At 68.9% G+C, this 56,685-nt stretch carries 49 protein-coding genes and 4 pseudogenes (1 of these 53 only partly in view); 24 read left to right on the top strand and 29 right to left on the bottom strand.

Annotated features, from left to right (window positions below; all coding sequences use genetic code 11):
• A protein-coding gene (locus ACH5AF_RS04190; RefSeq protein WP_398899847.1) for an MFS transporter crosses the window boundary here: on the top strand, positions 1–786 show its 3' portion. The gene continues 426 nt to the left of window position 1, outside the view; 786 of the gene's 1,212 nt are visible here — the last part of the coding sequence; its start codon lies beyond the left edge, outside the window; it ends in the stop codon at positions 784–786.
• 55 nt (positions 787–841) lie between these two features.
• Here the strand turns inward: ACH5AF_RS04190 and ACH5AF_RS04185 are convergent, their stop codons facing one another.
• Positions 842–1,783 (bottom strand): glycosyl hydrolase, encoded by a 942-nt coding sequence (locus ACH5AF_RS04185; RefSeq protein WP_398899846.1) that lies wholly within the window; start codon positions 1,781–1,783, stop codon positions 842–844.
• A gap of 466 nt (positions 1,784–2,249) precedes the next feature.
• On the opposite strand from ACH5AF_RS04185, the pseudogene ACH5AF_RS04180 reads away from it, so the two are divergent.
• A pseudogene (locus tag ACH5AF_RS04180) lies at positions 2,250–2,547 on the top strand (IS1380 family transposase); the annotation flags it as partial.
• Positions 2,548–3,435: 888 nt separating this feature from the next.
• Here ACH5AF_RS04180 and ACH5AF_RS04175 read toward each other — a convergent pair.
• The 5 genes from ACH5AF_RS04175 to ACH5AF_RS04155 all read right to left on the bottom strand — a co-directional run bounded on the left by ACH5AF_RS04175 (position 3,436) and on the right by ACH5AF_RS04155 (position 10,387).
• Positions 3,436–5,085, bottom strand: coding sequence for a right-handed parallel beta-helix repeat-containing protein (locus tag ACH5AF_RS04175; protein ID WP_398899845.1), 1,650 nt, complete (start codon positions 5,083–5,085; stop codon positions 3,436–3,438).
• Positions 5,085–6,068 carry a UDP-glucuronic acid decarboxylase family protein gene (locus tag ACH5AF_RS04170; RefSeq protein ID WP_398899844.1) on the bottom strand — a complete coding sequence of 328 codons (984 nt, stop codon included), beginning with the start codon at positions 6,066–6,068 and terminating at the stop codon, positions 5,085–5,087. Before ACH5AF_RS04170 ends, ACH5AF_RS04175 begins: the two co-directional genes overlap by 1 nt.
• Positions 6,053–7,399: a UDP-glucose dehydrogenase family protein gene (locus tag ACH5AF_RS04165; RefSeq protein WP_398899843.1), complete on the bottom strand. Its 1,347-nt coding sequence runs from the start codon at positions 7,397–7,399 to the stop codon at positions 6,053–6,055. The genes ACH5AF_RS04170 and ACH5AF_RS04165 overlap by 16 nt, the downstream gene beginning before the upstream one ends.
• A gap of 79 nt (positions 7,400–7,478) precedes the next feature.
• Complete coding sequence (galE, locus tag ACH5AF_RS04160) at positions 7,479–8,510, bottom strand: UDP-glucose 4-epimerase GalE (RefSeq protein WP_398899842.1); 1,032 nt, start codon at positions 8,508–8,510, stop codon at positions 7,479–7,481.
• 53 nt (positions 8,511–8,563) lie between these two features.
• A complete protein-coding gene (locus ACH5AF_RS04155) occupies positions 8,564–10,387 on the bottom strand; it encodes a glycosyltransferase family 2 protein (RefSeq protein ID WP_398900431.1) in 1,824 nt (607 codons plus the stop codon).
• A 198-nt stretch (positions 10,388–10,585) separates the two neighbouring features.
• Here ACH5AF_RS04155 and ACH5AF_RS04150 point away from each other — a divergent pair, with 198 nt between their 5' ends.
• Positions 10,586–11,293: a TetR/AcrR family transcriptional regulator gene (locus tag ACH5AF_RS04150; protein WP_398899841.1), complete on the top strand. Its 708-nt coding sequence runs from the start codon at positions 10,586–10,588 to the stop codon at positions 11,291–11,293.
• Between the two features lie 486 nt (positions 11,294–11,779).
• On the opposite strand, the gene ACH5AF_RS04145 is transcribed toward ACH5AF_RS04150, so the two are convergent.
• Both ACH5AF_RS04145 and ACH5AF_RS04140 read right to left on the bottom strand, forming a co-directional pair.
• Positions 11,780–13,480, bottom strand: a complete 1,701-nt coding sequence (locus ACH5AF_RS04145; protein ID WP_398899840.1) for a penicillin-binding transpeptidase domain-containing protein — start codon at positions 13,478–13,480, stop codon at positions 11,780–11,782.
• 808 nt (positions 13,481–14,288) lie between these two features.
• The gene (locus ACH5AF_RS04140; RefSeq protein ID WP_398899839.1) at positions 14,289–14,774 is read right to left on the bottom strand and encodes a carboxymuconolactone decarboxylase family protein; all 486 of its coding nucleotides are present in this window, start codon (positions 14,772–14,774) and stop codon (positions 14,289–14,291) included.
• Between the two features lie 173 nt (positions 14,775–14,947).
• Between ACH5AF_RS04140 and ACH5AF_RS04135 the strand changes: the two genes are divergently transcribed.
• The 3 genes from ACH5AF_RS04135 (at position 14,948) to ACH5AF_RS04125 (ending at position 18,719) form a co-directional block, all read left to right on the top strand.
• Positions 14,948–15,880, top strand: coding sequence for an RNA polymerase sigma-70 factor (locus ACH5AF_RS04135; protein WP_398899838.1), 933 nt, complete (start codon positions 14,948–14,950; stop codon positions 15,878–15,880).
• Between the two features lie 739 nt (positions 15,881–16,619).
• Positions 16,620–17,243 (top strand): hypothetical protein, encoded by a 624-nt coding sequence (locus tag ACH5AF_RS04130; protein WP_398899837.1) that lies wholly within the window; start codon positions 16,620–16,622, stop codon positions 17,241–17,243.
• Between the two features lie 927 nt (positions 17,244–18,170).
• Positions 18,171–18,719 (top strand): hypothetical protein, encoded by a 549-nt coding sequence (locus tag ACH5AF_RS04125; protein WP_398899836.1) that lies wholly within the window; start codon positions 18,171–18,173, stop codon positions 18,717–18,719.
• 97 nt (positions 18,720–18,816) lie between these two features.
• On the opposite strand, the gene ACH5AF_RS04120 is transcribed toward ACH5AF_RS04125, so the two are convergent.
• The 3 genes from ACH5AF_RS04120 to ACH5AF_RS04110 all read right to left on the bottom strand — a co-directional run bounded on the left by ACH5AF_RS04120 (position 18,817) and on the right by ACH5AF_RS04110 (position 21,671).
• Positions 18,817–18,978, bottom strand: coding sequence for a hypothetical protein (locus ACH5AF_RS04120; protein WP_398899835.1), 162 nt, complete (start codon positions 18,976–18,978; stop codon positions 18,817–18,819).
• Between the two features lie 135 nt (positions 18,979–19,113).
• Entirely contained in the window at positions 19,114–20,823 is a 1,710-nt protein-coding gene (locus ACH5AF_RS04115; protein ID WP_398899834.1) for an aconitate hydratase, read from the bottom strand.
• Positions 20,824–20,894: 71 nt separating this feature from the next.
• A complete protein-coding gene (locus ACH5AF_RS04110) occupies positions 20,895–21,671 on the bottom strand; it encodes an MBL fold metallo-hydrolase (RefSeq protein WP_398899833.1) in 777 nt (258 codons plus the stop codon).
• An 807-nt stretch (positions 21,672–22,478) separates the two neighbouring features.
• Here ACH5AF_RS04110 and ACH5AF_RS04105 point away from each other — a divergent pair.
• Positions 22,479–23,051, top strand: coding sequence for a dihydrofolate reductase family protein (locus ACH5AF_RS04105; protein WP_398899831.1), 573 nt, complete (start codon positions 22,479–22,481; stop codon positions 23,049–23,051).
• 91 nt (positions 23,052–23,142) lie between these two features.
• On the opposite strand, the gene bla is transcribed toward ACH5AF_RS04105, so the two are convergent.
• Both bla and ACH5AF_RS04095 read right to left on the bottom strand, forming a co-directional pair.
• The gene (gene bla, locus ACH5AF_RS04100) at positions 23,143–24,114 is read right to left on the bottom strand and encodes a class A beta-lactamase (protein ID WP_398900430.1); all 972 of its coding nucleotides are present in this window, start codon (positions 24,112–24,114) and stop codon (positions 23,143–23,145) included.
• A gap of 113 nt (positions 24,115–24,227) precedes the next feature.
• Positions 24,228–24,707 (bottom strand): HIT family protein, encoded by a 480-nt coding sequence (locus ACH5AF_RS04095; protein ID WP_398899830.1) that lies wholly within the window; start codon positions 24,705–24,707, stop codon positions 24,228–24,230.
• Positions 24,708–25,213: 506 nt separating this feature from the next.
• On the opposite strand from ACH5AF_RS04095, the gene ACH5AF_RS04090 reads away from it, so the two are divergent.
• From ACH5AF_RS04090 to ACH5AF_RS04080, 3 genes are all read left to right on the top strand, one after another.
• Positions 25,214–25,492: an HPr family phosphocarrier protein gene (locus ACH5AF_RS04090; RefSeq protein ID WP_398899829.1), complete on the top strand. Its 279-nt coding sequence runs from the start codon at positions 25,214–25,216 to the stop codon at positions 25,490–25,492.
• 29 nt (positions 25,493–25,521) lie between these two features.
• The gene (gene ptsP / locus ACH5AF_RS04085) at positions 25,522–27,186 is read left to right on the top strand and encodes a phosphoenolpyruvate--protein phosphotransferase (RefSeq protein ID WP_398900429.1); all 1,665 of its coding nucleotides are present in this window, start codon (positions 25,522–25,524) and stop codon (positions 27,184–27,186) included.
• Positions 27,187–27,298: 112 nt separating this feature from the next.
• On the top strand, positions 27,299–28,138 hold the full coding sequence (locus ACH5AF_RS04080) for a class I SAM-dependent methyltransferase (protein ID WP_398899828.1): 840 nt from the start codon (positions 27,299–27,301) through the stop codon (positions 28,136–28,138).
• 513 nt (positions 28,139–28,651) lie between these two features.
• On the opposite strand, the gene ACH5AF_RS04075 is transcribed toward ACH5AF_RS04080, so the two are convergent.
• The 4 genes from ACH5AF_RS04075 to ACH5AF_RS04060 form a co-directional block, all read right to left on the bottom strand.
• Positions 28,652–28,954: a protealysin inhibitor emfourin gene (locus ACH5AF_RS04075; protein ID WP_398899827.1), complete on the bottom strand. Its 303-nt coding sequence runs from the start codon at positions 28,952–28,954 to the stop codon at positions 28,652–28,654.
• A 64-nt stretch (positions 28,955–29,018) separates the two neighbouring features.
• Entirely contained in the window at positions 29,019–30,230 is a 1,212-nt protein-coding gene (locus ACH5AF_RS04070) for a M4 family metallopeptidase (protein ID WP_398899826.1), read from the bottom strand.
• A gap of 33 nt (positions 30,231–30,263) precedes the next feature.
• Positions 30,264–31,211 carry an endonuclease/exonuclease/phosphatase family protein gene (locus tag ACH5AF_RS04065; protein WP_398899825.1) on the bottom strand — a complete coding sequence of 316 codons (948 nt, stop codon included), beginning with the start codon at positions 31,209–31,211 and terminating at the stop codon, positions 30,264–30,266.
• 501 nt (positions 31,212–31,712) lie between these two features.
• A complete protein-coding gene (locus ACH5AF_RS04060) occupies positions 31,713–32,042 on the bottom strand; it encodes a hypothetical protein (RefSeq protein WP_398900468.1) in 330 nt (109 codons plus the stop codon).
• On the opposite strand from ACH5AF_RS04060, the pseudogene ACH5AF_RS04055 reads away from it, so the two are divergent.
• The 6 genes and pseudogenes from ACH5AF_RS04055 to ACH5AF_RS04030 all read left to right on the top strand — a co-directional run bounded on the left by ACH5AF_RS04055 (position 31,993) and on the right by ACH5AF_RS04030 (position 41,197).
• Positions 31,993–34,328, top strand: a pseudogene (locus ACH5AF_RS04055) (Tn3 family transposase). The gene ACH5AF_RS04060 and the pseudogene ACH5AF_RS04055 sit on opposite strands and share 50 nt — an antisense overlap.
• A gap of 322 nt (positions 34,329–34,650) precedes the next feature.
• A complete protein-coding gene (locus ACH5AF_RS04050) occupies positions 34,651–35,298 on the top strand; it encodes an RNA polymerase sigma factor (RefSeq protein WP_398899823.1) in 648 nt (215 codons plus the stop codon).
• The gene (locus tag ACH5AF_RS04045) at positions 35,295–36,056 is read left to right on the top strand and encodes a hypothetical protein (protein ID WP_398899822.1); all 762 of its coding nucleotides are present in this window, start codon (positions 35,295–35,297) and stop codon (positions 36,054–36,056) included. Before ACH5AF_RS04050 ends, ACH5AF_RS04045 begins: the two co-directional genes overlap by 4 nt.
• Before the next feature lie 251 nt (positions 36,057–36,307).
• Positions 36,308–37,834 carry a glycosyltransferase family 4 protein gene (locus ACH5AF_RS04040; protein WP_398899821.1) on the top strand — a complete coding sequence of 509 codons (1,527 nt, stop codon included), beginning with the start codon at positions 36,308–36,310 and terminating at the stop codon, positions 37,832–37,834.
• Between the two features lie 1,000 nt (positions 37,835–38,834).
• Entirely contained in the window at positions 38,835–40,055 is a 1,221-nt protein-coding gene (locus ACH5AF_RS04035) for a stealth family protein (protein WP_398899820.1), read from the top strand.
• 254 nt (positions 40,056–40,309) lie between these two features.
• Positions 40,310–41,197 carry a recombinase family protein gene (locus tag ACH5AF_RS04030; protein ID WP_398899819.1) on the top strand — a complete coding sequence of 296 codons (888 nt, stop codon included), beginning with the start codon at positions 40,310–40,312 and terminating at the stop codon, positions 41,195–41,197.
• Between the two features lie 87 nt (positions 41,198–41,284).
• On the opposite strand, the gene ACH5AF_RS04025 is transcribed toward ACH5AF_RS04030, so the two are convergent.
• The 3 genes from ACH5AF_RS04025 to ACH5AF_RS04015 form a co-directional block, all read right to left on the bottom strand.
• The gene (locus ACH5AF_RS04025; protein WP_398899818.1) at positions 41,285–41,863 is read right to left on the bottom strand and encodes a DUF6245 family protein; all 579 of its coding nucleotides are present in this window, start codon (positions 41,861–41,863) and stop codon (positions 41,285–41,287) included.
• A gap of 422 nt (positions 41,864–42,285) precedes the next feature.
• Positions 42,286–42,486 carry a hypothetical protein gene (locus ACH5AF_RS04020; RefSeq protein ID WP_398899817.1) on the bottom strand — a complete coding sequence of 67 codons (201 nt, stop codon included), beginning with the start codon at positions 42,484–42,486 and terminating at the stop codon, positions 42,286–42,288.
• A complete protein-coding gene (locus ACH5AF_RS04015) occupies positions 42,483–43,004 on the bottom strand; it encodes a carboxymuconolactone decarboxylase family protein (RefSeq protein WP_398899816.1) in 522 nt (173 codons plus the stop codon). Before ACH5AF_RS04015 ends, ACH5AF_RS04020 begins: the two co-directional genes overlap by 4 nt.
• A gap of 89 nt (positions 43,005–43,093) precedes the next feature.
• Between ACH5AF_RS04015 and ACH5AF_RS04010 the strand changes: the two genes are divergently transcribed.
• Together ACH5AF_RS04010 and ACH5AF_RS04005 are read left to right on the top strand one after the other, a co-directional pair.
• A complete protein-coding gene (locus tag ACH5AF_RS04010) occupies positions 43,094–43,714 on the top strand; it encodes a TetR/AcrR family transcriptional regulator (RefSeq protein ID WP_398899815.1) in 621 nt (206 codons plus the stop codon).
• 33 nt (positions 43,715–43,747) lie between these two features.
• The gene (locus ACH5AF_RS04005) at positions 43,748–44,194 is read left to right on the top strand and encodes a DUF6196 family protein (protein WP_398899814.1); all 447 of its coding nucleotides are present in this window, start codon (positions 43,748–43,750) and stop codon (positions 44,192–44,194) included.
• 203 nt (positions 44,195–44,397) lie between these two features.
• On the opposite strand, the gene ACH5AF_RS04000 is transcribed toward ACH5AF_RS04005, so the two are convergent.
• Positions 44,398–45,225 (bottom strand): hypothetical protein, encoded by an 828-nt coding sequence (locus tag ACH5AF_RS04000; RefSeq protein WP_398899813.1) that lies wholly within the window; start codon positions 45,223–45,225, stop codon positions 44,398–44,400.
• Positions 45,222–45,521: a hypothetical protein gene (locus tag ACH5AF_RS03995; RefSeq protein ID WP_398899812.1), complete on the bottom strand. Its 300-nt coding sequence runs from the start codon at positions 45,519–45,521 to the stop codon at positions 45,222–45,224. The genes ACH5AF_RS04000 and ACH5AF_RS03995 overlap by 4 nt, the downstream gene beginning before the upstream one ends.
• Before the next feature lie 69 nt (positions 45,522–45,590).
• Here ACH5AF_RS03995 and ACH5AF_RS03990 point away from each other — a divergent pair, with 69 nt between their 5' ends.
• On the top strand, positions 45,591–46,328 hold the full coding sequence (locus ACH5AF_RS03990; RefSeq protein ID WP_398899811.1) for a helix-turn-helix transcriptional regulator: 738 nt from the start codon (positions 45,591–45,593) through the stop codon (positions 46,326–46,328).
• Between the two features lie 66 nt (positions 46,329–46,394).
• Positions 46,395–46,559: pseudogene (locus ACH5AF_RS03985) on the top strand (hypothetical protein); the annotation flags it as partial.
• Between the two features lie 110 nt (positions 46,560–46,669).
• Here ACH5AF_RS03985 and ACH5AF_RS03980 read toward each other — a convergent pair.
• Positions 46,670–47,179 (bottom strand): hypothetical protein, encoded by a 510-nt coding sequence (locus ACH5AF_RS03980; RefSeq protein WP_398900467.1) that lies wholly within the window; start codon positions 47,177–47,179, stop codon positions 46,670–46,672.
• A 531-nt stretch (positions 47,180–47,710) separates the two neighbouring features.
• On the opposite strand from ACH5AF_RS03980, the gene ACH5AF_RS03975 reads away from it, so the two are divergent.
• Positions 47,711–48,967, top strand: coding sequence for a cytochrome P450 (locus ACH5AF_RS03975; RefSeq protein WP_398899810.1), 1,257 nt, complete (start codon positions 47,711–47,713; stop codon positions 48,965–48,967).
• A 236-nt stretch (positions 48,968–49,203) separates the two neighbouring features.
• Here ACH5AF_RS03975 and ACH5AF_RS03970 read toward each other — a convergent pair whose 3' ends face one another.
• The 3 genes from ACH5AF_RS03970 to ACH5AF_RS03960 all read right to left on the bottom strand — a co-directional run bounded on the left by ACH5AF_RS03970 (position 49,204) and on the right by ACH5AF_RS03960 (position 51,637).
• Entirely contained in the window at positions 49,204–50,400 is a 1,197-nt protein-coding gene (locus ACH5AF_RS03970; RefSeq protein WP_398899809.1) for a globin domain-containing protein, read from the bottom strand.
• A 74-nt stretch (positions 50,401–50,474) separates the two neighbouring features.
• Complete coding sequence (locus ACH5AF_RS03965; protein ID WP_398899808.1) at positions 50,475–50,918, bottom strand: RrF2 family transcriptional regulator; 444 nt, start codon at positions 50,916–50,918, stop codon at positions 50,475–50,477.
• Between the two features lie 569 nt (positions 50,919–51,487).
• The gene (locus ACH5AF_RS03960) at positions 51,488–51,637 is read right to left on the bottom strand and encodes a hypothetical protein (RefSeq protein ID WP_398899807.1); all 150 of its coding nucleotides are present in this window, start codon (positions 51,635–51,637) and stop codon (positions 51,488–51,490) included.
• 284 nt (positions 51,638–51,921) lie between these two features.
• On the opposite strand from ACH5AF_RS03960, the pseudogene ACH5AF_RS03955 reads away from it, so the two are divergent.
• Together ACH5AF_RS03955 and ACH5AF_RS03950 are read left to right on the top strand one after the other, a co-directional pair.
• A pseudogene (locus tag ACH5AF_RS03955) lies at positions 51,922–52,164 on the top strand (PAS domain-containing protein); the annotation flags it as partial.
• Positions 52,165–52,399: 235 nt separating this feature from the next.
• The gene (locus ACH5AF_RS03950) at positions 52,400–53,989 is read left to right on the top strand and encodes a SpoIIE family protein phosphatase (RefSeq protein WP_398899806.1); all 1,590 of its coding nucleotides are present in this window, start codon (positions 52,400–52,402) and stop codon (positions 53,987–53,989) included.
• A gap of 314 nt (positions 53,990–54,303) precedes the next feature.
• Here ACH5AF_RS03950 and ACH5AF_RS03945 read toward each other — a convergent pair whose 3' ends face one another.
• The 3 genes from ACH5AF_RS03945 to ACH5AF_RS03935 form a co-directional block, all read right to left on the bottom strand.
• Entirely contained in the window at positions 54,304–54,501 is a 198-nt protein-coding gene (locus tag ACH5AF_RS03945; protein WP_398899805.1) for a hypothetical protein, read from the bottom strand.
• Positions 54,495–54,953, bottom strand: a complete 459-nt coding sequence (locus tag ACH5AF_RS03940) for a Zn-ribbon domain-containing OB-fold protein (protein ID WP_398899804.1) — start codon at positions 54,951–54,953, stop codon at positions 54,495–54,497. Before ACH5AF_RS03940 ends, ACH5AF_RS03945 begins: the two co-directional genes overlap by 7 nt.
• 188 nt (positions 54,954–55,141) lie before the next feature.
• A complete protein-coding gene (locus tag ACH5AF_RS03935; RefSeq protein WP_398899803.1) occupies positions 55,142–55,873 on the bottom strand; it encodes a TetR family transcriptional regulator in 732 nt (243 codons plus the stop codon).
• A gap of 174 nt (positions 55,874–56,047) precedes the next feature.
• Here ACH5AF_RS03935 and ACH5AF_RS03930 point away from each other — a divergent pair.
• The coding region (locus tag ACH5AF_RS03930; RefSeq protein ID WP_398899802.1) for an acyl-CoA dehydrogenase family protein at positions 56,048–56,685 on the top strand (638 nt) is incomplete at its 3' end.

Below are 56,685 nucleotides of genomic sequence, written 5' to 3'. Positions count from 1 at the left end.
TACTCGATGGAGTCAGTGCTCGACGAGGTGATCTACGTCGTCGGCCCGATCCTGGCGATCACGCTGTCGACCAGGGGATTCGCCGAGGCCGGACCGCTGTCGGCCGCGGTCCTGCTCGCCGTCGGCGTCCTGCTGTTCGCCGCCCAGCGACGTACGGAACCGCCGGTGCGCCCCGAACCGCAACGCGCCGGGGGCTGGGCGCTGCGCATACCGGGACTCGTCCTGTTGGTGGTGGCGCTGACATTGGTGGGTGCGTCCTACGGTTCCGTGGAGGTCGTGACGGTGGCGTTTGCCGACGCTCACCACAACGAGGCCCTCTCCGGCCTGCTCCTGGGCGTTTTCGCGCTTGGCTCGGGCCTGGCGGGCGCGGTCTTCGGCGCGATCAGGCCGCGGGGGGCGATCCCGCGGCGGTTGCTGGTCAGTATCTGGGTGATGGCGGTGACGATGGCACCCCTGCTGTTCGCGACGAATCTCGCGATGCTGGCGGGGATGCTCTTCGTGGCGGGCATGTCCATCGCGCCGACCATGACCATCACGATGGAGCTGGTGGGCCGCCTGGCACCGGCTGCCCAGCTCACCGAGAGCATCACCTGGATCGTCTCGGGTCTCTCCGTCGGCGTCGCAGTGGGCTACGCAGCGTCCGGGTGGGTCGTCGACGCGGCGGGGGCCTCGGCGGGCTACCGGGTGCCGTGCGCGGCGGCCCTGCTCGCGGCCTCGACGGTCTTCCTCGCCCTGCCACGGCTGACCCGCGCCAGCGCGCAAGTGAGCGCGGCAGGACTGCGGTGACGGCCTGCCCGGACCCCGGCCACCGTCAAGGGTCCGTCACGTCACTGACGGGCCCTCATGAAGGAGGCTGGCCTCCGAAGCGGAGCTTGTACTGCGCCTTGCCGTTCGGGAAGTCGTCCAGCGTCCCGCCGCCCCAGTCCAGGTTGAAGTACGCCTGATACTTGGAGTCCTGGACCAGCTCGGCCATCCGGTCGATGAAGTAGGGCGAGTCGCCGCCCCCCGCATAGGCGTCCCCCTTCAGGTACAGGCCCCATTCCGGGTAGGACTTGGGCTTGTTGTGGGCGGCGGCGAATGCCTTGAACTCGTTCACGCCCATGGTGGTGGTGAGAGTGTGGTTCCACCGCTGAGCTGGCGTGGCGCCCGGGTGCTGCCACCACACGTCGTAGATGTTCAACCCGACAATGTCGACGTAGGCATCGCCGGGGTACAGCGTCTCGAAAGACGTGACCTTGCCCGAGGGTCCGACGGCCATGTTGTAGTCGAACTGGAAAGCCGCTCCGGTACGAGCACGCATAAGCGTGACCACGCGTCGGAACATCGCCCGATAGGCCGCCGGATCGTCAGTACCCTGCCACGGTCCGATGATCTTGTTATTTCCCTCGTATCCGAGGCGTACGACCGTATCGCCCAAGCCGTTCTTGACCATCAGGTCAGCGAGGCCTTGAAACTGGCTGTCGTACTTGCCGGCAAGCCCGTCCGCGAAGTTGCCGTCCTTGGGCAGCATATGCAGCCCGAGTATGAACTGCCGACCGGCCGCGGCCTTCTTCCAGTCACCCCAGTACTTGAACGCGTACTGATTCCACTGGGTGTTCTCGGACGGGTCCGCATAGTCGGTCGCGTGAACCGGCGACCGGCTGAGCCAGGTCTGGAAGTTGTTCAGCTGATCGGTTTTCCCCGGGCCGACATAGACGCCCAGGTGGGAGGAGGTGACGGCACCCTCGGACGGCACGGCCATGAGCGAAATCGTAACCGCCGCCATGGCCAGTATCGTCGTCATCCTTCGCTTCATTCTCGTCCTTCCTCACCGACTTACCCGACCAGGCTTCCGGCACTGGGTTGCACCTGAGCCACCCGGGTCGCCCCGCGGCTCCGTCATTCTTGGGAATGCCGCACATACAGGGCAACAAGAGATCGCTACTAGGTGCTTTCGTAGAGGAAAGGGGCCTTGCCTACGGGGTCACAGGCGTGCTGTCCCGGCCGCTGGGGTTCACGGAAGGAATCTGTGGCGCGGTGAGCACACCGTTATCGCGTGGGGGGCGGCGAAAGCGTCGGGCAGGCTGCATGCCTGTTCACGAATGCCGCATATGTCCGTTATGGGAGGCTCGCCCAGATATCTCTTCCGTGGCCCGCTGCTAACAGGCATCGTTGGAGCGGAACGCGGCATGGCGCATGTCACATCATCCACGAGGCTGGAGCCGTGTGTCCTCGGCAGGCCTTGAAGACTCCGGAGGACCGTTCGTCGGCCGATTGCAGCATCCGGGCTGCCCGCTCCCGGCTCGCCGAGGCCGACAGCGTCGGCCACCGCCGCCGACCGCATCGAAGCCACGCAGCCGGCCCTGGCCCAGTTGCCGCAGCGGTTCTGGCGTGGACGCCAGACGCTGATCCGTACTGACTCCTGCGGGAACCCACGAGTTCGTCGCCTTGCCTTCCCTGCGCGGGCGCCGGCTGTCGTACGCGGAACTCGACGGCGACTGGCTCAAGTGCCGGCTCATCGGGATGCGGCTGATCGTTCGAGAAGAACGCCCGCATCCCGGCGGCCAGAACTGGTCCCCCCGAGCTGGCGGGCATCTGAAGTCGGCGGACCGGCCGACCCCCGAAGGCGGCGGCGGTCAGTGTGAGGACCGAGAGCACTGCCTCACGCCCCTGGACGAGGTCACTGGCCGGCATCGCCTCGCGACGGTCGAACCGGTCGGAGGCGACACCGCCAACCAGCACCAGCACCAGCACCAGCACCTGCGCGACCAGCGGGACGGGCCAGGGCGACAGCGACGACGAACATCGCGGTGGGGGACAGCGTGTGGACCTGCCGTGCGAGCGCGACGAGCAGGCCCTCGTCACCCAGCAGCGGAACACTCATCCGATCCACAGGAATCGGAAGTCGTGGTGGGCCCGTGGCGGAGAAAACACACTCGGCGCGCACGGCCCGCGATGTCGATGACCGCATCCAGGGCCTCTGCTCCAGCGAGTGCCGCAGAGACAGAGCCGTGAGCCTCTCCTTGGGTCGGCCGAAGTCCTCGTCGGTGTTCGCGGCGATCATTTGGAGGCGGAACCCGACACACGGTCATGCGGGCGAGCGGATAGGCGCGCCAGCGCGGCGTAGACCTGGCGTCGCCGCGCCGGTCGTTGACGTCGAGGCCGGCGAGCGCGGTGGCGAGGGAGGCTGTCGGGCGACAGTACGCAGGTGACGGAGGAAGCCCGGTGTCCGCGCAGCTGTGCTGCGCTCGATTCGTTCCAGGAGGAGCAGCCGGTTCGGCAGCCCGGTGGGGGAGTCGTGGGAATCAGGCGAGTATTCCCTCGGCTGACGACCTGACGACCTGACGACCTGACGACCTGACGACCTGACGACCTGACGACCTGACGTGTCGTCGTCGAGGATCAGTCTCGCGTCCAAGGCATAGTGCTCGAGCGGAGCAGTCGTTGCCCGCCCGGTCAGCCCGTCGGCTGCGGCCGTACGGCACCGATCGGAAGCGCCCCGGAGATGCTCTGGCCGAAGTAGTCAACCGTTCCCGGGTCCACTCCGAACAACGACCGCAGGTCCAGGCCCCTTCCCGCCGGACTGTCGCACTCGGGCACCATGGCAGCGGCGCCGTCGGTGCGCGTGATGACCGGATCCCTGCCGCCTGCCAGGCAAGGGTCGGCCCGCACGCCGGTCGGGGTTGAACCGTGCAGCTCCTGCCCGACGGCCGAGCGCCAGTCCGCCAGATCCGTGAAGGTCCGGTTTCCCCATCGCACGGTCCACGGCCCTGCGGCGTTGTAGTAGTCGTTGCCCTGCAGGACGATCTCGGCCGGTGTGTACGACTTCGCGGCGTCGACGAACATGGCCTGGGGACTGACGAACAGATTGTTGCGCAGCGCCACGCCGTGCGGTCCCCCCGACACCCGGACGGCTGTCGCCTCCCCCTGCCCGGCACGTGTGAGCACGACCGTGTTGTTGTGGACCTGGAGGTCCTCGATCCGCGCGCCGTGCACCGTCAGGCCGCCGTTGCGGGCGAGCTTGCGCCCATCGTCGCTGCTGATGTTGAAGCGGATGGTGTTTCCATGATGCGCGCCGTTCCTGAACCGGGTGTACGCGTGATAGCCGGCACCGTCATTGCCGAACGAGAGGTTGTACTGAACCGTCGACAGCGAGGTGTTCTGGTCCAGACCGAAGCCACTGCCGTCCACTTGGGAGCCCGTGCGATTCCCGTACGAAACGTTGTGCTGGAACACCAGGCGGGTCGAGTCGTACGCCCAGATCCCCACCGGCCCCTCAGGCGCGTCCGTGGCGGAGTCCGACCCGTTGTCGTGCGCGGTGGACCGCTCGACCTTCCCGTCCCGCACACTGCCCAGGATGATGCCGTTACCCGTGTGGTGGTCATGCGCCGTGGGATCGCCGGCGTTGTGATCCACCTCCACACGGGACAGAGTGACGTCCTCATGGGCGAAGTCAGGTGACTCGGCATCAAATCGCGGACCGTACGTCAGCAGGCCCGCATCCTTGTTGTCATGCAGTCTGGAGTCACTGACCCGCACATCCGTGAAACCAGCCGCGCCACTGCCTCCGCCCACCACCACGCCATACCTGAACCCGGATACATCAACCCCTGATACACGGACGTGTTTCGACTTCCTGCCGCCCGGGTGGTCCGCGTAGAAACTGATTCCGCTCCCGCGCGCGAAGCTGTCGGCGTTGCCCACGATCCTGAGGTCACGGATCTCCACGCCTGCGGTGTTGTGAACGGTGATGCCCGAGCCGCCGACAGCTCTGATCGTGGCACGTCCGTTTCCGTACGAGCCGATGATCAAGGGCTTGCCCGCCCTGCCCGCCTGGTCGGCGCCCAGGCTCAGCCGCCCCTTGAAAGTGGCCCCCGCCTGGAGCAGCAGCCGGTCATCCGGCTTGAATGCTTCGCGGTCGGCCCGGCCGAGGGTCCGCCATGCCGTGCCGGGCGACCGGCCGTCGTTCTTGTCGTCGCCGTCCGGAGCGACATAGAAGTCGTGCTGAGGCGTGTAGTGAGGAACGTCTGCGCAGCCGTTTCCCAGCAGGACGCCCAGCGCAACGGCAAGGGCTGCCGGCCACGGGGTCTTCACCCGCTCAGCCATCAGCACTCCACAGATTCCTCCAGAGCCGGGACCGGGCTCGTGGCCAGGTTCCGCACCGCTCGCGACCTGAACCAGTCGACGGTGCGGCGCACTCCTTCCTCCACCACGATCTCCGGGCACCAGCCCAGCCGCATCCGGGCGCGCCCGATCACGGGACGCCGGCGGACCGGATCGTCGACAGGCAGGGGAAGAAATCGCATCTCCGACCGCGATCCGGTCACTTTCAGAACGAGCTCCGCCAGTTCCAGCACGGTGCGCTCCTCCGGGTTACCGAGATTGAACGGCCCGTACTCAGTCGAATCGATCACTGCCACCAGGCCCCGGACCAGGTCATCGACATAGGTGAAACTCCGCGTCTGCTTACCGTCCCCGTAAATGGTGAGCGGCTCGCCGTCCAGAGCCTGGCGGATGAAGCTGGACACCACACGACCGTCATGAGGCCGCATGCGAGGGCCGTAGGTGTTGAAGATCCGGACGATTCCGACGTCGGTCCCAAGGCTGCGCCGGTATGCCGCGGAGAGCGCTTCCGCGAAGCGTTTGGCCTCGTCGTACACGCTGCGTGGCCCGATGGGATTGACATGACCCCAGTACGCCTCCTCCTGGGGGTGGACCTCCGGGTCGCCATACACCTCACTCGTCGAGGCCAGGACGAAACGGGCTCCGTGCCGGGCGGCCAGTTCCAGGGCGTTCTCCGTCCCCCGGCTGCCCACGGCGAGCGTCCGGAGCGGCAGGCGGTGGTAGTCGGGCGGAGAGGCCGGGCTGGCGAGGTGTGCCACGACGTCCACCGGGCCGGATACGTCCATTCCGTCGGTGACATCGGCGCGAATGAACTCGAACCGTGCCCTGCCCAGCAGGTGTGCGACGTTCTCCGGCTCTCCCGTGGAGAAGTCGTCCAGGCAGCAGACCGAGTCTCCTCTGCTCACCAAGGCATCGCACAGATGCGATCCGACGAATCCCCCACCACCGGTCACGACGACACGCATGAGTTCCTCCTTGAGGCCATGGCGGGCTGCGGGCGGCCGAGCGCGTGCAGCGTCCAGCCGGCCGATCGCCATGCCGCCGCGTCGAGGGTGTCACGCGCGTCGAGCATCGCCGGGCGGCTCACCACCCTCGCGAGCTCGGTCGGGTCGATGTCGCCGTACTCAGGCCACGCGGTCAGGTGAAGCACGAGGTCCGCCTGCTCGCACGCCTTGGACACGTCGAGCGCGAACTGCAGTTCGGGGAAGGCGGCCCGGGCATTGTCGAGGGCCTCCGGGTCATGGACGCGCACCCGCGCGCCCTCGCTCCTGATGGCGGCCGCGACCGCGAGAGCCGGTGAGTCGCGCACATCGTCACTGTCCGGTTTGAAGGCCGCTCCCAGGACCGCGACATTGTGGCCGGCGAACGATCCACCAATGAGTCGGCGGGCGAGCGCGACCGTACGCCGGCGCTGCCGGGTGTTGATCTCGTCGACCTGGTGGAGAAAGGCCACGGCCTCGCCGACTCCGAGCTCCTCCGCGCGGGCCGCAAAGGCACGGATGTCCTTCGGGAAGCAGCTGCCTCCGAATCCGAGACCCGGCTGGAGGAAGCGGTGCCCGATCCTCGAGTCCTCGCCGATGGCCTCGGCCAGCGTCACCACATCGGCGCCCGCCGCATCGCACACCTCGGCCATTGCGTTGATGAACGAAATCTTCGTGGCCAGGAAGGAATTGGCCGCCACCTTCACCAGTTCGGCGGTGGCGGGATCGGTGCTGAAGAACGGGACGCCCGCGTGCACCATGGGCGCGTAGATCTCCCGGAGCACCGCCTCGGCGCGATGTGATGCGACGCCCACCACGAGCCGTTCCGGTCGCATGGTGTCCTGGACGGCGAACCCCTCGCGCAGAAACTCCGGATTCCACGCGATCTCGACGTCGGGCGCGATCCGGTGCAGACGCCGGACGAGCCGGGCCGTCGTACCGACCGGGACCGTGGACTTGCCCACGATCAAACTCCCGGGGCGCACACGCGGCGCCAGCCCGTCCACGACTGCGTCGACGTACCGCAGGTCGGCCGCGCAGGAATCGTGCTGCTGCGGCGTGCCCACGCAGACGAAATGCGTCTCGGCGAAAGCCGCGGCTTCGACGAGGTCAGTGGTGAAGCGCAGCCGGCCCGATGCCACGGTCCTGGCGAGCAGGTCCCGCAGTCCGGGCTCGTAGATCGGCGGCCTGGCATCGGACAGCGCGGCGATCCGCTCGGCGTCGATGTCGAGGCCGAGGACCTCGTGCCCGATGTCCGCCATGCAGGCGGCGTGCACAACGCCCACATAGCCGGTTCCGATGACTGTCATCCGCATGTCGATCTCCTTGCTGAATCATGCTGCCGGTCGGCGAAGGTGGAGGGAGCCGCACGGTCGGTGCCGCTACTCGCGGGCTTCAGCCCGCCGCGTAGCCGGTCGGGTTGAGCCGCTGGAAGCGCCATGCGTCGCGGCACATCGCGGCGAGATCACGGGTCGCGCGCCAGCCCCATTCCCTGGTCACCGCGCTGGGATCGGCAACGAGTTCCGTGACGTCGCCCGGGCGGCGGTCGACAACCTCGTACGGGATGGTCTTTCCGGACTCTTGGCCGAACGCCGCCAGGAGTTCGAAGACCGACGTGCCGGAGCCAACGCCCAGGTTGAACACCCGCAGGCCCGTACTGTCGCCGAGGTGCTCCAGAGCGATGCGGTGGGCCTCCGCCACATCCATGACATGGATGTAGTCGCGGACGCCCGTGCCATCGGCGGTGGCGTAGTCGCTGCCGAACACCCTGAGGCGCTCGCGCCTGCCGGCGGCGACCTGAGCCAGGTACGGCATCAGGTTGTCCGGCTCTCCGGGAGGGGAATCCCCCAGCAGTCCGCTGGGGTGCGCTCCCACGGGATTGAAGTAACGCAGTGACAGCACGGTGTAGTCCGGGCGGCAACGGCACACATCGGCGAGTATTTGTTCGCAGGTCCACTTGGAAGCCGCGTAGGGGTTGCTGGGCCGGGCTGGGGCCTGTTCGGCCAGCGGGCTCGTGTCGACGTCCCCGTAAATGGAGCAGGACGAGGAGAACACCAGTCGGCGCACCCCGTGCTCATGCATGGTCGCCAGCAGGGCAGTGGTCCCGCCGACGTTGACGTCGTAGTACTCGACAGGCAGACGCACGGATTCCCCGACGGCCTTCTTCGCGGCGAAGTGCACCACGGCGTCCACGTGGTGACGGTCGAACACCGGCGACAGAGTTCGCCGGTCCCGCACGTCCACTTCGAAGACAGCACTCAGGAAGCGGCCCGTCAGGCCCTGGATCCGTGAGAGGACCTGCGGCGAGCTGTTGGAGTAGTCGTCGACCGCGATGACCTCGTAGCCGTGGTCGAGCAGTTCGACGCATGTGTGGCTGCCGATGAAACCGGTGGCACCGGTCACCATGATCGTTGAGGGATTCGTCATGGCTCTCTCCTTCGGGGGTCGCGGGGCCGATGTCGTGTGAATGTCCCAGCGCCTCACCAGCCGAGGACCGCGCCCAGATACGGCGGGTAGACCCGTACGGCCAGGGCGAGCGGAAGCAGAACCGCGACACCGGTGACGATCGGCAGCCGGGCGGTCGCCAGGGCCGAGCGGACGGGCGTGCCCGCCGCTCGGGACGTCTCCAGCACGTGCAGCAACGGCACCACGACCGCGACCGTCGCATGGGCCGAGGCACCGAGGAGGCACAGGAAGACGTAGCCCGCCTGAGGACTGGTCATCTCTCCGTAGAAGGCGACGGCGGACAACATCACGGCAATCAGGGCGAACGGAGCGACCAGCCGGGTGAGCAGCGGCTCAAGACCATTGCGGACCTTGGGGGTGACCTTGAAAACGACCGGTCGTGGCCGCACCTTCTGCCGTATTGCCGTGAGCACCCCCCAGGCGACGAAGGGCCAGCGCGCGAGGGCGAACAGCCAGCCCTCCCAGCTCAGAACAGGAGCTGCGGACGGGCGCAGAAGTCCGCGCCGCCGCATCAGCAGCAACGTCGTGAGAAGGCAGGCGCTCAAGGGCCAGAAGTGAAGCAGGAAGTCGATGAGATTGACGTTGATCCATGGCAGCCCGGTGGCCACAGCGATCGGCGAGAGCAGGAGGCCGCCGCTGATCGTCAGCGCGAGCAGCGGGTAGAACCAGAGCGCATACGCGAAGCGCAGTCGCAGCAAGACCGGCAGCCGTCCGAGATGCCGCGGAAGGAGACCCAGAAGCATGGTGGTGAGGCTGCGTGACCACTGGAACTCCTGGGTGACCATGTCAGCGAACGTGAGCGGTCCCTCGCCGTGCGCCTCGGCGTCGATGGCGAAGGCTCCGTGCCATCCGGCCGAGTGGAGCAGGAACGTGGTGGAGAAGTCCTCCGCCAGCTCCGGGCCGATGCCCCCTATGTCGCGCAGAGCGCGGGTACGCACGGCATAGTGCGATCCGATGCACATCGGAGCCAGCCTGTTGGCATGCCCGAGTTGGCAGGGGCCGTGATACGGCGCCTCTCGATGCATCCTTCCGCGCGCTGCCCAAGAGCCCGCGGCGTTGGCGTCACACACGCTCGGTGCGGCCACATAACCGATCGCGGGATCGGCGAACGGGCGGACCATCTCCGCGAGATACGTCGGGCTCGGCACGTGGTCGCAGTCGAGCTGGGCCACCACGGCGTAGTACCGGTAGCCCCAGTGGTCATAGAAGTAGGCGAGGTTGCCTTCCTTGCACTTGGTGCGACGTGGCCAGGTCGCCCGGTGATACGCGGCGACTCCGCGTCGGCAGGAGACGCGCACACCGTTCTCACGGCACCAGTCGAGGCTCTCAGGCGTCGGGTCCTCGTCGCAGAGCCAGACGTCATAGGCGTGAGGGAAATTCTGCCTGAGCATGGCCTGCAGCGTCTGGCGTGCTGTGGTCCACTCCTCCGACGGAGCGTGCGTCACCACGAACGCCACCGGGGTGCGGGGAATCTCCAACGAGGGTGCGACCTGGCGCAGGCGGCCGACTGCGATGAGGAAGTAGCACGGGAGAGAGGTGAGATACAGCAGGAGCACGCTGTTGACGATCAGCCCGGCCCAGCCGGCACGGTGCTCCGGTTGCAGCCACCAGAGCCAGAACCAGACGAAGCACAGGGCCCAGCCCATGGTCAGTGCGGCGACCACCGCCCTGTCACGGATGCCGAGCGCGGGAACGAAGGTGTCGCGGCGCGGCATGCGGGAGCGGGCGGGATGGGCGAACACCGGGCCGTCGCTCGTGATCCGCGCAACGTTGCGGCGCGAGAGCCGCCGGATCTGCGCCTCGAGAGCCGCTTGCTCCCGTTCGCCCGCAGGAGCCATGCGGCCGGTGCCGCCGTCGGCCTCCGATGCGAATCGCTCCATGAGACACGTCCTGAAGATCGTGCGGGACCGGCGCGGGATGCGCCGTATCCTGTTGCCGTATGTTTACGTCGTATATGTACATCTTGCGCGGATTTATGCATAGGGTCAAGAAGCGGAGACTGACCAGGAACGATCTACATCTGGAGGCGAGGCACGATGCGGGACTCGGAGTCCGGCTGGGGTCGGCGCGCCGGGGACTGCGGCCGTTACGGTCGGCTGAGCGCGGCACGCGTCGTGGCCACTGCTTTGGACATCGTCGACCGCGAGGGGCTCTCGGCGCTGAGTATGCGCAGGCTGGGAGCTGAGCTCGGCGTGGAAGCCATGGCCCTGTACCGGTATGCAGCCGGCAAGGACGCCCTCCTGGACGGGATGGTCGAGGCGCTCAATCTCGAGGTGCAGGGCCTCCTCGCCGCCGGTGGCGAGGAAGCGACGCCTCCGGTCGGCACCGCGCAGCATCCCGAATGGCGCACCGAGCTGCACCGGGCCGCCGAGGCGACCTATCGGGTCTCCATGGCGCACCCCCGGGTGGCACCGCTCCTGGCCATGCGGATGCCGGCCGTCCTCAAGGAACACAAGCGTGTGCTGGTCCTGCTCGAGCAGGCCGGCCTCGACGAGAGCGGGGTCTCCGGCGTATTCCGGGCCTTCACCAGCTGGGTCCTCGGCTACGTCTTCGTGGAGCTGCGAGCCATGGTGGACAACCCCGACGAACCCGATCCCGCATTCCGGCTCGGCCTGCACCGCATGCCCGCGCAGGAGCTTCCCCGACTCCGGGAGATCGCCCCCGCCATCGCCGAGCACGGCGGGCTGGACGGGCTGGCTACAGGGCTGGACGCACTGCTGGACCGCTTCGCACGGGATGCCTGAGGGCCTCTGACCTCGGCCGAATGTCGATGTTTCCCCGTACACCGGCCCTGATCTTCCCCGTGCACCGGCCCGACCCGGGCGCTTCACGAGGAGACGATGGGCGCGCTGGACACGGCCGTGCGCCACGGCAACGCGCTGTACGCGGCCTGTCGAACGGCAGCCCCGGTCAGACCGCTCGGGCCGCCGCGATCCTCACGGCGCTCCCCTGCCCGCCGACAGCACCCACCTGAGATGGCCGGGGGCCTCACGGCCAGAGGTGCAACAGCCAAGGAACCTCGACGTCGGAGACCGCCCGCCCCGGGCTCGACCACCTGACGCCGCGCGCGGACGCCGGTCCGCACGCGCTTTCCTGTCGCCGTCTTCGCCGAGTGGATCGGCGACAACCGGTGGGAGTTGGTGTCCGTCGCCGATGTCGACGACGGCGAGACCCTGCGGAAGGGGGGTGCACTGGCACGCGAGTGTGTTCCCTTCCCGCTGTGGTGGCCTTCAGCTGCCCGCCTTCAGCACCGCCGCCACCAGCGGCCCCGCCGACTTGCCGCCCCGGCCGCCCTGTTGGACCACCGCCGCCGCGGCGAGGTCGCCGCTCCATGCGGTGAACCAGCCGTTGGGCTTGGTCTGGCCGTCGACCTCCGCGGAGCCCGTCTTGCCGCCGATGTCCGAGCCGACGCCCGCCATGGCCTCAGCGGCGGAACCCGATGTCGCGGTGTAGTTCAGTAGGTCGCGCAGCTGTGTCTGCGCGGACGGGTCCAGCTTGCGCGCGGCCGTCGCGAGCGTGCGGTCGTCGACGTCGGGCGAGACCAGGTAGGGCTGCCGGAAGACGCCCGTCTTGGCCGTGGAGATGATGGACGCGACGTTCAGCGGGTTCATCCGTACCCCGCCCTGTCCGATGAGCGAGGCCGCCATCTGCGCATCGCTCTGCACCGGCACGGCCCCGTCGAAGCTGGACACCCCGATCGACCAGTTGTTGAGCCCGAGCCCGAAGACCTGCTGGGCCTGCTTGGTCAGATCGTCGTCGTCGAGCTTCTCGGCCTGCGTGATGAAGGCGGTGTTGCAGGAGGCGGCGAAGCTCGATCGGAACGTACCGTTCTTGATCTCGAACTTCTCCACGTTCTGGAACTTCCAGCCGCCGTACGACGCGTATTTGGGGCACGGATGCGGCTTGTCGGTCGAAGCGAGGTCCTTCTCCAGCAGCATCGACGACGTCACGATCTTCATCGTGGAGCCGGGCGCCAGGGACCCCTGGAGCGCCGTGTTGAAGCCAGGGCTCGAATTGGCGGCGGCGAGGATCTCACCGGTCGACGGCTTCATGACGACTACGGACGCCCGCTCGCGCTCACCCACTTCCCGCTCGGCGGCGGCCTGGGCGGTCGCGCTGAACGTGGTCCTCACTGTCCCCGGAGTGCCGTCGGACAGCGTCAGCAGCGTCTTGTCGGGGGTCTCGTCGTCACTCTCCTCGCTCGCTGCCGAGCCGTCGTCCTTCCGCGAGGCGTCCGCGCTGTCTCCGCGGACCACCCGCAGTTCGATCCCGGCCCTGCCCCCGGCCTTCTTGCCGTACTTCTCCCGCAGCCCGTCCAGGACGGTTCCGAGCGAGGGGTAGTCCGCCTCGGTGAGCTCCGCGCCGTCCCGGTCCACTGCCTTGACGGGCGGGTCCCCGGCCTCACCGGTGACCAGGGCGTCGCCCTGCTTCAGGTCCGGGTGGACGACGGACGGCTGCCACCCGACGAGTGGCTTGCCGTCCTTCGCCCCGCGGACGATCGTGAGCCGGGAGTCGTAGGCCAGGGGCTTGCTCCTGCCCTTGTACGAGACGGTGCCGGAGACCTTGAACGTCACCGTCGCGCCGGACGCCTCGCCACGGGTCAGCGTCACATCGTCGATGTGCGCGTTCTTGCGGAACCCGGTCAGCGCGGTCTGCGCCGCTGCCGTGTCGTCGGTGTACGCGGCGGCCTGCGCGGCGTTGCCCAGCTGCCACGCGGCGAGGAACCTGTCGGTCGTCGCCCTCACTTCCGCGGCCGTCACCGGGCCTGCCTTGACCGACTTCGCAGTGCCGCCGGCCGTCGTGTCCTCGTCAGCCACGGCGCCGTACATGCTGTACGTGGCGAACCCCGCGCCGCCCACGGCCACCACGACCACGCCGCCGATCAGCGCAGGATGTGTTCTCCTGCGCGCGGCGCGCCTTCTCTTGCCCACAAGTCCTCCGCTGTTCGCCGAGCCCCCCAGCTCCTCACCAAGAAGTCCCCACACTAGGGGCGGCAGATGTGCGGCCGCTCCTCAGCCCCCCGCCCTCGGCCCCTCACGTGGAGAACGGCCGCGACGATCGGGCCCGCCGCATCGCTGCCGTGGGCGTCCTCTGGGCCACCGCGGCGGCCGCGACATCGCCCCGGTCCCCCGCGAAATCCCGCGAACCGGCTGGTTGGACGTGGTCCGGCCGGGGACCGGCGGCAGTTCCACAGTGCCTGTGCGCAGAGCGGGGGACTGGGGGCGGCCTGTGAGCCGGGCTCCCGGCCCGTACTCTCCCTGAAATCAGGCCCCCGTCCTCACTCTCCGTCGCTGTCATGCCGTCCCGATCGCCTGTCACGCCGCCATCCGACGCGACAGTACCCGTCCGGAATGGTCGAAGTAGGCGGATTTTGAGTGCCGAAGAGGGCCCAAGTCCCGCCCAGGGGCGATTCCGGCGTGACAGCCCGACGGCATGACACCCCCGGGAGCAGGCCGCCCGGCCCGCGACATCGACGCCGGCCGAACCGATGCGCACGACTCCGTCGGCCGCATCCGCTCCTGGCGGATCTGACGCCGTCCGGCCAGACGGAGGGGAGTTCGCCATGACCGAGTCGGAGGCTCCGCCCGTGGGATGATCTTGAGGCCCTGACGCGCTTGCTGCCCGGCCGGCCAGCCGGCCGATTTCAGCCTGTGTTCAGGGTCGCCGTAGCCACGCCCGGACATGCGCGGGCCCGGCCCGGATCGAGTGATCCTGGGCCGGGCCGGATCCGTCTGCCGGTCAGTCGAACGCGGCGGCGAACATGCCGGGCTCGTAGGAACCTCCCCGCTGGTGCACGATCACGGCGAGCCGGTTGGCCGCGTTGATCAGGGCGACCAAAGAGACCAGCGCGGCGATCTGGTCGTCGTCGTAGTGCTTGCGCACCTGGGCCCAGGTCTCGTCGGACACGCCGTGGTGGGCGTCGGCGAGCCGGGTGCCCTCTTCGGCGAGCGCCAGCGCGGCCTGCTCGGCCTCGGTGAACACGGTGGATTCGCGCCAGGCGGCGACCAGGTGGAGCCGGACAGCGGTTTCCCCGGCGGCCGCGGCCTCCTTGGTGTGGTAGTCGATGCACCAACCGCAACCGTTGATCTGGCTGGCGCGCAGCGACACCAGCTCCTGTGTGGACTTCGACAGCGACGACTGCTGGATCAGCAGGCCGGCGCCTGCGAACCGCTTGCCGAACTTGGCGGCGAACTCGTTCTCGAGCATGTTGAATCGGGCGTCCATGACTTCGTCCTCACTCGTGGTGTCGCACTGGACGAACACGAGATGCCGGCGACCCGCTCCTTGTGACGGGGAGGTGGTGTGACGTGTGCCACGGCCCATGGGTGTCACAAAGCTGCGGGGACCAGCGTCTTGTGCCCGTGGCACCGTCGAGAGCGAACAGGCAGGAGCAGCCGGTGGAGAGCGAGCGCACAGACGACACGGCCGGGCAGCTCGCCGGCGGCGGACACACGGACCCCGCCACCGAGGTATTCGTCGCGCATCGCAACCTGCTGTTCACCGTCGCCTACGAGATGCTCGGCTCGGCCGCCGACGCGGAGGACGTTCTGCAGGAGACGTGGTTGCGGTGGGCGGGTGTCGATCTCGGCACGGTGCGGGATCAGCGTGCGTACCTGGTCCGGATCACCACCCGCCAGGCGCTGAGCCGGCTGCGTACGCTCGGCCGCCGCAGGGAGTCCTACGTCGGTCCCTGGTTGCCCGAGCCGTTGCTGACCGCCCCGGACGTGGCCGAGGACGTCGAGCTGGCCGACAGCGTGTCGATGGCGATGCTGCTGGTGCTGGAGACGCTCACGCCGACCGAGCGGGCGGTGTTCGTGCTGCGCGAGGTGTTCGATCTGGCGTACGACGAGATCGCCGAGGCCGTCGACAAGAGCCCGGCCGCGGTCCGCCAGATCGCGCACCGGGCACGGGCACACGTCGCGGCGAGGCGGCCGCGCGGGGTCGTTTCCCCGGCCGAGACCCGAGACGCGCTCGATGCGTTCCAACGGGCGGCCGAAACCGGCGATCTGCAGAGCCTTCTCGACATCCTCGCGCCGGATGTCGTCTTCCTGGGGGACGGTGGCGGAGTCAAGCAGGCCGTCCTGCGGCCGGTCGTGGGGGCCGACAAGGTGGCCCGCCTGCTGGCCGCCGGGCTGGGCAGGATCGCGGCCGCGGGGTCGCTGCGGCCGGCACAGGTCAACGGCTACCCGGCGCTGATTCTCCGGTTCGACGGCGCGATAGACACCGTCGTGGCGGTGCGCATCGACGACGGCCTCATCACCGGGCTCTACGCCGTGCGCAATCCCGAGAAGCTGTCGTACATGCAGCGGGAGACCGCCCTGCGCCGCTGAGCCGGGGCCTCGGAAACGAACGCAACCGGCATCACCACGTGCACGTCGCTGCCGGGGCCGGCACAGCCATCGCATGGCCCTGCTTGCTGTGATTTTCGACGAGTACGTCGCCAAGTTCGCGATGCCCTGACGGCCCGTTTCCGGGCAGTGCGACGACGCCCATGGGCAGGTTGGCGTCCGCAGGCCGACTGTCCGTCCCCCGGATCGACGGCCGCGGACTGCTCGCCGAGCCTACGAGCCCCGCCGCGTCGGAGGGACGGGCAGCAGGCCGAGCAACTCGTCGAGGTCCGCCTCCTTACCGACCCCGGCCGCACCGTCGCCTCCGCCCGGAAGACCGAGCCCGTCAGCCTCTGTCGGTCGGCGCCGAACCGGTACGTCACCGGGCCGTCGGGAACAGCCGCCGCGGTCGCCTCCTCGAGGGATGTCGCGCGCAGGGCGGCCAGGACGCCTGGGGCGAAGGAGACCTTCTCCCGCACCCGACGTTACGGGGCCCGGGACGACCGCGTACCACTCGACGAAACGGATCCCCAACTCCCGCTGCCCATCGGCCAGTACGTCCAGGCGCTCCGGCGACACCCGGGCCGGCGCTCCCCGCCGGCGCACACGTCTTGCGCGGAGTGCCCGGCGCGCGGCGGCAGGCGACAGCAGGGGACCGCGAGTGATGTGGACGCCGCGGCAGGAGTTGTTGGGCCCGGGGCGGACCGGCACGGCTGCGTTGGGCCTGGCACCATGGGCGATCATGAAGGCGACGGCGACGGCGACGGCGACCGCGACAGCGACAGCGACAGCGACAGCGACAGCGACGGCGACGGAGGGCGGCGGCCGGCGGCTCCGTGGGAAGAGCGGTGCCCTGTGGACGGTGGGGCCGGTGGCGCTGGCGCTACTGACCGGATGTGGAGCGTCGCACCACACCTGCACGTTGACGCACGCGCCTGCGGGAATCCGGGTCGAGGTCGCCTCGGCCCTGGCGGACACGCTGGACCGAGCGGCTCTCACGGTCTGCTGGGACGGCGGCTGCCGACAGCGCACGCTGCGGCTGGGGGAGGCCGGGTCCCCGGAGCCGGCGGTACCGCAGAATCCGGCGATGACCACCGAATCCGCCGCCCCCGCCGCACAGACACCAGCCGCCGCCCCCGACACCCGTGGGACTTCTCCCTGGCCCGGTTTCGCGGTCATCGGGGACCTGCCGGGGAAGCCGGTGCGTATCAGGCTGGTCCTCGAGGACCGCCAAGGTGCGGCCGTCCTCGACCGGCGGGTCACCGCGACCCCGCGGCCGACCCACCCCAACGGCCGCTCCTGCGCGCCCGGCGGCCACCAACTACGCCTGACAGCCACGGCGGAAGGCTCGCTGATCCCGGACTGACGGCCGCCACCGCACGCACCGGTGCGAACCCACCGCAAGGCCGTCGTGCGGAGCGGTGTCGCGCAGCCGAAGCTCTGGGGTTCCTCAAGTTGTGATTGACGAGCCGATCATGAGGGGCATCTCCCTCGCACAGACCACAACGGACAGCAACGGGGCAGCAAATGGAATTCCTGTCGATCGTGGGCATCGCGCTCGTCGTCATGGTGCTCATCTCGGTGATACGCGGAAGCAGAAGGGGTGGTTCCTCGCGTAGGCGATCTCGGGGTGGCGATGGCGGCGGTCACGCGTGCGGGGGCGGCGGCTGGTCCTGCGGGGGCGGCTCGTCCTGCGGGGGTGGCGGAGGCGACTGACACCAGTGACCCGACCGCGCCTGGGCCCACCGCCAGGCCGTGCTCACCCGGCGGCCCTGCCCAGGGCTCGGCGGCAGCGCGCGATCTCGTGGCCGGTCCGGAGACCTCTGCCGGACCTGCCGCGGGCTTGCCGTGGACCTCCACGAAGGGCACCAGCCCCTCGTCCGTCACCTACCTCGACGAAGACGCCTGAACGGCCGCGGTTTGGTGACCCTCCCCTGCAGTTTCTGGCCCACCGCGGTGCGGTCGGCGAAGGCCTGGAAGCGATCGGCTGCAGTGCCTTCAAGGACAGTTTGGCCTCCGCGTCGCAAGTGTCGAACGGGAGGAACTCGCCGGAGATTCGCTGTCCGACCTCGACGGCATCGGTCGGAGCCTCGATGTGCCGCCAGGACGGTGCGGGGATCGAGAGGAAGCCGACGCCGGGTACCTAGAAGTGAGTTGAGTACGAGTACGGATGGGCACAGGCCTGGCCTGACGAAAGAGTGCAGGTCACGGAGGGGGCGCTGCCCCCTCCATGTGGTCCTGTACTCAATCTTCTCTGAGGTACGTCATGCGAAAGTTAGGAACAGCTGCAGCGGTGCTCGTGTTGGCGGGCGCCGGCCTCGTCAGCACGGCCGGGGCGGCGAGCGCCGCAACGGGTCACGCGGACAAGACCGGCCTGGCCGAGGCTTGTTCGAGCGCCTGGGGCAGCGGCACCAAGTCGGCCACGGACTCCGACTCCAAGCCGCTGAAGAACATCACGACCAGCCAAAGCACGTGCTACGACCGCATGGTCTTCGACGTCAAAGGCGTGAGTGGCAAGATCGGCTACCACGTCGGTTACGTGGCCACGTTCCATCAGGACGGTTCCGGCGAGCAGATCCCGGTCAAGGGCGGCGGCATCCTGCAGATCTTCGTATCCGCGCCGAGCTACGACCCGGCGACCACCAAACCGACGTATGCCGCGATGGCCGGGAAGCCGCTACCGGGCGTCAAGGTCACCGGATACAAGACCTTCACGGACACCAAGTTCGGGGCGAGCTTCGAAGGCCAGACCCAGATCGGCCTGGGCGTACGCGCCAGGCTTCCCTTCCGAGTGCACCAGTCCGGCGACAAGCTCATCGTGGACGTCGCACACAACTGGTGACCGGGTAAGGCACGCCGGGCCACACCTTTGCGCCAGGGCCTGTGGGTCAACCGGCATGCCGGATGACCCACAGGCCCTCCATGAGCCGGCGTCCCCCTCATCCCGAACCGTCATGCGAGCCGACCGGACGCTCGGGTGAGGGCGACGCCTGCCGGGCCGCCAGGGCCGGGATGACGCCTCCTGCGAGGACGGCGGACCGTTGGCGGTCGGTGAGCCGGTGGGTGACGCGGTAGTCCTCGTCCTTGGTGGTGTTGTGCACCAGCAGATGCGCCTCCTGGGCGTCGCCGAGCCGGGTCCGCAGACCGGCCAGGGACAGCCGGTCGCCCTGGTCGATCCGGTCGAAGTCAGCCGGGTCGGTGAATTCCAGGGGCAGGACGCCGAAGTTGGCGAGGTTCTAACAGTGGATGCGGGCGTAGGACCGGGCGAGGACGGCGCGCAGGCCGAGCAGGCGGGGCGTGATTGCCGCGTGTTCGCGGGAGGAGCCCTGGCCGTAGTTGTCGCCCGCCACGATGACGTGAGGGCCCGCACGCCGGGCGTGTTCGGGGTAGTCGGGATCGACGCGGGTGAAGGTGAAGTCGGCGAGCCTCGGGAGGTTGGAGCGATAGGGCAGGGCCTGGGCGCCGGCCGGTGAGATCTCGTCGGTGGAGACGTTGTCGCCGGCCTTGAGCAGCACCGGTGCGTCGAGTTCGTCCGGCAGGGGGTCGAGGTCGGGCAGCGCGGAGATGTTCGGGCCGCGGACCAGCTCCACCGCGACCGAGGTCTCGGGCGCGGGTGGGGCCTCCAGCATCGCGCGGTTGACCGAGGCCCGTTCCGGCAGGTCCAGGTGCGGCGGTTCGACTCCGTGCCGCAGTGCCCAGTCCCGGGGGTCGGTGATCTTCCCGGTGAGGGCGGATGCGGTGGCGGTCTCCGGCGAGCAGAGCCACACGGAGTCGTCCGAAGTGCCGGAGCGGCCGGGGAAGTTGCGGGGGAAGGTACGGAGCGAGTGCCGCCCGGCGGCCGGCGCCTGGCCCATGCCGATGCAGCCGAGACAGCCGGCCTGGTGGATACGGGCCCCGGCGGCGATCAGGTCGAAGGTGGCACCGGTCCGGGTCAGATCCTGGAGCACCTCGCGCGAGCTCGGGTTGACGTCGAAGCTGACCCCTCCGTGGGTCTGGCGGCCCTTCGCCATCGCGGCGGCGACGGCGAAGTCGCGCAGGCCGGGGTTGGCGGAGGACCCGATCACCACCTGGCTCACCGGGGTGCCGACAACCTCGCGGACCGGGACGACGTTGCCGGGGGAGGTGGGCGCGGCGATCAGCGGTTCGAGGGTGGAGAGGTCGATGACCTCCGTGAGGTCGTACGGGGCGCCGGGTTCGGCGGTGAGCGGACGGAAGTCCTCTTCGCGGCCCTCCGCGCGCAGGAACCGCCGTACGGCCTCGTCGGAGGGGAAGACGCTGGTGGTGGCGCCCAGTTCGGCGCCCATGTTGGCGATGACGTGCCGGTCCATCGCGGAGAGCGTGGCCAGGCCGGGGCCGTGGTACTCGATGATCCGGCCGAGACCGCCCTTGACGCCGTGGCGGCGCAGCAGTTCGAGGATGACGTCCTTGGCGCTGACCCAGTCGGGGAGTTCGCCCTCCAGGCGGATCCCCCAGATGTGCGGCATCCGCAGGTAGAGCGGCTCGCCGGCCATGGCCCGTGCCACGTCGAGGCCGCCGGTGCCGACGGCGAGCATGCCGAGCGCGCCGGCGGCGCAGGTGTGGGAGTCGGAGCCGATGAGCGTCTTGCCGGGGACGCCGAAACGCTGCATGTGGGTGGGGTGGGAGACGCCATTGCCGGGCTTGGAGTACCAGAGGCCGAAGCGCTGGGCGGCGGAGCGCAGGAAGAGATGGTCCTCGGCGTTGCGCTCGTCGGCCTGGAGGATGTTGTGGTCGACGTACTGCACACTCAGCTCGGTACGCACCCGGTCCAGGCCGAGCGCCTCCAGTTCCTGCATCACGAGCGTGCCGGTGGCGTCCTGGCAGAGGGTCTGGTCGACCCGCAGGCCGATCTCCTCGCCCGGCGCCATCCGGCCGTCGACCAGATGAGCCGCGATGAGCTGGTGCGAGGCGGTGAGCGGCTCGGTCATGGTGTTCTCGCCTCCGGTGGTGTGCGGTTCAGGTCCGGGATGCCCGTTGCCCCTCACCGGTTCGTGGCCCGTCACTCCCCGGGTGGGGTTGCGTCGGCATCGTCCTCCGCGTGGCTGCGTACGGCTTCCTCCTCGACAGCCGGGCCGGCCTTCTCGTCCGGCGTCTCGTCGCCGGTGTCGCTGGGGGAGCCGGTCGGGGCCGGCCGCCCCGCGGTCTCCTCCGGTACGCCGGCCCCGGCAGGTGGCAACGTGTACGTCCGGCCCTCGCGGCCCCACTCGCCCCAGCCCGGGCGCCGCCCCGCGTCCATCGCCCGCAGGCACGGCCGGCCGATGTGGGCGTAGACCAGGCGCCGTATCCGGTGCCGCACCGCCTCGGGGCCGATCTCCTGTACGTGGGCGTGGCCGCCGACCCCGCCGCGGAAGCGGATCCGCCGATCCCAGCCGGCCGCCTCCGCGAACATCAGGTCGGCGCCCGCCGCCCAGGTCGGGAAGGTCCAGAACTCCGGCGCCCACACAACCACCGTCCCGTCGAGTTCGATCCGGTATCCGCAGGTGGGATGCGAGGTGTGGATCACCGGACACGCACGGATGCGCAGGTCACCCAGGTCGAGGTCGCCCATGCGGAGCGGCACGTCATGGTCCGCCGCCATGCGGCGGAGAGCCGACCCGAGCTCGGCCCGCTCGTCCGTGACCAGCCAGCCGTCCAGGCGCGGCGGCGGATCCGCACCGGGCCCGGCGTCGAAGGCGACCGAGCGGCGTCGGTGGCGGAGCAGCAGACCTGCCGGTGCGTAGCGCGGCGAATTCATCGCGCCCACTCCCAGCAGGGTCAACCGCAGATGTGACGCCACGTGCGACACCTCCAGACCGGAATCCTCTGCTCGAACGCCGCTGCCGCCCGGTGCCACGGGCACGCACGAGACCGACGGCAAGCCGGGGGAGCGCCTCCGGGGCTCGTGCCTCCTGAGCTCGTGTGTCACCGCTCTTCCGCTGGACCTTGCGCCGCTCGAACGGCCCCGTCCCCGGGATGCGCACCGTGCGGAGGCGGTCGCTCGGGTCCGCTCCTCTTCGGCCGCGCCGCACCCGCTTCGGATCGGAAGCGTCATGATCGGCACCTCGCACCCGTGTGTGGGTTCGTGGGACAAGGGCCCCAAGGGAGGTGCATCCTTCCACCCCCGGTACCCCGGGCCCCGACTGTCGGTTGTCCAGTCCACCCACCGCCAAACCTCGGCGCACCGGGTGGTCAGGCCGGGTTGGCCAGCCGGGGGAGAGCGTTCGACAGGGCCGCCGACCTGCGGGTCGAGCAGCTCGAGCCGTGTTCCTGCCACGGACGGCCACATTCATTCACCTGCGGCAGCAGGGGCTCGCCGACCTGCGCCACACCGGCCGAACGGGCCACGACGTGGCCGAGCGGGTGCCGGGCCGGTGGTCCACCGGCCCGGCACCCGCTCGGGGCCTGCTGTGGCGAAGCCACGGTCGCCCGGCCTGAGCTCCGGAGGCCTGCCGCCTGTTGCGAGATGACCATATGATCAGCGGCCGATGAGTTTTTCCGCGGCCGACAGTCAGTCAGTGATAGTTGGGGCACTGCGGCCGCGAGGTCGAAGCACGCACCGGCCGATCCTGTTGACCGACAGCCTTGGAAAATCTGGAGTTGTGAGATGCGCACCCTGATCAGCACCGCTTTCGTCTCGCTCGACGGCGTCGTGGAGGCCCCGGGCGGGGAGCCCGGTTACCGGAACTCGGGGTGGACCTTCAAGGACATCGAGTTCGTCCCGGAGGCGTTCGACATCAAGGGCCGGGAGCAGGAGGAGGCCACGGCGATGCTGATGGGCCGGGTCAGCTACGAGGCGTTCAGCCCGGTCTGGCCGGGCATGGACGATTTCGCCGGCTACAAGGCGATGCCGAAGTACGTCGTCTCCACCACCCTCACCGAGAACGACCTGGTGTCGAACTGGGGCGAGACGACGATCCTGCGCACGCTCGAGGAGGTCGCCGCGCTGAAGGAGACCGAGGGTGGCCCGATCATCGTCCACGGCAGCGCCACCCTCAACCGCACTCTCTCGGACGCCGGGCTGATCGACCGGTACCACCTTCTCGTCTTCCCGCTCCTGCTCGGCGCGGGCAAGCGTCTGTTCAGCGACACGGACAAGGACACCCAGAAGCTCAAGCTCGTCGAGCACGAGGCCTACGCCAACGGCCTGCAGAAGAACGTCTTCGACGTCGTCCACTGACAATGTGCCGGCTCCCGCTCCGGCACGGCCCGGGGTCGCCCTCCGATGCCGGTGATGCGGCCGTCACCAGCCTGTCGGCGCAGCCGCCCGGCTACGACAGCGTGTCGGCGACCACGGACGCCGCCTCCGCGATGAGTTCGTCGTCGTGGCCGGCGTCCGCGTCGGAGCGGCTCGACATGATCGCCATGACGATCGGCGCCGAGTCCGGGGGCCACGCCACGGCGATGTCGTTGCGGGCCCCGTAGGCGCTGCCGGTTCCGGTCTTGTCGCCGACCACCCAGCCCTCGGGCACCCCCGCCCTGATGAGCCCTGCTCCAGTGGCGCTCGTCCGCAACCACTCGGTCAGCTGCGCGCGCTCGTCCTCGCCGAGGGCGTCCCCGAGAACGAACGCGCGCAGATCCCCGGCCAGCGCCCGCGGTGTGCTCGTGTCCCGCTCCTCACCCGGTGCCCAGCGGCTCAGTTCGGGCTCGCGGCGTTCCATCCGTGTGACGTCGTCGCCCAGTTCCTCAAGGGCGTTGTCGAGTCCCTCCGGGCCGCCGAGTGCGTCGAGGAGGAGGTTGGCGGCGGTGTTGTCACTGAAGCGGACGGCGGCCTCGCACAGCGCGCCCAGGGTCATCCCGGTCGTGACGTGCTTCTCGGTGACGGGGGAGTGGGCGACCAGATCGCCACGGGAGTACGTGACAACCCGGTCCGTCCCGCTCAGGGAGTACGTGCGCAGTACGGCACCGGCGGCCAGCGCCTTGAACGTGGAGGCGTAGGGGAACCGCTCGCCGTCGTTGTGGGCCACCTCGTGCCCCGTGCCGGTGTCGAGAGCGTAGACGCCCAGTCGCGCGTCGTACCTCCGCTCGAGCGCGCTCAGTTCGCGGGCGGCCGTCTTCGCATCCGGCGCCGGCCGCGCCGGCTTCCCTGCCTCGGCGGGGGACGTCGGTCGGGACGGGGACGGCTCCGCCGGTGAGTCGCCCTGACCGGCCGGGGACTCGCCTCCGCCGCAGGCCGCGAGCGCAACGAGGACGAGCGCGGCGAGCACGCCGAGAACGGCGTGCCGGGCGCGGGTGTGCTGCATCGTCCGAACCTCCGTGGTGCACCGCAGCGGCGGCGCGTGGGGGACGGCCTGGCACGGCTCCGTCCCGGTGCGTGTCGTGCGTGCCATGCCCCGACGGTGGGCAGACCATGCCCTCAGGCCGCCGAGCGCAACTGATCCAGTTCGCCGCCGATCGCGTCCCGCAACACATCGTGGTGCGGGCCGAGCCTGTACTGCTCGTCGCTCCACCGGTCACGCGGATAGAGCCACACCGGCGCGCTCACCAGCTCGGCGGGTTCCCACTCGAACCGAGGCCAGACATGCGCATGCAGGAACGGATCGGTGTTCCCCAAGATCTCCAGGTTGACCCGCCGAAAAGCCGGGTCCAGCCGTCGGCACGCCCGCTCGACCGCTTCGCCCAGCCGGTCCATGTCGGACAGGAACGACAACCGCTTGGCCTTCGGCAGGTCGGTCAGCCGCTGCGCGTTCGGTTGGTCGATCAGAAGAACCGAGTAACCCGGCAGGAACTGAACGTCGCCGATCACCGCGAACCCCGAATCGAGCCTTCGCAGCACGGTCGGGTTCTCGCCCCGCAGAGCGGCCCCGATCCGATCCCTTCGCCATTCACCGGTCATGGCCGGACGCTATCCGCAAGGGATCGTTGTCGGCGGACGTATGCCGGGCGTGGCGCCCGTCCCGAAGAGACGGCTGCGCGGGCTGGCCGGGGACCTCCCCCGCATGCCCGGCTGTGTCCGTCCGCTGTCCGATCACTAGCCCTGATCGAGGTGACGCCCCTGTTTCATGTCCGTATCTCTTTACTTTGCCGCACTGGGGTGCGTAGTATCCATGAAAACAACAGGTTCGGTCATCGAACGGATTCAAAACAACATGCATCTGGTGGAGCGCCTGGCAGATGGCGGAGCCGCTTGGGCGCCCGCACGAAGGCATCGTCGTCGTCCTGCACGGTGCCCGGATGCCGCCCCAGGGCGAAGCTGCCGCAGCTGCCCGAAGCGGCCGAGGCGTCCCGAGCCGCCGGGCAACAGACCAGGACATCCCGGGTACAACGCCGTGCCCTCCCGCTGACCCGCCACCCATGTCACCGGACACCACGTCCCCGCAACCTCTTGTAGGAGGGCCATCCATGTCTCAGCGCACAGTCGCCATCGGTTCGCGCTCCGGACTGCACGCCCGCCCCGCGTCCCTCTTTGTCCAGGCTGCATCCCGACAGCCGGTCAAGGTGACCGTGGCCCGGGACGGACAGCCTCCGGTCGATGCCCGCAGCCTGCTGTCCGTGCTCGCCCTCGGAGCCGAGCATGGTGACCTGCTCGTACTGGCCGCCGAAGGCGACGGCGCAGATGCCGCGATCGACGAACTGGCCGCGCTCGTCGCCTCCGACCTGGACGCGAGGGGGGAGCAGTGACCCGAGCGACCGGCGTGCCGCCCGTGCTGATGCGCGGCATCAGGGTCGGCGGCGGCAGCGCCTGCGGCCCGGTCGCCCGCATGGCACCCCCACCCGTGCTGCCCGCAGCACGCAGGGTCGAGGCGGTCGACGCCCCCGCAGAAGCCGCCGCGGCACGCGACGCCCTGGCCGACGTAGCGGCCGACCTGGAGCGGCGCGCCGCGGCCGTGGCCGGTGAGGCGGCCGATGTCCTGTCCGCGCAGGCGATGATGGCCGCCGATCCGTCCCTCGCCGACCGGGCGGAGTCGCTCGTTCACGAGGGCAGCGACGCGGCGCATGCGCTGGACGCCGCGTTCGAAGGGTTCCGCGCTTCGCTGCTGGCGGCCGGCGGCTACTTCGCCGAACGCGCCGCCGATCTCGAGGACCTGCGCAACCGTGCCGTGGCACGCGTCCTGGGGCTGCCCATGCCGGGCCTGCCTGCCCCCGGCCGTCCCCATGTCCTGGTCGCCGACGACCTCGCGCCCGCCGATACCGCCCTCCTCGACCCGACGCAGGTTCTCGCCCTCGTCACCGAGCAGGGCGGGCCGACCAGCCACACAGCCATCCTGGCGAAGATCCTCGGGCTGCCCGCAGTCGTCGGCTGCACAGACGCCGCCGCGCTCACGGACGGACGGCTGGTGCTGGTGGACGGCGCTGCCGGGACGGTCGTGGCCGACCCTGAGCCGGACGCTGTCACCGAAGCGACCGCACGAGAGGAACACCGGCGGCGCAACGCGGCACTTGTCAGCGGACCGGGCCGCATGGCGGACGGTCACGCGGTGAAGCTGCTGGTGAACCTGGGCGCCTTGGCCGAACTTCCGTCGGCCGCTGAGGCCGACAGCGAGGGCGTGGGACTCTTCCGTACGGAGTTCCTCTACCTCGACCGCGCCCAGGCCCCCACCCACGAGGAACAGACCGTCGCCTATCGCAAGGTCTTCGAGGCGTTCGCCGGACGTCGGGTCGTCGTACGCACTCTGGATGCCGGAGCCGACAAGCCGCTGCCGTTCGTCACCGCGCCCGACGAGCCCAACCCGGCGCTGGGCGTCCGTGGACTGCGCACAGCGCGCCGCGATCCGCAGCTGCTTGCGGAGCAACTGGCCGCCATCGCCGCGGCGGCCGAGGACAGCACGGCGGAGGTGTGGGTGATGGCGCCCATGGTGTCCCTGCCGGCCGAAGCGGCGGAGTTCACCGAGCTGGCCAGGTCGCATGGACTGCGCACGGCCGGAGCCATGGTGGAGGTGCCCGCGGCAGCCCTGCGCGCCGGAACACTTGCGCAGAGCTGCGACTTCTTCAGCGTCGGCACCAACGACCTGGCCCAGTACGCGTTCGCCGCCGACCGCATGCTCGGCAGTCTGGCCGAGTTCCTCGACCCGTGGCAGCCAGCCCTGCTCGACCTTGTGCGCAGCACTGCCGAGGCCGGCGCCGCACACGGCCGTCCCACCGGGGTGTGCGGGGAGGCGGCATCCGATCCGCTGCTGGCCCTGGTCCTGGTCGGACTGGGCGTCACCAGCCTGTCGGCCGCCCCCGGTTGCCTGGCCGACGTCCGGGCAGCACTGGCGTCCCACACCCTCGACGAGTGCCGCCGCCTCGCCTCGATCGCCCTGGCGGCGAGGGACGCGCAGGACGCCTGTGCGGCGGTGCGGGCCTCGGTCTCCGCGGTTCATGGCAGGGTGTGAGTCCATGGACGCGGCGACCGGACTGTGCGGGGGCCGTGGCAGTCCCATGCAGTTGCCTTGGCGCGAGGCTGTCGACCGCTGCCGGTGACGGCACCGCACTAGCCTGCTCCGCATGCCCGACAACACCACGCAAGCGAAACGCGACGACAGACCCGAGGAGTCCCGACGGGCACGCCTGAGCCGGATCTTCGACGAGGACGCTGAGCTGTACGACCGGGCCAGGCCCGGATATCCGACGGAGCTGTACGACGACCTCGCCGAACTCGCGGGTACCTGCGCCGGCAGCCGCGTACTGGAGGTTGGTTGCGGGACCGGTCAGGCGACGGTGTCTCTGGCCGGGCGGGGCTGCCGGATCAAGGCCGTTGAGGCGGGATCGCGCATGGCTGCGGTCGCGCGCCGCAACCTGGCCGGGTTTGCGGCGGTGGAGGTGGTGACGGCGGAATTCGAGGGCTGGCCGCTTCCGGAGGAGCCGTTTGATGCGGTCGTCTCGGCGACGGCGTTCCACTGGATCGACCCGGCGGTGCGGATGGCCAAGGCCGCCGACGCGCTGCGCCCGGGCGGGGCGCTCGCAGTGGTGCGCAGCCAGCATGTGATGGGCGGTACCGAGGAGTTCTTCGTCGAGGTCCAGCGCTGCTACGAGCGTTTCGACCCGGACACGCCGCCCGGGCTGCGGCCTCCCGCGGCTGCCGACATCGACGGTTCGGACCATGCTGAGGAGGTCGCGCGGAGCGGCCGGTTCGGCCCCCCGGTCTTCCGCCGCTACGAGCAGGATCTCACGTACACCACGTCGGACTATCTGGAGCTGCTGCGGACCTACTCCGGCCACCGAGCTCTTCCGGAAGCCGCCAGGAACGGGCTGCTGGGGTGCATCGCGGGCCTGATCGACGGGAAGTACAGCGGACGGGTGACCAAGCGTTATCTGATCGAGTTGGGAGTGTCACACCGGTGGTGACGTCGACCGGCATGCACACCACGGCGCCCAAGATCGGCGGCATCGGCTGGATGAAGCCAGGGCGGTGATGAGGTTTGCGCCGGTGCGCAGAAGGGCCTTCCCGCACCCCTGTGCAGGCGAGGCGTTCGAGGATCTCGCCTGCGGTCCTGGTCCAGGCGTAGAGCCTCGGGTCGCTGTTCCAGGCGGAGATCCAGTTGCGGATGTCCTTCTCCAGGGCGTGCCCGGACCTGTGGACGCCTCGCCGTATCTGCTCGTCGGTCAGCTCGGCGAACCATCGTTCGACCTCGCAGGCCGAACGCGTGCCAGATACGTGACACCGACGACTGCGACAGGCCCGTCCTTCTTTGGCCATCGAGGGGCGGGCGTCCTGGGCATACGCGACGACGACGCGGAGGGCGTGCCGGCCGCCCGCGCGGCCGCGGCACGACCCAGGACCGGCTTGCGGAGGCGATCGCACCACAGCTCGGTCGCCATTCGCGACACGGTGGCGAGCGCGCCGTTCCACATTGCGCGTCACTGCTGCGCGAAGTGATTCTCCAGCCAACTGAGCAAGGCCGCGAACGCCGGGGACATGGTGGCGTCCGACCCGGTGAGAACGGTCGAGCGGCCGCCTTCCTCCACCGTGATCGTATAGCTCATCGCATCCCTGGCGCGGCCGGGCCGGTCCTCCTCGGCCACCGGGACAGCAGCCGCCACCAGCTGGGACAGCTCCGCCGCAGCATTCTTGGGCAGGGCATCGGCGTCCAGCACCTTGGGCGGGAGGCGGAGGTGGATCGCAGCCGCCTGCCCGCCGTGCGTCGCCAAAGTCACCTTCATGGTGCACAACCTCCGGGCGCCATCCGAGGGCGCTCCTCCTCGCGCCCGTATCAACCGCCGGTGGTCACCTGTGCCCCTTCAGCGCGGTCACTTCCTTGGTCAGCCCCGTCACCTGGGCGGTCAGTGTCCCGAGCTGCTTGGTCACGGCTGCCATGCCGTCCTCCCGGCCCACGCCACCGTCGCGGTGGGCGGCGAGGCTCCGCGCCCGGGCGACCCCGGCCGGGACCCCGCTGATCTGGATCCCCACCTCCTGCCACGCCGCCAGCACGGCCAGCTGTTGGGCGCTGTCGGACCCGTACAATTCCTCGGCCTTCTGGTAGGTGGTGTCCGCGAAATCCTGGAACTGAGTCTCGATGCTGGAGGCCTTGAGCGACTCGTACCAGATGAGTCCGGGAGCCTCCCACGCGAATCCGCCGATGCGCACCGCCGTGAGGTAGAAGGCTTTGTTCGGGATGCCGGAGTTGATGTGCACCCCGCCGTAGTCCCCTTCCTCGGTGTCTGGCAGGTTGACGAATTTGCTCATGTGGTCTGGCTGGGGGTCCTTGCCGAACAGGGCGTTGTCGTATGCCTCCCCCGGGGCCTTCATCGACCGCAGGGCATCGGCGCCGATCCCTGGGGTGAAGATCTCGGCCCCGATCAGCCAGTTCGCGGTCTCGGCCGGCTGACGCAGCGACCACTGCTCGACCAACGACCCGAAGACGTCTGACATTGACTCGTTCAGGGCCCCGGGCTGATGGTGGTAGGCGAGCCCCGCGGTGAACTCGGTGACTCCATGTGCCAACTCGTGGGCGATCACGCTGCGGGATCCGGTGAAGTCGGTGAACAACCTTCCGTCCCCGTCACCGAAGACCATCTGCCGTCCGTCCCAGAACGCGTTGTTGTACTTCACACCGAAGTGGACGTACCCGTCCACGCGCATCCCCCGGCCGTCGAGCGAATTACGCTGGAACACCTGCTGGTAGAAATCGCGCGTGATGCCGAGGCCGTCGAACGCTTGGTTGACGGACTCGTCCGCGGACGCCGGTCCATCCTCCGACCGCGCGAGAGCAGCGAGGGGGAGGAATCTTCCCTGTTGGCAGTCGAAGATGGTCCGCCGGCCGTTGCCGGGGACGGCGTCGCCGGCGAAGGACGCCCGAACCGCTCGCTCACCCCGCAACCGAGTAGTGGTCAGCAGGGTGTCCAGGGCGGCTCGGCGCACCTCACTGTCTTCACTCTCCAAGAGCTTGTGCAGAAGGTGTGGGGGGAGGATGCAATTGACGCGGCACGTCCTGCTCATGGGATACCTCCTGGGTAAGAGGAGTGGCGTCGCTTACTGCACTTCGAGGTCGAAGATGACGGGGCAGTGGTCTGATGCCTTGGGTTTGTCCTGCCCCACGCCCGGGAACCGGGGACCTTTGTATCTGGTGGCGCGCAGCGGTATCCCTTTGCGGAAGATCTCAGGCAGCACTTGCGGGGCTTGCTGGGCCAGCGAGTTTGACAGCAGGAGGTAGTCCAACTGCCGGTACTCGTCGCCACCGCTCCAGTAGTGCGTCCACTGGTCATCTCCGGGCAGGCGGGTCACCACGTTGTCGACCTGGTCCCAGTTGACGACTTGATCGATGCCGGAACTTCCGTCGCCGTCCGGCTCCAGATAGTCGTTCAGATCGCCCAGGACCACGAACGGATGGTCTCCCGGCGCCTCGCGCCCGAAGCGGTCGGTGACGATGTCCATCACCGTCTTGGCTTGCCGCTCTCGCTTTGCCCTGGTCTGCGCGCGTCCGCCGAGCATGGATTTGAAGTGGTTGACGAAGAGCGTGACAGGCGTCCTTTGCCCCTGGCTCACCTCGACCTCGATGTCGACCTCAAGGCAGTCGCGGGAGAACAGTGTTGCCGTCGGGTTCGCCGGATCCATAAAGTGCTGGTGCGAGCGGATACGCGTAATCGGCCACTTCGACAGCACTGCGACATCGATCAGCCGGGGATCGTTGCCGTCCACTCCGGCGACGTAGGGGTACTGGGAGCGTCCGCCCAGCGCCTGGGCACGGAAATGCTTGAGGGTATCGACGTTCTCCACTTCTTGCAGGCACAGCACGTCGGCCTGAATCTCCCGTACCGCTGCTCCCGTGATGGCTTTGTCGTCCACACCCAGTTCCTCGAAGCGGGTCTGGTCGACTATCCAGCCTCGTGAGTTGGCGGTCGATGGGTCGATGCCGGCTTTGAACCGCCAGCGCGCGAAGAGGTTCTCGACGTTGAACGTGGCGAGTCGCAGCGTTGTCACGGGCCCTCCCGAGAAGATCGGGGTGGATATGTGGCCGTCGCAGAGAAAAAGCAAGCGTGCACGGATGTGGCAGCAGCGACAGAGGCGCCGGCGCCTGCCAACCCCGTTTTCCAGCGGCAGGGGCCACGCTGACACCAACAGTTTCCTGCCGACCATGGTGACTGGCAAACGCAGCGCGAGCCATGCCCGAACAGCTCAGTGTGCCCTGGCTCATGCCGGTACGGACTTCCGACTTCCCCGACGACCTGGTGCAGACACAGCAGGCCTGGAACGCCACCTACGAAGCGCTCGCCTCGCCCTGCCCCGCGACACCACGGCCCTGCGCCGCCGCCTCCTGCGCCCGTCCGTACGCCGGTGGTGGTACCCGTTCGCCAGCATCCCACTGATCCGGCACCGAGTCGTCCTGATCGCCCACTACGCCGCCGCTGCGCGGACCGGCCGACCGCCACGCCAAGATGACCTCCTGCTAGGAAGATCTTGCCGCAAACGCCAATGACCTGCTTACGGTTGGATGGCGTGCGCCGGGGGACGGGTGGGGTCATAGTGTGAGCGAGCGAAGGTGTCGTCTGCGATGTGGACGACGTCGGGCTGCGGCGGTGCCGGCCACACGCTCAAGAGGTGCTCCTCGACGAGGTCGTCGCCCTCCTGCGCATTGCCCTCATCTCGTCCCCGTGCCTGAACACGGACGCGGTACCAGCCCTCTCCAGCAGTCGCAAAGTTCCCGGCATCATCCACCGCAAAGGCCGGGCTGGAGCTGCCGGGGTTCTCCACCTTCGACAAGATGGCCTCGAAGATCCGTACCGAGGTGAACGCCTCGATCTGCGCGGGCATCCACGATCGCATGAGTCCGTTTCAGCGATCAGAGCTGCTGCGGCTGCTGGAGGAGCGCGACAGCGACGGCACGACGCTGTTCAACCGGCTGAAGAAGCCCGCCAAGGGGCCGAGCTGGTCGCACTTCAAGAACCTGACCAAGCGCATGGAGTGGGTGGACGGCCTCGGCGATAGTGCGGTGTGGATGGACGACGTCGCCGCGCGGAAGATCACCGACTTCGCCGGGGAGGCGGACCCGGGGGACGCCCCGGCGCTACGGGACTACGCGCCGGTCAAACGCCTCGCGCTGATCGCGTGTCTGTTGTACAAAGCGCGGATGCAGGTCCGCGACGACCTGGCGACGATGTTCTGCAAGCGCGTCGCCACGAAAATCAAGAAGGCCAAGGCGGAGCTGGAGGAGATCCGCCTGCGCCAGCAGGAGCTGGTCGAGGCCCTGATCGGGAACTATCGCGTGGTGCTCAAGGACGTCGACGCCGACGGCCCGGCCCAGACGGCGCTCGCGAAGGCCGCGGAGATGACCGCCGAGGCCCGGGCGGCCCTGGCCGGGCTGGACGAGGCGGCGTCGGCCCACGAGATCGCCGGTCGGCTGGGCGGGGAGGTCTCCCCGGCCCTTCTCACCCTGCTGAAGGCCCTGGTGGTGCAGGCCGGCGGGCTCGGCACCGTCGCCAGGACGGTGGAGGGATTCGGCGGGTTCGCCAAGCAGTACGAGCAGATCGAGAAGGTCTCCGCCCACCACGGCAACCTCTGGGAGCCGCTGCTGTACGGGCAGATCGGCCGGGATAGGGCGGTGATGTTCGACCTGGCCGAGAAGCTGGAGTTCACCGCCACCAGTGAGGACGGGCGGGTGCTGGACGCGCTCGCGCACGCGAAGCGGCACCAGGCGGCGCGCGGCGAGTACATCACCGCCTTCGACGAGAACGGCAGGGAGGTGGACATCTCCTTCGCCACCCAGAACTGGCGCAAGGTGGTGGTCGACAAGACCCGCACCGGGAGTTACGTCCGCAAGCACTTCGAGGCGATGGTCTTCACCTACCTCGCCGAGGAACTGCGCTGCGGCGACATCGCCGTGGTCGGCTCGGAGGAGTACGCCGACTGGTCCCAGCAGCTGCTGGAGTGGGAGGTCGTGCAGGAGAAGCTGGCCGACTATCTGGTGGAGGTCGGGCTGTGCGAGGCTGGCGAGACCGCCGAGTTCGACGCGCAGTTCTTCCGCCGGCAGCTGGAGGACAAGCACCGGGACGCCGCCGCGGCGGCGGACGCCGGATACCCGGACAACGAGGGCCTGGTCATCGACCCGGAGACGGGCATCCCGTCGCTGAAGCCGCACCGCTCGGAGGGGCTCACGGCCTCGGCGAGGCGGCTGGAGCAGGAGATCAAGGCCAGGATGCCGGAGCGCACGCTGATCGGGATTCTGTCCAGGACCGCGTACTGGGTGGAGTGGTGGCGCCGCTTCGGCCCGGCCTCCGGCAACGAGCCGAAGCTTCAGGACCCGTTCGGCCGCTACGTGATCACGACGTTCGTGAAGGGCACGAACATGGGCCCGTACGAGGCCGCCCGCCACATCCCCGGCGTCTCCGGCCACGAGCTGTCGTACACGGCGAACCGGCACTTCTCGATCGTGCTGCTGAACGAGGCGATCGCCGACCTGGTCAACCCGCACGCCTGTCTGGACATCTCGCAGGCGTGGGGCGACGGGACTGCGGTGGCGGCGGACGGCACGCACATGGACACCTACCTCGACAACCTGTTCGCCGAGACCTCCGTGCGGTACGGCAAGCAGGGCGGGATCGCCTACCACCACATCTCCGACACCTACATCGCGCTGTTCACGCAGTTCATCCCGTGCGGGTGTGGGAGGCGGTCTACATCATCGAGGGCCTGCTGAAGAACACCTCCGAGGTGAAGCCGACCACCGTGCACGCCGACACGCAGGGCCAGTCCCAGCCCGTGTTCGCGCTCGCGCACCTGCTGGGCTTCGACCTGATGCCCAGGATCAGGAACTGGAAGGGCCTGACCTTCTACCGGCCCAGCAAGACCACCGAGTACGTGCACATCGACGCGCTGTTCGGGGAACCAGGCAAGAACGTCATCGACTGGGACCTGATCGAGTCCCAGTTCCGGCACCTGATGCGGGTGGCCATCTCCGTACGGGAGGGCGCCATCTCCTCGGCGACGCTGCTGAAGCGGCTGCGCTCCGGGTCGCGGAAGAACGCTGCCGGAGGACCTGGCCCGTATCTCGCCGTACCTGACCGAGCACATCAACCGGTTCGGCGAGTACTCCACCCATGAGCTCGGCCTCCAGCCCGAGGCGTACGAGACGAAGCTCGACGTGGACTTTACCGTGCTGCGCGAGCCGGACGTGCCTGCTGTCGGCTTCGGCCAGGCTGCCTGACCCGGACGGGGTGCATCGAAAATGTGACGCCCAGCACACATGGGTCATCGTGAAGGGTTTGCTCTCGTATAACGAGGGCCAAGTGGCGACAGTAGCGCCAGCCTCAATCTGAGGCAGGGGCCGTGGACGGCGGCTGGGATGATGACCTGCGGTGGTTCCGTCGGGAGGCGTGTGGTGGGGATCACTGGGACGCCCGGGGGTTGGCGGACAAGACAGGGTGTGGATTTTTCTTTGCACGCCCGGATCCGGGCCGGAGACCCTGAGGCGTTCAGGGAGATGTTCCAAGACCATGCTCAGATGGTGTATCGCCATGCAGTGCGGGTGAGCGGTGACTGGGCGGTGGCCCAGGACGTCGTCTCGCTGACGTTTCTGGAGGCGTGGCGGCTTCGCGGCAAGCTGCGGGACGAGGGAGACACGCCGCGGCCTTGGCTGATGGGCATTGCGACGAATGTGCTGCGTAACACGGTACGTGCTGCGCGGCGGCATGATCGTCTGGTGGCCCGCATGCCGACAGGGGAGACCGTGCCGGACTTTGCCGACGAGCTGATCGGCCGGATAGCGGATGCTGAGCAGCTTGCCGCGGCACAGGCAGTGCTGGCGCAGCTGCGCCAGCCTGAGCGGGAAGTGTTCACGCTGTGCGTGTGGTCCGGCCTCAGCTATCCAGAGGCGGCACAGGCCCTGGGCGTTCCGGTGGGAACGGTCCGTTCCCGGCTTGCCCGCGCACGGTCGAGACTGCGCAAGCTCGCCGAGCAGGAACTGAAGAAGAGGCGGGCCGAGCGAGAAAAGACGGAACCGGTAGCAGGCGGCGGACAAGTACGGGGTGACCGCACCAAAGCGGCCCGGTCGAATGAGGAGAGGAACCGATGATCTTCAATCCGTGGCGGCGGCAGGAACCGCTGGATCACACGGAGCTGGCCCGGCTGCTGCCGGCACCCGGCGATCCGGTTCTCTCGGAAGACCGCCAACGCCTGCTTGAGGACTTCCTGATGAACAACGTCACCGAGGACCCCCGCCCCGCCCGCCCGCGCCGCCGCCTGGCCGTGCGCCTGGCAGCCCCCGTAGCCCTGGCCGCTTGCCTGGCCGGAACCGTGCTTGCCCTCGACCAGACCACCCCGCACTCGACATCCCCGGTCATCGCCACCGACCGTGCCACCGCGAGTAACCTCCCCCAGCGGATCTCCACCGTGGCCTACACCCTGAACCGCGAACGGCGCGGAACCGTCACGGTGACCATTCGCGAAGCCGGCGCACAGCCTGACCTCGCCCAGCTCCAGCGCGATCTGGAGCGCATGGGGGTGCCGGCCCGCGTCTACCAGGACGACCCCACCTGCCCGATGGACAAGGGCGAGGATCCCGAACTCGGCTACACCACTCTGAAGGCCATCGGCTTCCAGCACCGCAACGGCGCCATCACCGCCTCCATCCACCCCCGCCAGATACCGGCAGGCACCCACCTGGAGATCCTCTTCCCCCGTCCGGCCAAGGGCACCGCCTATGCCGACGCTTTCGCGTTCGGCCTGCGCAAGGGCAAGGCACCCGACTGCCGACACGGATTTGTGTCCGACGAGGAGCTCCCGGCCACGGCGACCTTCGAGGGAGAGATCGTTCCCGAACCCCGCAACTGACCCTGTCACGCGGTGCCGGACAGGGCGCTCACAGGACACGGCGGCGGAGCCGGGCACACGCGACGGGACGCGGTGCCAAGGATGGTCCCTGAGTCGCGTGCGTCCTCTCGTTTTCCCTGAGTACCGGCTGCTCGGTCGACCGAGCGCGCTTTCTCGGACATTCGTAACTCCGGTACTCAGGGGCCTGCCGATTGCAGGACTTCTCAGGATCTCCTCCACTGCCTACCTATTAGCCAGAAGCCAGCCAGCGCATGCATATCTCCTTCCTGCTCCACAACGCCTACGGGATCGGCGGCACAATCCGCACGACGCTCAACCTCGCCGCGACGCTGGCTGAGCAGCACACTTCGCGGAACGGGGGCCACACGCCACGTCCCGCTTTTAAAGGGCGATTGCGTCAGGTAGCCCCTTCGGCTCCCGGACGTTGTGGTCCTGGTGCGCGCGGAGTACGGCATCGCCTCGGCTCGTCTCCGACTGAAAACCCGGATTGCTCTGTGAAGATCGCTTTTCTTATCCACAACGTGTACGGAATCGGTGGCACCATCCGCACCGTCGTCAACCTTGCTGGGGAGCTGGCCGGACGGCATGAGGTGGAGATCGCCTCGGTGTTCCGGCACCGTGCGCGCCCGCGGTTCGCCGTGGATTCCCGGGTGCGGCTGACTCCACTGGTGGACACGCGGCCCGGTCACGAGACCGACCATCCGCTGGCAAGCAGACCTTCCCGGATGTTCCCGGCCAGCGAGGGACGTTACCCCCAGTACAGCCGGCTCACCGATGAACGCATCACCGCCTGGCTCGCCAGCGTGGATGCCGACGTGGTGATCGGAACCCGGCCAGGACTGAATGTGATGCTGGCCCGCCACGGTCCCCGCAACGCGATCCGGATAGGTCAGGAACACCTCACCCTCGACGGCCACCGGCCAGCGCTGCGCGCCCAGCTGCGTTCCTGCTATCCGCTCCTGGATGCGGTGGTAACCGTTACGGAAGCGGACGCTGCGGCGTACCGCTCTCAGATGCCGTCGATGCGGGTGGCGGCCATTCCCAACAGTGTTCCCCAACCTCAGGTGGCGCCGTCGGACGGCACGTCCCGTGTCGTGGTGGCTGCCGGCCGACTCGCCCCCGGCAAGCGATTCGACCTGCTCGTCGATGCCTTTGCCAAGGTGGCTGCCGAGCGCCCGGACTGGCAGTTGCGGATCTACGGCCAAGGCCCGTGCCGAGACACCGTCCAGGCCCGCATCGACTACCACTCCCTGAACGAGAATGTTCATCTCATGGGAATGCACGCGTCGATGGAGAACGAGTGGGCCAAAGGCGCCATCGCTGCCGTCAGCTCCAGCAACGAGTCCTTCGGCATGACCATCGTGGAGGCCATGCGATGTGGCCTGCCGGTCGTCAGCACAGACTGCCCACTCGGCCCGCGAGAAATCATCCGCCACGGCCAGGACGGATTGCTGGTACCGGTCGGCGACACCGAAGCACTCGCCGACGCGCTGCTGCGCCTGATCAACAATGACCAGACACGGAAACAGATGGCCCGCTTCGCCTGGGAAGGGGCCGGCCGCTTCGACCCCGGCGCCATCGCCGCCCGCCACGAAACCCTGTTCGGCGATCTTGTACAGGTTCGGGAAGCCCTACCCAGCCATATCACGACTGCGCGATACCGCCTTCGGGCTGCGCGCACCGCCGTCTCCTACACGGCAGCGGAATCCCTGTTCAAAACAGCCCGCCGCGCCAAACACAGCGCCGCACACATACGTGGTGACCGGACCTCCCCCTAGGCGCCTCGAGCAACGAATGGGATTCCAGAATTGACGCGTAGCCGATAGGAGCTCTTGTGTCTTCACTTCGAAACATGCCAGGTGCACTTGTGCGTCTGGTCGGCCTGATCGGGCGGCAGCGGAATCAAACTTCAGCCCGGCCGGGCCGCGTGATGGAGGAAGCGCCATGGCTTCGCCAGCGGCACTGCGAAAACTGCGGCCGGACTGGATACGCCGAGTCGTCCGGCGACGGCAAGGTCACCTGCTTCCGGTGCGGCGAGGAAGACGAAGAACGGTGATCTGCCGACCCCTCGGCGGTCTAGCTCCGCTCACCGCGGTCACCGGCAGGGACAGCGGGATGCTCCCCCGCCGGGTTAGCTGTTGTAAATGATGGTTGAGAGGTCTGTTGATGGAGCAGGACATACTTCCGGCACGAAGTGCTGAATCCGCTGACGACGTGCAGTCGGCACGCCGGAATCCTGAGGCGTCGTGGTGGGTGAGCGTCTATCGACGCGGGCTGCCGGTGAGTGCACGCCGGGTGATCGCGGGACGGATATCCCCTCAAGTCCGCAGGCGGGCGAAGACGCGGCTGGCTGCTGTGCCTCCGCCCAATCCACTACGGCGCGAATGCGGGCGGCGTGGGAGCTGCACCGCTTTCCGGACGTGTTCACCGGGCCGGGCCGGGCACTGCACCTAGTGCGGGGGGGTACCGAAGGCGGTACTGGTCACGCCCGACCTCTCGCCACTGCAGGCGCGGGGGGACAATCTGGCCGCGGTCTGTTCCGCGCTGGACGGCGCAGATATCGACTACTTCTGTGTACGCGGCAGCCGGGACGGGGCGGCGGTGGTGGGGGTGGCGGCTGACGACCGCCCTCAGGTGCTCAGGGCGCTGGCGGAGCTGTGCGAGGGTCTGCCCGGCTACGTCTCATTGATGGATGATCAGCGTGGGGTGCCCCGCTCGAGCGAACTCGGTTGTCTGCCGGCCGCCTGGCGCGCAGTGGCCCGCGCTGAGGTGATCCGCATGACGTGGTACTCCGGCGATCCGCAGATGCGGCTGGTGCTGGGACCCGAGCACGGTTGCGACATCGAATTCTGGACCGCCGAGGACGACCGCCTGGTCGCGCCACGTCCGAACCGGATCACCGAACAGATCCTGCGGCACGACACACCCGTACAGGCTTCCGACGCGTCCTTCACCCGCCTTGCCTCGCCGGTCGCGGGCCGCGCACTGGCTCAGGTGCGCACCCGCCGGGAGTTCACTGCTCCCCTGCCGGACGACATACGTTTCCCTATCGATGCCGTCTACACCTGGGTCGACGGGCAGGACCCGGCCTGGCTCCGCCGCCGCGCCGAGGCCACCGGCGAGGCGTACCACGAAGAAGCGGCGAACGCTGCCCGCTACATCAGCCGGGACGAGCTGCGCTACTCCCTGCGCTCCCTGCACCAGAACGCGCCCTGGATCCGCACCATCTATCTCGTCACCGACGACCAGACGCCGCACTGGCTCGACACATCCATCCCGGGCCTGAAGATGGTCAGCCACAAGGACATCTTCACCGACCCCAGTGTGCTGCCCACCTTCAACTCCCACGCGATCGAGAGCCAGCTCCATCACATCGACGGCCTGGCCGAACACTTCCTGTACTTCAACGACGATGTGTTTCTCGGGCGTCCTACCATTCCCCAGGACTTCTTCCACGCCAACGGACTCACCAAATTCTTTCCTTCGCCGGCGCTCATCCCGCTCGGGCAACCTCATCCGGACGACGTGCCCGTATCGGTGGCCGGCAAGAACAACCGGGCCCTGCTCCAGCCTCACTTCGGCACCACGATCACCCAGAAGATGAAACACACACCCCACCCGCTGCGCCGCAGCATCCTCGCGGAGATCGAAGAGACCTTCCCCCAGCACCACCACACCACCGCCAGCAACCGCTTCCGCAGTCTCAACGACCTGTCCATCGCCTCCAACATGCACCACTACTACGCTTACCAAAGCGCCCGTGCCGTCCCCAGCACCCTTCGCTACGCCTACCTCGACCTCTCCCACCCCAACACCCCCACCCGCCTCGACCAACTCCTCACCCGCCGCAACCGCCACGCCTTCTGCATCAACGACACCATCTCCACCGAACACGACACCGACGGCCAGCAAGAACTGCTGCACCCCTTCCTGGAGAGCTACTTCCCCATCCCCAGCCCCCATGAGAAGACCTCCCCACGAGCAGCAGGAGCCTCATGAGGCAGCGCCGTATGACCACGCTCCCGCAGACTGCGGCGTCTTCGGGTCTGTCGGGCGACGACCGAGTATCTCGCCCAGGCCACCTGAACTCCGAGGACGGCAGGCAGCAGCGCCTCCCCTGCCTCGCAGAAATGAGTAGTTCTGAGAGACCGGAGGCCCTCACCGGGGCGTGTCCGGTTTGTCCATAATCTTCGTTCTCGTAACCTCTCGCAAAACAGCTTTCGCGCAATGCCTCTCGCGGTAGGTTCTGCGACATGCCCAAGCTCGCCGAACCGGCCGCCGCCGTCGAACAGTTCGACTGTCCCACCTGTGAAGTGCCCGCCGGAAGCACCTGCCGCACCCGCGGCGGCAAGGTCGCCCCGAAGTACCACACCCCGCGCTTCATGCTCGTCCCCCAGCTCCGCGCCGAGCTGGAGGTGAAGACCCCCGCCGACCGTGGCCCCGGCCACGCGTGGGAGATGGGCCCGGCCATCGACGCCGTGGCGCCGGAGGCTGCGACGAAGCCCACGAGAGTGGGGTATGCCCGTTGCAGCACCGCCCAGCAGGAGCTCCAGAGTCAGCTCGACGCCCTGGAAGAAGCCGGGTGCGACCCGGTCCTCTCCGAGGAGATCAGCACCCGGATCAAGGTGCGGCCCGAGTTCGTCAAGGCGATGGAGTTCGCCCGCCCCATCAAAACGGCCGTCCCGCACCAGCGGGTGATCTTCACGGTGCACGAGATGAAGCGGCTGGGACGCGGTGCCGCCGAGCTGCTGGCCATCGCCGAGGATCTGCGCCACCACGACATCCAGCTCGAACTCCTCACCGGCCCTCTCCAGGGGGTCTACGACCCGTCCGGGCACGGTGCCGCGCTGTTCGCGTTCTTCGCCGGCATGGCGGAGTCCGAGCGCGAGTACATCCGCGAGAAGTCCCTGGAAGGCCAGACGTCCGCCCGCGAGCGCGGACGCCACGGCGGGCGGCCCAAGGTCGTCGACGACAACATGGCCGACTACGCCCGTGCCCTGCGCGCCCAGGGCGTCCCCGTCCCGCAGATCGCCGGCAAGCTCGTCGTCCCCTCAGGCAAGAACAAGGGCGAACACCCCTCGGTCGCCACCGTCTACCGCCTCCTCGCCGAAGCCGACACGGCCGACGACACCGAAGAGTGAGCCCGCCGCCCCGGACGCACGAAAGCCGTCCCGGTGGCACGGGGGAGACCACCGGGACGGCTCCGCTCAGCGTAGAGCCCGACGGACCTACAGGCCCACGGACTTGAGCATGTTCAGCAGCACGTTGGTGTTGTCCATCGCGTTCTGGAGCGCCTCGCGGGCCGCCTCCAACTGTCCGGCCTGCGCGGCCAGCGTGTCCACGTCGCCGGTGGCGACGGCGTCCCGGCTGGCGGCGATCACGCCGAGCAGCAGGTGCAACCCGGTCGCGGCGTGCGCGGCGGCCAGCGGGATCGGCCCGACCTCGCGGTTCTGCGCCATCACCCGCAGTGGGGTGCCGACCCGCAGTACCAGCCAGCGGATGAATTCCAGCCGCCGCACCGGGTCGTCCAGCCCGGCGCCAGCTGCCTTGAGCTGTTCCTCCCACGCCGCGTGCCGAGCATCGTCGTCCAACTTCACCGCGTCGGCCATCGCCGCCTCGGCCTGGACCACGCCGAGCAGCGCGTTGACCATCCGCACCCGGTACGCGTCCGGACCGCCGAGCCGGGCGGCCTCCTCCGGGTGCGCCTCGGCAGTGTTCTCCCCGCCGTACAGCCCCAGCGCGGCCATCGCCGCAGCGACCTGCTCGACCGTGGCCGGCGTTTCGCCCCGCCCCATCTGCTCACTCATCCCCGCAGGCTATCCACGCCACTCACCCCGCGTCCGGCGAAAGCCGACAACCCTCCCCGCACTGGGTCCGGCACGTCTCCGGCGTACACCGGCTACCCCTCAAGCGACCAAGATCATCCCATTGCCCCTTTGGCGCGTATCTGGGTCAAACCCCCACTGGCTCCTGGGCGAGGCTGGCCCCCCGGGCCCTGGAAGTTCTCACTGCCTGGTCCCCGACGCCTTCCGAGCCGATGGCCTGGACGCCTCGGACTTCTGCGCCAGTTGGTCAACCTGTCATCCTGCCGCGTTGCGGAGAAGCGCGGCCGGAGCCGACCAACTTGCCCCGAAGGAGCCCGGCCCTGTCGGAGCGCACCTGCCCCCGCCCCGCCGAGGAGGCCGGTTGCATGACGGAACCGGCCTCCGACGTTTCTCCTCCCAGAGCCCTACGGGGCGCCGGTGATCAGGCGCACGGCTGGTGCGGAGACGACCTGGATGTGCGGGACTTCCGGGAGCCGGATGTTGACGAAGCCGCCCTCGATGGCGAAACGGACGTCGTCGGCGCGGGTGATGCGGCGACCGTCGGCACCGCTGAGCGTATAGCCGTCCACGAGTTCGATGGAGCCGGTACGCCAGTCGCGTGTCATGCGGCGACCTCCGGGAAGTCGAGGTCGGGCTGAGCCAGGTGGTTGAAGTAGTTCGACAGCGTGTTGAGCGCGACATGGGCGACGACTTCGGCCAGTTCGGCGTCGGTCACCCCGGCCTTGCGGGCGTCGGCCAGCCCCCCGTCGTCGACCCGGCCCTGGGTGCGCAGGATGTCGCGGGCCAGACGCAGTACCGCATCGGCGTGCGGGTCGGAGTCGTCGGACGCCTGACGGGTGCGGGCCAGTTCCTCGTCGGTCAGGCCGAGTTTGCTGCCCCGCAGGGTGTGGGCGCTGACGCAGTAGGTGCAGTGGTTCTCCTGCGCGACCAGCAGTGCCAGCTGCTCTCGGAGGCGGGTCGACAGGACGCCTCGGGTGAGGTGGTCGCGCATGGCCAGATAGCCGGCGAGGGCGGCCGGGCCGTTGGCGAGCGCCGCGTAGAGGTTGGGTACGCGGCCCAACTGGCGGCGGGTCTTCTCGAGCAGCTCCGAGGCGTCCTCGGCGAGCTGGGGGATTCGTGGCACGATGAGCTCCAGATGGTACTGATCGGTTCCGTCTTGCGGAACGGTACCGATCGGTTCCATTTTTGTCAAGGCCGGGATAAGGTGAGCTCATGGCCACCAGAGCGCGCGAACGCCTTCTCGACACCGCCGAGGAACTCTTCTATGCAGAGGGCATCCGGGCGGTCGGGGTAGAGCGCATCCTGGCCGAGTCCGGCGTGGGCCGGGCGTCCTTCTACCGCCATTTCGCCAGCAAGGACGACCTCGTCGTGGCCGTCCTGCAGCGGCGGGACCAGGCTTGGCGCGCCTGGCTGGCCGAACGGGTGGCAGCGCTGGGCGGCGAGCCGCTGGACGTGTTCCACGCTCTGGCCGAACGATTCTCCCGCGCCGACTTCCGCGGCTGCGCCTTCATCAACACCATGGCCGAGACCGCCGACACCGGCAGCCCTGCATACCGGGTCGCGGCCCAGCACAAGGAGAGCGTCACGGCCTATGTCGCCGGCCTGCTCGCGGACATCGGCCACGCCGAAGCCACAGAACTGGCACGGCAGTTCGTTCTGCTGATGGACGGGGCGATCGTCACCGCGCTGCGGGAACGTACGACCGCCCCCGCCCACGAAGCACGCGCCATGGCGGCAGCCATGCTCGGCACCGGGCGCCTCGGCACGGCGGCCCCCCAGGGAGCAACGGCCCCGCCGGCTGCCGCACGCCCAGGGGCGAAGTCTGCGGAATAGGCGAACACCCCCGAACTGAATGAGGAACGGCACATGGTCAGCATCAGCCACGAAACACCACAGGAAACCCGCGCGCGGCTGCGCCGAGTGCTTGCAAAAGCCCTCTTCACCGTGTTGCCCGGGCAGTGGGCGTACCACGAGCACCCCGCAGGGCCAATGCCGCAGCCGTCCGCCGACGCGCTCGCTCTGGTGCGCGACGAGGAGAGCTGGTCGGTCCTCGAGCCGGCGCAAGGCGACGAGGCGGAGGTCTTCGGCGTCTTCTCCTTCCACTTCCCGGCCGCAGCCGACAACAGCGGCTTTGTAGGCTGGCTGGCCGGCGAGCTCAAGGACCGCCTCGGCACCGGGGTGGCCGTGCTCTGCGGCTACAACTCCGCGCAGGGCGGCATTTACGACTACTGGCTCGTCCCCGCGCAACTTCTGGACGAGGCCGTGGCGCACGTGCGGAGTGTGGCGGCGAAGGGCGGTGAAGACGGCCGGTAGATGGCCGTCGGGTACGTGGTGTTGTCCGCCGCCGCGCACCCGGCCACCAGCGCCAACACGGGCCGCATCCGGATGACGCATCGGGCCGGGTGGGGCCGCGAAACCCCGCCGAGACGGGTGCGCGCTGACAAGGCGTACGCGTCCGCCGGGCAAGCCACCCTGCGCCGCCGAGGCAAGACCGACGCGATCGGCATCACACACAGCTACCTTTCATCTTTCACCTGTCGCGTCTCGGCGCGGGATGAACGCACGATGTCCAGCGCGCGCGGATGGTCCGCGCGGACCAGGGTCCGCGCGGCGTGTCGGATCACAAAGCTCATCTCGCGCGGACGCTGGCGCCCAGAGCCGCGCCACCGCTCAAGGGTGTCGAGCGCCAGGTCCGGGTCCTTCCTGGAGATGTCGTTGACGTGGTTGGCCACGGACCGGGTGACGTAGCGTGTGGGGTCCGCGAAGAGCCGGTCGAGGAGCGGGATCCCCACCTCGTAGGGCAGCGTCAGGTTCCGTGCCCACGGGAGCCGCGGTCGCGTGCCCTCGCTGCACAGCCGACGTACGTGATAGTGCTCGTCCTCCGTCCAGACCAGCAACGTTGCCAGCACTTGGTCGGGGAAAGCGTCGAGAAAGGGCCGGATCGCGAACTCGGCGGAGAATCGTGTGGTGATCTCGCGGAGCGTGGCGAGCGAGAACTCGGGGTCGGCGACAGTGCAGCCGCGCCGGGCGATGTACTCGGCGTAGGGCGCGTAGATGAAGTCACCGAAGTCGCCGTCGGAGAGGGCCGGGTCGGCTGCGGCGGGCAGCGAGCGCACCAGTACGCCCGCCGCCCGCCGGAAGTCGTGCGGCAGATTCCCCTCCAGGCAGGTGGCAATCCAGTCGATGCGCGCCTTCAGCTCGAGCTCCGGAAACCGCGCAACGACGGCCGCGACGAACTCGTCCCCCCGGAATGCCGGGTCGACGCGCTCGATCTCGCGGGCTATCAGCTCGACCTTCTCGCGTGTGAAGAACTGGTCCTTGAGGGGAATCCGCGCCGCCGTCATCCGTAGCTCTTCAGGACCTCGTAGACGCGGAGCGAGCCGTCGCCGTCCATGATCGAGAAGAACGCGGCACAGACATCGCTGTTCTGCTCCGCCTCGACGACCCGGTCGATCGACTCCAGGTCGCGGAAGAAAACGAGGTCGGCGTAGCCGCTGCCTTCGCCGTCCTTCACGAGGACCCGTCTGATGATCCCGTCCTGCTTGCTGACGAATTCCTCGTCGAACCGGTCGGAGGCGCTGATCAGGGCGTCCTCGGACACGCCGGGTCTGAGCTCGAACGGTGCCAGTGCGATGTGCATGTGTCTTTCTCCTTTCGCGGTGAGACCGACGATAGGAAGCAACCTGTCATCGACTGGCATATTTGTGGGATGGGAAGAGATCAGCCCCGGGAGAGCCGGGTCCTGCGCCTCGACAAGCTCAAGGCGCTGCTGGCGGAGCGCGACAGCACGACGGTTGCCGACCTCGCCGAGGAACTCGGGGTCAGCGCGCGCACACTCCACCGTGACCTCGCGCTGCTGCGGGAGATGGGGGTCCCCGTCGAGGGCGACCGGGGGACCGGCGGTGGACTGCGCCTGGAGCCCGGCTGGTCGCTCGGCCGCGTCCACCTCAATGAGTCCGAGGCGCTCGGCCTGCTCCTCAGCCTCACCATCGCCGAGAAGGTGGGATCTCCGCTGCTGCTGGACGACCTGCGCTCGATCACCCGCAAGGTCGCAGCGGCGTTCGCGCCGACGCAGGCACGCCGGATCCTCGCGCTGCGCCGGCGGATCCTGATCGGGCAGGCCGCATCCTTGCAGGTTGTCGCCTGCTACACCCCACCCCAGCCGGCGACGACGAAGGCGCTGCTCGACGCATTTGTGCGACGCCGCACCGCCCTGGTGCGCTACGAGGACCGGCACGGCGCGCTCACCACGCGCGAGATCGAGCTCCAGTTCCTGTACTACAGCCTGCCTGTCTGGTACGCCGTGGCGTGGGACCTGCTTCGGGACGACATCCGCTCCTTCCGCATCGACCGAATCCGGGACGTCCGGCTGCTGCCCACCGAATTCCGGCTGCGGCCGCCCGACCCGTTCCTGGCGGCTGGTGAGGCGACCGCGCGAACCATGTGAAACATCGTCAAGGCGGGACCGCTTCTACGCGGAGTTCTTCTTCCGGCCGGGTATGAGTTCGCTCAAGTGGCCGGCCATCAAGGAAAACTGTCGCCTCGGTTACCTGGAGCCTTGTCGCACTCGACGACGATCGATCCGGGTTACGCGCGTCTGGACCGGCTGGTCGAGTTGGTCGAGCAGGGGCCGGCCTCCTGCGTCGGCCCGCAGGGCACGCTGTTCGCGCTGGATTGGCAGCACACGTCGTACCGCTTCGCCCCGAACGAGGTCGGCGGTCCTGCGCAACCTGCGGTGAGGTGCCGACGCTGCCACGAGGGGCACGGGGCCCCGCAGTCCGGTTGCCCTCACTCCCAGTCCACCAGGTATCCCCGGTGCCGTACGCATCCTCCGTCGGCGACGAGTGTCGGCTCCCCCGAGTACCAGCCGGGGCGCGGTGACAGTTCGACGCCGCGGTCGTCCGTCGCCCGGATCCCCGGCAGGCCGGCTCCCGGCTCATCCTGTGCGGGGGCGGGGATGTCCTCCACTGTCAGCCCCTGCGCGGACCAGCTTTCGCGGAGGGTTTCGACCGCTGTCGCGTACGCGGCATGGCTCGCGAAGTCAGGCGCCCAGGTGACGGTCGGCTGGTCACGGGTGACGCCCTCCGAGTCCACTCCGAGGTCGTCCTTGCAGGAGGCGTCGGCCATCTCCTTCTGGTCGACCACTGATGCCGGGTCCATGCCCAGCCGCCGCACCGCGTCCTCGCCCGCCTCCTGGGTGTGCCGCAGATGCTCGCGGAACGCCGTTTCCGACAGGACCCGACTACCCGCCGGCGACGCGCACCCCTGGGCAAGTGCCGCAAGGAGGAGCACTGTCACCGTCCCGCCCACGTCCCGCCCACGGCCCGCGCCGTGACGCGGCGCCGACGCCGCGGCGCGAGATCGGGGGAGTGCGTGGCGGGAGAGGGAGTCGTCATGGACACATCCCAGCAGGCGGCTCCGTCCGGGCAGCACCGCTTCCGTACTCAGAAGACGGTGAGTACCCGGTCCCGCCCGAGGCGGTCGCCGTGAGTGGACCTTCCTGTATCAGCTCAGTTTCGTCGGGCGGAGCATCGTCGCGGAGACAGGCGAATCCGAGAACGGCTGTTGCGGCCCGATGCACTGCGAGACGGTCCACCACGTGTTGTTTCCCCCGTAATCGGTGTACGAGTGGAGCGCGTCAGGCGCCTCAATGGTGGAGGCGGTGGCCACCAGTCGTCCGGGTAGGTGTCCGGACCGCCGGCAGCAGGGGAGGGCGCAGAGCGCGTCTCACTGGAACAGCTCCGGCCATCACCTGCCAGCCGAGTTCGCCGATCGGGCAGAAAGCGACAATCAGACCGATGCGCTCCGGCGCGGCGCTAGCGTGGGCCGATGCGCACCCACTCGTCGCCCGCATCCCTGCTGCTGGCCATGCGGCCCCGGACTCAAGAACGCCTCTACGACTTCTACGACGAGCTACGGCGCGCCGATGACCTTTTCTGGGACCGTCGTCTGGATGCCTGGGTCGCGACCAGTCATGCGGTGGTCAGCAGCGCCGCTGGTGACCCGCGGCTGTCGTCGGTGCGTTATCCCGACATCGAGTCCGTGTCGGAGGAGTTGCGGCCACTGGCCCAAGTCCTGAGCCGGCAAATGCTCTACAGCGACGCTCCTGATCACTCCCGGCTGCGTGCCCTGCTCAGCAGGGCCTTTACCCCCAAGGCCGTGGCGGTGCTCCGCGATCACATCTGTGGGGCTGTCGAGCGGATCATCATGGAGATCGCGCCGACCGGGCGGATGGACATCGTGGCCGACCTCGCCCGCCCCTTGCCCCTCACCATCATCTGCGATCTCCTCGATGTGCCGGAAGAGGACCGACTTACGCTGTCGTCCTGGTCCGACCCCATCGCCGCGGCCATCGGCAGTTCCCGGCTCGACGCCGACGAACGGCGTGCCGCCTCGCAGAGCATGGCGCACATGCTCGCCTGTCTTCGAACACTCCTCACCCGTCACGATGCCCCCGCGCCCCACACGTTGCGTGCTCTGCTCACCAAGCAGGCCAAGGACACCGACCAGGACTTCGACGAGCTCCTCGCCAACTGCGCCCTGCTGCTCATCGCCGGACATGAGACCACCACCCACTTCATCGGCAATGCCGCACTGGCCCTGCTCCGCAACCCCGCCGCAGCCGACCAGTTGCGCCGGCGCCCCGACCTGATTCCCGCCGCGGTCGAAGAGCTTCTGCGGTACGACAGCCCAGTTCAGCTGATGCTGCGTCGGGCGCGCCACCGCTTGGAACTGGCGGGGCGCACCATTGATGCCGGACAGGTGCTGCTCCTGGTGTGCGGTGCCGCAAACCGGGATCCAGATGCTTTCCCCAATCCCGACGAGCTGGACTTTCACCGATCCGGCGGGAGACACGTCGCATTCGGGTACGGGCCGCACTTCTGCCTCGGAGCTGCGCTGGCCCGACTGCAAGGCGCTGTCGTCCTGGAAGCCGTCCTCACCCGGCTGCCCCACTTGCGCCTGGACGGCTCCTCGCCGCAGTGGCAGCGCAGCATCAATTTCCGCGGTCTCACAGGCCTGGACGTCACCTTCACGCCTGCCGTCACCGATCACAACAGCGGTGAGCCGGCGACTGCCAGTTCCTGACCGGTCGGAGCTCGACTCGTAAAACCGGTCCAGAGGCGGGCCCATGCTGCGGGTCCGCACCTGGTGTCATCAATTCGCCTGGCCGAGAGAGGCGGCCGCTCGTGCTCGCCGTCGACACCATTACCGGCAAGGCCATGTGGTCGGCCGATGTCCCGGCCGCTCCCAGCGCCACCGGGGCGGCTGCAGCGGCAGACGGGGGCTCATGTGCACGCCTCTCTTCCCCCTTCCGCCCCGGTCTACTCGCCGCCCAGCCAAAGGTCGGGGCCGAAGACTTCGTAGTGGATCGCCTGTGCCGGCAGGCCGCGGCGGAGCAGGTCGCCGCGTACCGCGCGCATGAAGGGCAGCGGGCCGCACAGGTACGCGGTCAGCCCCTCGGGGAGGTCCAGTGCGGTCACGTCGGCCTGGCCGGCCCGCGCCTGCGGCGCGCTGTCGCCCGGCTCCTCGTACCACAGGTGCAGCTGGGAGTCCGGGAGCGCCTGGACGAGCCGGCGCTGCTCCTCCCGGTGGGCGTGGTCGGCGGGGGTGCGGTCGGCGTGGACGACGATCACGGGTCGGGACGTGCCCTGGGCGGCCAGGTGGTCGAGCATGGACAGCATCGGCGTGGTGCCGATACCGGCGGACGCCAGCAGCAGCGGCCCGTCACCCTCCGGCAGGACGAGGTCGCCGAACGGCGCGGACACGGTGAGCACGTCGCCGGCACGGGCGTGCTCGTGGAGCCAGGAGGAGACCTCGCCCTCCGGTCCCGCGCCGTCGCGGACCCGCTTGACGGTGATGCGCCACTGCGGGCCGCCGGGGGCGCGGGAGAGGCTGTACTGGCGTATCTGGCGCGCGCCGTCGGGCAGTTGGACCTGGACGCTGACGTACTGGCCAGGGCGGAAGGAGCCCGCGGGGCTGCCGTCGGTGCGGCGCAGGACGAAGGAGACCGCGTCGGGCGTCTCCTCCCGTCGCTCGACGATCTCCATCTGTCGCCGCGTCTCGCCCTCGGCTGTGCCGGCCTCCAGGTAGAGCTGGGCCTCACACGCGATCAGCGCGTTGGCCATCAGCCAGTAGACCTCGTCCCAGGCGGCGGCTACTTCCTCGGTGACGGCATCGCCGAGGACGTCACCGATGGCGGAGAGCAGATGCTGGTGGACGAGCTTGTACTGGTCGGAAGTGATACCGAGGGAGGCGTGCTTGTGGGAAATCCGGGCGAGCATCGCGTCCGGCCGGGACTCGGGATGCTCGAGCAGCATGCCCGCGAAGGCCGCAATGGAGCCCGCCAGGGCCTTCTGCTGCTCTCCGTTGGCCTGGTTGCCCCGGTTGAACAGGTCCCGCAGCAGCTCGGGCCGGTCGTCGAAGAGTTTGGCGTAGAACAGCTCGGTGATCTCACCGATTGCGGCGCCGACGGCGGGCAAGGTAGCGCGGACGACCGGGGTGGACTGATCGGAGAGCACGGCAGCTCCTGAACTGGTAGATGATCTTCGTATTTAAAGGTGTGAGCGCCCGATCCGTGTCCGGCCACGGGCAACTACTCGGGACGGCGGCCGACGAGCCCCACGAGGACCGGCCCGGCCGGGGAGGTGACGAGATCGGCCACGGTCAGGGGATCGAGCGTGGCGTAGAAGGCTTCCTGTGCGTCGCGCAGTGCCCGGCGGAGCCGGCAGGCTCCGCGCAGTGGGCAGGGGGAATCGCCTTCGCAGGCGACGACCTCGTCCTCACCCTCCAGCTCTCTCACCAGCCAGCCGACCGAAGCCTGGCGGCCGAGGCGGGTCAGCCCCAGCCCCCCACCGCGGCCGCGGCGGGCCTCCAGTACGCCGAGGTGCTGGAGTCGGGTCACCGCCTTCGCCATGTGGGTGGCGGGCACGCCCATGGCGTCCGCCACCTCACGGGTGGTCAGAGAACCGTCCTGATCGGAAACCGCCAGACGCATCACGGCACGCAGCGCCAGGTCGGTGAACTTCGTCAACCGCACGCCAGGACACTAACAAATACGTATGTCAGTTTCCTATTTTAAGGTCTCGCGAGCAGTGTGGATTACGTCACGGGTGCCATGCCCACACGCCGAGGCGGACGTTGACAGCTCAGGGCCCAAGTTGCCGCGCTCAAAGAACGCCTCGCCGAGCGTGGACGTGACCGTAGCCGGGCTCACCTCGTTCAAGGAACTCGCCGTCTCCCGCCTGGCGGCGCAGCACGAGATCCAGCGTCTGCCGGAACAGGCCGGGCCGTCGGCAACGTCCGCCCCCTTCCATCCGCCCGCGCTGGAACAGCCCGTACAGCTGGAACAACCCATACGGATTGGGCAGTTGAGCGAACGGACTCGGAAACAGCACCCATGGCCCCTCAGCGCTCCGCGCAGCGGTCCAACGTCAACCCTTCGGCGAACGATTGTCTGCCGACGCTCCGACCCGTGATCGAGAACCCGCAGGTGGAAAGGTGTCGACAACCCGCGTCGGGAATCAACGTCGGTGAAGGGTCCGCACGGTGGCTTCCGGCACATGCTCATCGGCTACGTCCCGATCTCGGCCGCCGACCAGACACTGATCACCAGATCGACGCCCTGCTGCGGGCAGGCGTCGACCGCGACAGCATCCGCGTTGAGGTGAGGCGGACGGACACCACGAGTCGGCCGTGCGCGGCCAGCTGCTCCAGCCCGGCGCGGCGGGTCACGCCGCCGACCGGGTCGAGAATCACGTTGAAGCGTTCGCGTCCAGCTTGGCGCTTCGCGCAGCAGGACCTGGTCGTAGCCGCGAGGCAACTGGCAGCCCGCCCGGCCCGCCCGGACTTGCACAGTCGCCGCCCAGCCCGGCCTGGGCTGACACGTCCGGCCGTCACCCCGTGCGGAGAGCCTCGCGGGGCCTGGCATTCCTCGCAGGTCGCCGTGACGATGCGCATGATTCTCAAGGGGCGACGTGGCGGTTGCGCATCGATACTGGAGAACGGGAACGGGGCGTGCGGGGCAGATACGGAATGTGGTGATGCGGGCACCCGTGGATGATGTGGCCGGTGGTGCCGCCTGGGACGCGGGCGGCTGGCTGGGGGAGCTACGGATCGCGGTCGTGGCGACAAGCGCTGACGGGACGATCGTGCGCTGGGACCACGGGGCGGAGGCCCTGCTCGGTTATCCCTCGCGGGAAGTCGTGGGCCGGCCCATCGCCGACCTGCTGCATCCCGGCGCCGACCGCAGCCTCGGCCGGTCCTTGTGGGACAGCGCGACCACCGACCGCGGGGTCATGGCCACCGTGACCTGGCACCGCGACGGACATCCACTCGAGCTGGAAGATCTGGGCGGCTCCCGTCCCGGCGCGTCACCGCGGCGGCACCACCGTACTGATCTTCGCCACGGACGCCCATACCGCTCGTGGCATCCGCGGTTCCTCTGCGGTATGGGACGGGCTGTTCGTCCGCTCGCCGGTCGGCATCGCCGTGCTCGACACTCGGTTGCGATTCCTGCGCGTGAACCAAGCCCTGCAGGCCATGAACGGCCTGCCCGAGAGCGCCCACATCGGACGCCGGGTAGTGGAGCTACTGCCCACGGTGAACGCGGCGGACATGGAATCCGCCATGCGGCAGGTCCTGGAAACCGGGCAACCGGTCCTCGACTGCCGCCGCACCGGCCGCACTCCCGCGGACCCCGACCATGATCGGGTCTGGTCCTGCTCCTATGTCAGGCTGGAAGACCCCGACGGACGCCCCATCGGGCTGACCGCCTCCCTGATCGACATCACCACCCAACAGCAGGCACAGCTCGAAGCCGAAACGGGCCGGCGCCGCCTGGCCCTGATCAACGAAGCCAGCGTCAAGATCGGCACCAGTCTCGACCTGGAGCGCACCGCGCAAGAGCTCGCGGACGTCGCCGTGCCCGACCTGGCCGACGCCGTGACCGTGGACGTGGTCGACTCACTCGCCACGGGTGATGACCTCGGCCCGGGCCTGCTCGGCGGCTCCGCCCTGCGCCGCCTCGGAAAGGCTCCCCTGGCGGGCTCGCGTATCGCGGACCTCCTCGCCCCGCTCGGACGAACCCTCACATTCCCCGCCGGAGCGCCCTACACTCAGGTCCTCGCTGACCGTGAACCGTACGTCATCGCACGGCTCGACGAGAAGGCCATCGCCCCTGCCGCCCGCCACTCGACGGCGCCGGCACGACTGCTCGAGCAGGGAGTCCACTCGTTCATGATGGTGCCGCTGCTCGCCCGCGGCGTCGTGCTCGGCCTCGCCACCCTGTACCGCAGCCGGCCCGTCGGCCCGTTCACCGACGCGGACGTGACCCTCGCCGTTGAACTCGCGGCCCGCGCCGCCGTCTGCGTGGACAACGCCCGCCTCTACCACCGCGAACACGACACCGCCCTCATCCTCCAGCGCAGCATGTTGCCCCAGTACATCCCCTCGCCCGTGATGATCGAGGTCGCCCACCGCTACCTGCCCGCCGGCGACGTCAACGAAGTCGGCGGCGACTGGTACGACGTGATCCGCCTCGATGACGGCAAGACCGCGCTCGCCATCGGCGACGTCATGGGACACGGCACCGCGGCCGCAGCCGTCATGGGGAGGCTGTCCGCCAGCGTCCGCGCCCTGGCGCGCCTCGACCTCCGACCCGAGAACCTCCTGCGCCAGCTGGAAGCCGTACTGGAAGACCTCGCCGAGCCGATGCTCGCCACCTTCCTCTACACGGTCATCGACCCGGTGACCGGCCTGTGCCGCATCGCCTGCGCCGGCCACCCCCCGCCCGCCGCCGTCTCACCCGACGGCACCGCCCGCCTCCTGAACGTGCCACCCGGCGTCCCGCTCGGCGTCGGCGGCACCCCTTACATCACCACCGAAGTCACCCTCCAGCCCGGCAGCACCCTCCTGCTGTACACCGACGGACTCGTCGAAGCCCGCGGCAGCGACATCGACGAACGCCTCGCTGAACTCACCCACCTCCTCACACAACCCGCGCCGTCCCTGGACGATTTGTGCGACCGCCTGCTCACCCACCTGACACCTGCCTCCGCCGACGACGACATCGCACTCCTCGCCGCCCGCCTGAACTCCAGCGCCAGCTGAACCCCCGCCGACCGCGAGGACGGCATGGTGCTCGTCACGGATGACGTCACGCAATTCGGCCGGGCGACTGCGCAGCGGTCGATGAGGCGCCGTGGCCTGCGGCACACAGCCGACGCCGAATCGGCTGCTCCACGGCCAGGGCGTGGCCACGTGGACTCGGTGCGGATGCTGCTGGCGAGGGCCGCCGTACAGGAGCTTCGGTGAAATGCGGTCGACCGGACAGTCCAGCGAACAGCAGTTGATACACAGCACCGCCCTGCGGGTTCCGACCGAACAAGCTTGAGTTTGCTGAGCCCACGGCTCTCAGGACGCACTCAAGAAGGTAGGGCCGCATGCCGCGGCCGCCGAGCGACCTGGCCCACCAGCTCGACGCGGCGGTCCCGCAGCATCGCGGTCTTGCCCAGCCGAGGGGTGACGAACGCCCCGGCGTGTTCGACGACGTTCTCGGAGGTGAGCTGCGTGGGAATGATCTCGACGGCTTTTGCGACTGCCTCTGGCTTGCGGCTCAGCACCGTGGGGGGACGTCGCCGAGTCGGAAGGCGAGTTCCTGCGGTCCTGGTCCGCCGTCCACGGCCAGACGCACCACGGCTCCCACACGCACGGTGCCTGGTGACACGCCGATGACCCTGGAGCGCAGCCAGAACCCCTCCCTCATGTCGATGATGGCGAGCACTTGGGGAGTACCGGTGTTCCGGCCGACGACGGCGAGGTGGCGAACGACGCCGGTGCCGGCGCTGCGCTCCCATGCCAGATCGGTGGAAGCGCAGACCGGGCACAGCAGGCGGCGAAAGGCCGCGGTACGGCACCAACGGCAGCGCTGGAAGTACAGCTCGCCACCCCGCACCCCGTCCGGGGGCACCCGACCCGGATCATCCCAGTCCCCGGGCAGCGCAGGTACGGCGCTCGAAACGCCACTCCCTCGGAGGGGATCGCCGATCGTGGTCTCGATCGCTGGATAGAACACCGTGTCATCTCCCTGCACCCGCAGCCGGAGGTATCCGAAGCGTCCGCGACGGGAGGTGAATGGCACACCTGGGTCACGGCTTTGGCGCGTAGGCCGCCACACGACCGCGCGCCGGCGAAAGACTATGGCACTGAGTGCCACCTGTAAAGGAACTAAGTTCCCTCTCGGGTGGTGGAGGATCGAAGAGGTCAGCTCTCCTCGAGGGTGGCCTCGATCCCACGGACAACGCGCCACATCGGCGTGCTGCGCTTGGCGATCAGGACCACGACATCCTCTGCCTCTCGCCCGCCGGCACCTTGAGCCTCCCCTTCCGGACCCCAGGCACTCTGTACGTATTCGAGGACGAGGTCCATGCGGGCCGCGACGTCCCCCTGTCCGCCGGAGCGAAGCCATGAACGAAGGGCGTGGTTGTGGGCCGCGACGACGGAGGCCGCGAGCACGTCGGCCCGAAGGATCCCGTCGGACCAGCCGGCGAAGCGCCGACGCAGGTAGTCGGCGAGGGTGCGTTCGTATCGCCACACGACGGACAGCTCATGGCTGCGGAGCCCCGGCACGCTCTTGGTGAGGCGATATCTCTGCACGGAGAAGGAAGGGTTGTCGGCGTACATCCGCATGACGAGGCGAGCGGCGTCGCAGACCCGTGCCACGGGTTCCTCCTCGCCGCCCCCCTGCTGCAGGAAGGCCGTCATCTCGGCCAGGCATCGTTCGTGATCGGGGAAGACCACGTCCTCCTTGGACGGGAAGTAGCGGAAGAAGGATCTCCGTCCGACCCCGGCGAGCCCGACGATGTCGTCGATCGTGGTCTGCTCGAATCCGCGCTCCAGGAACAGCTCGAACGCCGCCGCGATCAGGGCATCGCGCATCGAGGGCTTCACGGAGTTGCCGCCGCTCCCCGAACCGTGTCCACGTACCTCACTCATGCCCGGAACATAGCACCGGACGGAACCGCCCTCGGGTGGCCTGCGGGGGGTCCAGGCAACCGGGGCCGGGACTGGATTCATGGCACTGAGTGTGCATACTAGAGGGTACTGAGTGTCATCTTTGTTGCCGTCGTCGGCCTGTGGGCGGCCGGGACAGACTGGGGTACCCCTGCCATGCGCCATGACTTCGATCTCTTCCGCCTCTCCGAAGAGCACGACATGCTCCGCGAAACGGTCCGCTCCCTCGCCGAGGCGAAGATCATGCCCTTCGCCGCCGCGGTGGACGAGGAGGCGCGCTTCCCGCAGGAGGCGCTCGACGCGCTCGTCGCCTCCGAGCTGCACGCCGTACACGTCCCGGAGACCTACGGCGGCGCGGGCGCGGACGCGCTGGCGACCGTGATCGTGATCGAGGAGGTGGCCCGCGTCTGCGCGTCCTCGTCCCTGATCCCGGCCGTGAACAAGCTCGGCTCGCTCCCGGTGATCCTCTCCGGCTCCGAGGAGCTGAAGAAGAAGTACCTCGGCCCGCTCGCCAAGGGCGACGCGATGTTCTCGTACTGCCTCTCCGAGCCGGAGGCGGGCTCGGACGCGGCCGGCATGAAGACCAGGGCGGTGCGGGACGGCGACTCCTACGTGCTCAACGGCGTGAAGCGCTGGATCACCAACGCCGGCGTCTCCGACTACTACACGGTCATGGCCGTCACCGACCCGGAGAAGCGCTCGAAGGGCATCAGCGCCTTCGTGGTGGAGAAGTCCGACGAGGGTGTCTCCTTCGGCGCGCCGGAGAAGAAACTCGGCATCAAGGGCTCGCCGAC

Origin of the sequence: Streptomyces sp. NPDC018833, from assembly GCF_044390825.1 — a bacterium.
GTDB lineage: Bacteria > Actinomycetota > Actinomycetes > Streptomycetales > Streptomycetaceae > Streptomyces.
This window is presented reverse-complemented; position numbering and strand designations above follow the sequence as displayed.

What these genes read in the sequence shown, in the direction of transcription:
- ACH5AF_RS04185 (WP_398899846.1), bottom strand. Translation starts at nt 1,783, where the DNA reads ATGACGACGATACTGGCCATGGCGGCGGTTACGATTTCGCTCATGGCC.
- ACH5AF_RS04175 (WP_398899845.1), bottom strand. Translation starts at nt 5,085, where the DNA reads ATGGCTGAGCGGGTGAAGACCCCGTGGCCGGCAGCCCTTGCCGTTGCG.
- ACH5AF_RS04170 (WP_398899844.1), bottom strand. Translation starts at nt 6,068, where the DNA reads ATGCGTGTCGTCGTGACCGGTGGTGGGGGATTCGTCGGATCGCATCTG.
- ACH5AF_RS04165 (WP_398899843.1), bottom strand. Translation starts at nt 7,399, where the DNA reads ATGCGGATGACAGTCATCGGAACCGGCTATGTGGGCGTTGTGCACGCC.
- galE (WP_398899842.1), bottom strand. Translation starts at nt 8,510, where the DNA reads ATGACGAATCCCTCAACGATCATGGTGACCGGTGCCACCGGTTTCATC.
- ACH5AF_RS04155 (WP_398900431.1), bottom strand. Translation starts at nt 10,387, where the DNA reads ATGGCTCCTGCGGGCGAACGGGAGCAAGCGGCTCTCGAGGCGCAGATC.
- ACH5AF_RS04150 (WP_398899841.1), top strand. Translation starts at nt 10,586, where the DNA reads ATGCGGGACTCGGAGTCCGGCTGGGGTCGGCGCGCCGGGGACTGCGGC.
- ACH5AF_RS04140 (WP_398899839.1), bottom strand. Translation starts at nt 14,774, where the DNA reads ATGGACGCCCGATTCAACATGCTCGAGAACGAGTTCGCCGCCAAGTTC.
- ACH5AF_RS04130 (WP_398899837.1), top strand. Translation starts at nt 16,620, where the DNA reads ATGAAGGCGACGGCGACGGCGACGGCGACCGCGACAGCGACAGCGACA.
- ACH5AF_RS04115 (WP_398899834.1), bottom strand. Translation starts at nt 20,823, where the DNA reads ATGACCGAGCCGCTCACCGCCTCGCACCAGCTCATCGCGGCTCATCTG.
- ACH5AF_RS04105 (WP_398899831.1), top strand. Translation starts at nt 22,479, where the DNA reads ATGCGCACCCTGATCAGCACCGCTTTCGTCTCGCTCGACGGCGTCGTG.
- bla (WP_398900430.1), bottom strand. Translation starts at nt 24,114, where the DNA reads ATGCAGCACACCCGCGCCCGGCACGCCGTTCTCGGCGTGCTCGCCGCG.
- ACH5AF_RS04095 (WP_398899830.1), bottom strand. Translation starts at nt 24,707, where the DNA reads ATGACCGGTGAATGGCGAAGGGATCGGATCGGGGCCGCTCTGCGGGGC.
- ACH5AF_RS04090 (WP_398899829.1), top strand. Translation starts at nt 25,214, where the DNA reads ATGTCTCAGCGCACAGTCGCCATCGGTTCGCGCTCCGGACTGCACGCC.
- ptsP (WP_398900429.1), top strand. Translation starts at nt 25,522, where the DNA reads ATGCGCGGCATCAGGGTCGGCGGCGGCAGCGCCTGCGGCCCGGTCGCC.
- ACH5AF_RS04080 (WP_398899828.1), top strand. Translation starts at nt 27,299, where the DNA reads ATGCCCGACAACACCACGCAAGCGAAACGCGACGACAGACCCGAGGAG.
- ACH5AF_RS04075 (WP_398899827.1), bottom strand. Translation starts at nt 28,954, where the DNA reads ATGAAGGTGACTTTGGCGACGCACGGCGGGCAGGCGGCTGCGATCCAC.
- ACH5AF_RS04070 (WP_398899826.1), bottom strand. Translation starts at nt 30,230, where the DNA reads ATGAGCAGGACGTGCCGCGTCAATTGCATCCTCCCCCCACACCTTCTG.
- ACH5AF_RS04060 (WP_398900468.1), bottom strand. Translation starts at nt 32,042, where the DNA reads ATGCCCGCGCAGATCGAGGCGTTCACCTCGGTACGGATCTTCGAGGCC.
- ACH5AF_RS04045 (WP_398899822.1), top strand. Translation starts at nt 35,295, where the DNA reads ATGATCTTCAATCCGTGGCGGCGGCAGGAACCGCTGGATCACACGGAG.
- ACH5AF_RS04040 (WP_398899821.1), top strand. Translation starts at nt 36,308, where the DNA reads ATGCATATCTCCTTCCTGCTCCACAACGCCTACGGGATCGGCGGCACA.
- ACH5AF_RS04035 (WP_398899820.1), top strand. Translation starts at nt 38,835, where the DNA reads ATGACGTGGTACTCCGGCGATCCGCAGATGCGGCTGGTGCTGGGACCC.
- ACH5AF_RS04030 (WP_398899819.1), top strand. Translation starts at nt 40,310, where the DNA reads ATGCCCAAGCTCGCCGAACCGGCCGCCGCCGTCGAACAGTTCGACTGT.
- ACH5AF_RS04025 (WP_398899818.1), bottom strand. Translation starts at nt 41,863, where the DNA reads ATGAGTGAGCAGATGGGGCGGGGCGAAACGCCGGCCACGGTCGAGCAG.
- ACH5AF_RS04020 (WP_398899817.1), bottom strand. Translation starts at nt 42,486, where the DNA reads ATGACACGCGACTGGCGTACCGGCTCCATCGAACTCGTGGACGGCTAT.
- ACH5AF_RS04010 (WP_398899815.1), top strand. Translation starts at nt 43,094, where the DNA reads ATGGCCACCAGAGCGCGCGAACGCCTTCTCGACACCGCCGAGGAACTC.
- ACH5AF_RS04005 (WP_398899814.1), top strand. Translation starts at nt 43,748, where the DNA reads ATGGTCAGCATCAGCCACGAAACACCACAGGAAACCCGCGCGCGGCTG.
- ACH5AF_RS04000 (WP_398899813.1), bottom strand. Translation starts at nt 45,225, where the DNA reads ATGACGGCGGCGCGGATTCCCCTCAAGGACCAGTTCTTCACACGCGAG.
- ACH5AF_RS03995 (WP_398899812.1), bottom strand. Translation starts at nt 45,521, where the DNA reads ATGCACATCGCACTGGCACCGTTCGAGCTCAGACCCGGCGTGTCCGAG.
- ACH5AF_RS03990 (WP_398899811.1), top strand. Translation starts at nt 45,591, where the DNA reads ATGGGAAGAGATCAGCCCCGGGAGAGCCGGGTCCTGCGCCTCGACAAG.
- ACH5AF_RS03975 (WP_398899810.1), top strand. Translation starts at nt 47,711, where the DNA reads ATGCGCACCCACTCGTCGCCCGCATCCCTGCTGCTGGCCATGCGGCCC.
- ACH5AF_RS03935 (WP_398899803.1), bottom strand. Translation starts at nt 55,873, where the DNA reads ATGAGTGAGGTACGTGGACACGGTTCGGGGAGCGGCGGCAACTCCGTG.